The 43,705-nt window shown below is 73.2% G+C and carries 29 protein-coding genes and 1 riboswitch; of the genes, 15 read left to right on the forward strand and 14 right to left on the reverse strand.

Annotated elements, in window-relative coordinates; genetic code table 11:
* Positions 1–2: 2 nt before the first annotated feature.
* From ACFUEL_RS03445 to ACFUEL_RS03455, 3 genes are all read right to left on the reverse strand, one after another.
* Positions 3–1,493, reverse strand: coding sequence for a maltokinase (locus ACFUEL_RS03445; RefSeq protein WP_380234258.1), 1,491 nt, complete (start codon positions 1,491–1,493; stop codon positions 3–5).
* A 269-nt stretch (positions 1,494–1,762) separates the two neighbouring features.
* Positions 1,763–3,481: a maltose alpha-D-glucosyltransferase gene (treS, locus tag ACFUEL_RS03450; RefSeq protein ID WP_380234259.1), complete on the reverse strand. Its 1,719-nt coding sequence runs from the start codon at positions 3,479–3,481 to the stop codon at positions 1,763–1,765.
* A complete protein-coding gene (locus tag ACFUEL_RS03455) occupies positions 3,478–5,433 on the reverse strand; it encodes a maltotransferase domain-containing protein (RefSeq protein WP_380234288.1) in 1,956 nt (651 codons plus the stop codon). Before ACFUEL_RS03455 ends, treS begins: the two co-directional genes overlap by 4 nt.
* Before the next feature lie 1,042 nt (positions 5,434–6,475).
* Between ACFUEL_RS03455 and glgP the strand changes: the two genes are divergently transcribed.
* The gene (gene glgP, locus ACFUEL_RS03460; RefSeq protein WP_380234261.1) at positions 6,476–9,160 is read left to right on the forward strand and encodes an alpha-glucan family phosphorylase; all 2,685 of its coding nucleotides are present in this window, start codon (positions 6,476–6,478) and stop codon (positions 9,158–9,160) included.
* Positions 9,161–9,196: 36 nt separating this feature from the next.
* Here glgP and ACFUEL_RS03465 read toward each other — a convergent pair whose 3' ends face one another.
* The 6 genes from ACFUEL_RS03465 to glgX all read right to left on the reverse strand — a co-directional run bounded on the left by ACFUEL_RS03465 (position 9,197) and on the right by glgX (position 21,007).
* Positions 9,197–10,930, reverse strand: coding sequence for an ABC transporter ATP-binding protein (locus tag ACFUEL_RS03465; RefSeq protein WP_380234262.1), 1,734 nt, complete (start codon positions 10,928–10,930; stop codon positions 9,197–9,199).
* Positions 10,927–12,660 (reverse strand): ABC transporter transmembrane domain-containing protein, encoded by a 1,734-nt coding sequence (locus ACFUEL_RS03470; protein WP_380234263.1) that lies wholly within the window; start codon positions 12,658–12,660, stop codon positions 10,927–10,929. The genes ACFUEL_RS03465 and ACFUEL_RS03470 overlap by 4 nt, the downstream gene beginning before the upstream one ends.
* A 76-nt stretch (positions 12,661–12,736) precedes the next feature.
* On the reverse strand, positions 12,737–14,686 hold the full coding sequence (locus ACFUEL_RS03475) for a discoidin domain-containing protein (RefSeq protein ID WP_380234264.1): 1,950 nt from the start codon (positions 14,684–14,686) through the stop codon (positions 12,737–12,739).
* 308 nt (positions 14,687–14,994) lie between these two features.
* The gene (locus ACFUEL_RS03480) at positions 14,995–16,857 is read right to left on the reverse strand and encodes an ABC transporter ATP-binding protein (RefSeq protein WP_380234265.1); all 1,863 of its coding nucleotides are present in this window, start codon (positions 16,855–16,857) and stop codon (positions 14,995–14,997) included.
* Entirely contained in the window at positions 16,854–18,704 is a 1,851-nt protein-coding gene (locus tag ACFUEL_RS03485) for an ABC transporter ATP-binding protein (RefSeq protein ID WP_380234267.1), read from the reverse strand. The genes ACFUEL_RS03480 and ACFUEL_RS03485 overlap by 4 nt, the downstream gene beginning before the upstream one ends.
* Before the next feature lie 101 nt (positions 18,705–18,805).
* Complete coding sequence (glgX, locus tag ACFUEL_RS03490) at positions 18,806–21,007, reverse strand: glycogen debranching protein GlgX (RefSeq protein ID WP_380234268.1); 2,202 nt, start codon at positions 21,005–21,007, stop codon at positions 18,806–18,808.
* Between the two features lie 232 nt (positions 21,008–21,239).
* On the opposite strand from glgX, the gene ACFUEL_RS03495 reads away from it, so the two are divergent.
* The 4 genes from ACFUEL_RS03495 to ACFUEL_RS03510 all read left to right on the forward strand — a co-directional run bounded on the left by ACFUEL_RS03495 (position 21,240) and on the right by ACFUEL_RS03510 (position 25,930).
* On the forward strand, positions 21,240–22,433 hold the full coding sequence (locus ACFUEL_RS03495) for an Ig-like domain-containing protein (protein WP_380234289.1): 1,194 nt from the start codon (positions 21,240–21,242) through the stop codon (positions 22,431–22,433).
* Positions 22,434–22,600: 167 nt separating this feature from the next.
* Positions 22,601–23,872: an Ig-like domain-containing protein gene (locus ACFUEL_RS03500; protein WP_380234269.1), complete on the forward strand. Its 1,272-nt coding sequence runs from the start codon at positions 22,601–22,603 to the stop codon at positions 23,870–23,872.
* Between the two features lie 182 nt (positions 23,873–24,054).
* Positions 24,055–25,269, forward strand: a complete 1,215-nt coding sequence (locus ACFUEL_RS03505) for an Ig-like domain-containing protein (RefSeq protein ID WP_380234270.1) — start codon at positions 24,055–24,057, stop codon at positions 25,267–25,269.
* 103 nt (positions 25,270–25,372) lie between these two features.
* The gene (locus ACFUEL_RS03510) at positions 25,373–25,930 is read left to right on the forward strand and encodes an ATP-binding protein (RefSeq protein WP_380234271.1); all 558 of its coding nucleotides are present in this window, start codon (positions 25,373–25,375) and stop codon (positions 25,928–25,930) included.
* Between the two features lie 390 nt (positions 25,931–26,320).
* Here the strand turns inward: ACFUEL_RS03510 and ACFUEL_RS03515 are convergent, their stop codons facing one another.
* The 4 genes from ACFUEL_RS03515 to gcvT form a co-directional block, all read right to left on the reverse strand.
* A complete protein-coding gene (locus ACFUEL_RS03515; RefSeq protein WP_380234272.1) occupies positions 26,321–27,688 on the reverse strand; it encodes an L-serine ammonia-lyase in 1,368 nt (455 codons plus the stop codon).
* Between the two features lie 157 nt (positions 27,689–27,845).
* Entirely contained in the window at positions 27,846–29,114 is a 1,269-nt protein-coding gene (gene glyA, locus ACFUEL_RS03520; protein WP_380234273.1) for a serine hydroxymethyltransferase, read from the reverse strand.
* A gap of 16 nt (positions 29,115–29,130) precedes the next feature.
* On the reverse strand, positions 29,131–29,505 hold the full coding sequence (gene gcvH / locus ACFUEL_RS03525) for a glycine cleavage system protein GcvH (RefSeq protein WP_380234274.1): 375 nt from the start codon (positions 29,503–29,505) through the stop codon (positions 29,131–29,133).
* Between the two features lie 101 nt (positions 29,506–29,606).
* Positions 29,607–30,776, reverse strand: a complete 1,170-nt coding sequence (gene gcvT / locus ACFUEL_RS03530; RefSeq protein WP_380234275.1) for a glycine cleavage system aminomethyltransferase GcvT — start codon at positions 30,774–30,776, stop codon at positions 29,607–29,609.
* A gap of 98 nt (positions 30,777–30,874) precedes the next feature.
* Positions 30,875–30,978: riboswitch (glycine riboswitch) on the reverse strand.
* 151 nt (positions 30,979–31,129) lie between these two features.
* Here gcvT and ACFUEL_RS03535 point away from each other — a divergent pair.
* The 7 genes from ACFUEL_RS03535 to ACFUEL_RS03565 all read left to right on the forward strand — a co-directional run bounded on the left by ACFUEL_RS03535 (position 31,130) and on the right by ACFUEL_RS03565 (position 39,587).
* On the forward strand, positions 31,130–31,897 hold the full coding sequence (locus ACFUEL_RS03535) for an enhanced serine sensitivity protein SseB (protein WP_380234276.1): 768 nt from the start codon (positions 31,130–31,132) through the stop codon (positions 31,895–31,897).
* A 128-nt stretch (positions 31,898–32,025) separates the two neighbouring features.
* The gene (locus ACFUEL_RS03540; protein WP_380234277.1) at positions 32,026–32,850 is read left to right on the forward strand and encodes an enhanced serine sensitivity protein SseB C-terminal domain-containing protein; all 825 of its coding nucleotides are present in this window, start codon (positions 32,026–32,028) and stop codon (positions 32,848–32,850) included.
* Positions 32,851–33,530: 680 nt separating this feature from the next.
* Positions 33,531–34,529, forward strand: coding sequence for an ABC transporter permease (locus tag ACFUEL_RS03545; protein ID WP_380234278.1), 999 nt, complete (start codon positions 33,531–33,533; stop codon positions 34,527–34,529).
* 28 nt (positions 34,530–34,557) lie between these two features.
* Complete coding sequence (locus ACFUEL_RS03550) at positions 34,558–36,339, forward strand: ABC transporter substrate-binding protein (protein ID WP_380234279.1); 1,782 nt, start codon at positions 34,558–34,560, stop codon at positions 36,337–36,339.
* 116 nt (positions 36,340–36,455) lie between these two features.
* The gene (locus ACFUEL_RS03555; protein ID WP_380234280.1) at positions 36,456–37,454 is read left to right on the forward strand and encodes an ABC transporter permease; all 999 of its coding nucleotides are present in this window, start codon (positions 36,456–36,458) and stop codon (positions 37,452–37,454) included.
* The gene (locus ACFUEL_RS03560) at positions 37,451–38,497 is read left to right on the forward strand and encodes an ABC transporter ATP-binding protein (RefSeq protein ID WP_380234282.1); all 1,047 of its coding nucleotides are present in this window, start codon (positions 37,451–37,453) and stop codon (positions 38,495–38,497) included. Before ACFUEL_RS03555 ends, ACFUEL_RS03560 begins: the two co-directional genes overlap by 4 nt.
* Before the next feature lie 28 nt (positions 38,498–38,525).
* Positions 38,526–39,587: an ABC transporter ATP-binding protein gene (locus tag ACFUEL_RS03565; RefSeq protein WP_380234283.1), complete on the forward strand. Its 1,062-nt coding sequence runs from the start codon at positions 38,526–38,528 to the stop codon at positions 39,585–39,587.
* A gap of 105 nt (positions 39,588–39,692) precedes the next feature.
* Here ACFUEL_RS03565 and ACFUEL_RS03570 read toward each other — a convergent pair whose 3' ends face one another.
* Positions 39,693–40,430, reverse strand: a complete 738-nt coding sequence (locus ACFUEL_RS03570; protein ID WP_380234284.1) for a FadR/GntR family transcriptional regulator — start codon at positions 40,428–40,430, stop codon at positions 39,693–39,695.
* A gap of 80 nt (positions 40,431–40,510) precedes the next feature.
* Between ACFUEL_RS03570 and ACFUEL_RS03575 the strand changes: the two genes are divergently transcribed.
* The 3 genes from ACFUEL_RS03575 to ACFUEL_RS03585 form a co-directional block, all read left to right on the forward strand.
* Positions 40,511–41,299 carry a gamma-glutamyl-gamma-aminobutyrate hydrolase family protein gene (locus ACFUEL_RS03575; RefSeq protein ID WP_380234285.1) on the forward strand — a complete coding sequence of 263 codons (789 nt, stop codon included), beginning with the start codon at positions 40,511–40,513 and terminating at the stop codon, positions 41,297–41,299.
* The gene (locus ACFUEL_RS03580) at positions 41,296–42,783 is read left to right on the forward strand and encodes an amino acid permease (protein WP_380234286.1); all 1,488 of its coding nucleotides are present in this window, start codon (positions 41,296–41,298) and stop codon (positions 42,781–42,783) included. The genes ACFUEL_RS03575 and ACFUEL_RS03580 overlap by 4 nt, the downstream gene beginning before the upstream one ends.
* Before the next feature lie 84 nt (positions 42,784–42,867).
* The coding region (locus ACFUEL_RS03585; protein WP_380234287.1) for a DUF6891 domain-containing protein at positions 42,868–43,705 on the forward strand (838 nt) is incomplete at its 3' end.

A 43,705-nucleotide genomic window follows, 5' to 3' on the forward strand; every position in this document is an offset into this window, starting at 1 on the left:
GGTCAGACGGTGTCGGCCAGGCGGTTGATCGCCGCCAGCGGGATCGGCAGCCAGCTCGGCCGGTGCCGGGCCTCGTACACCACCTCGTAGACCGCCTTGTCGATCTCCAGGGCGCGCATCAGCTCCGGCGTCCCGGCCGGGTCGACGCCGCCGCCCGCGGTGTAGCCGGCGCAGTACGCGGCCCGGTTGCGGGCGGCCCAGGCGGAGGCGAGCAGGGCGAGCTCGGGGTCCTGGCCGGGGGCGCCGGCCAGCAGGTGGGCGGCCGCGTAGTCGAAGGACCGGAGCATCGCGGCGACGTCCCGCAGCGCGGGCTGCGGGAGGCGGCGCTCGGCCAGCGGCTTCGCGGGCTCGCCCTCGAAGTCCAGCAGCACCCAGCCCTGCGGGGTGCGCATCGCCTGGCCCAGGTGCAGGTCGCCGTGGATCCGCTGGACCGGCAGCCCGTCCAGGTGGGCCGCGGTGAGCTGCTGGAACGCGGCGCGCAGCGCCGGGCGGTAGCGCATCAGGCCGGGCACCGCGGTGACCGCGGAGTCCAGCCGGTCGGCCATCGCGCCCGCCAGCTCGGCGATCCGGGCCCGGTCCAGCCGGGCGGTGGGCATCGAGCGGGCCAGCACCCGGTGCACCTCGGCGGTGGCCCGGCCGAGCCGGTGCGCCTCGATCGCGAAGTTGCCGGGCGAGGGGTCGCCCTTGAGCCGGGCGACCTGGTCGAGGGCCAGCTCCCAGCCGTCCTCGGCGTCCGCCAGGTAGCGCTGCAGCAGGCCCAGGGTGGCGGGCTCGGAGCGCTCCAGCCGGCACTCGAACCAGGCGGCGACCCGGGGGATCCGGGTCGAGCCGGCCCGGGACAGCGCCAGCGAGAGTTCCAGGTCGGGGTTGGTCCCCGGGCTGATCCGGCGGAACAGCTTGAGGATGAACTCGGTGTCGTAGATCACCGAGGAGTTGGACTGCTCGGCGGTGCACGCCCGCCCCGGCAGGTTGCCCGGCAGGCCGGGGCCCGGGGTGCGGCGGAAGGACAGCGAGCCGAACCGGTCGCCGGTGGCCAGGTGCTCCAGCAGCCGGCCGGTCAGCTCCGGGTCGTGCACCGCGTCGTACAGCGTCGCCCCGTCGTAGGTGCCGCCCGCCAGCCGGCCCAGCACCGCCATCGGGCCGACCGAGGCGGGCTGCTCCGAGCGGATGCCCAGCAGCAGCTGGTAGACGTCCCCCGGCCCGGCGGTGGCGCCGCCGTGCTCGACCCGCAGCAGCAGGTGCAGCAGGGCGGGGTCGCCGACCTGCAGCGGGGTGCCGACCACCGGGGTGAGCGCGGCGATCGGCCGGCCCTTCCCGGCGTACCAGCGCTGGGTGGGCAGCCACTCGGCGATCAGCGGCAGCGCCGCCTGGACCAGCTCGCTGACTCCGGCGGCGGTTCTCCGGACCCCCGGCGCGCGCGTGCCCACCTGCCCGGTGGCGGCGTCGGAGGGCTCACGGTGCACGTGGGCTTGAGAACGGGAGGGTTCGGACATGACTCCCTTTCCCCGGAAGCGGGCGGCTGCCCGACGAATCGTGGCCGGGCCCAGCAGTCTTCCGGATTTCGGCGGCGCGGCGGCGACGGCACGCGAGCAGCGGCTCGGTGTCACGCCTTCGTGTGGGTGGCCGTTGGGCTGTTCTCCGTACGCGGTGGTGCGAAGACCCCCGGGGGCGCGCGAGACTTCCCGCGCGCCCGCGGAGGGTGACGTCCCGTTCGGGGCCTGAGGGATCGTTACTTCGTGGACGTGCTGCGGCGCTCCGGCCGCTACCGCGACCCGGACGGCTTCGTCCGGTCCTGGCGCAGCTGGAACCAGTAGAACCCGTGGCCGGCCAGCGTCAGCAGGTACGGCCACTCTCCGATGGCGGGGAAGCGCACGCCGCCGATCAGCTCGACCGGGTACCGCCCCCCGTACTGCCGCAGGTCCAGTTCGGTCGGCTGCGCGAACCGCGAGAAGTTGTTCACGCACATGACCAGGTCGCCCTCGTACTCGCGCACGAAGGCCAGCACCGCGGGGTTGCTGGAGGGCAGCTCGGTGTAGCTGCCGAGGCCGAACGCGGGGTTGAGCTTGCGGATCTCGATCATGCGACGCGTCCAGTGCAGCAGCGAACTCGAACTGCTCTGCTGCGCCTCGACGTTGGTCACCTGAAAGCCGTACACCGGATCCATGATGGGCGGCAGACTGAGCCTGCCCGGGTCGGCGGACGAGAAACCCGCATTGCGGTCCGGCGTCCACTGCATCGGGGTGCGGACGCCGTCCCGGTCGCCGAGCCAGATGTTGTCGCCCATGCCGATCTCGTCGCCGTAGTACAGCACCGGCGAGCCGGGCAGCGAGAGCAGCAGCGCGGTGAACAGCTCGACCTGGTTGCGGTCGTTCTCCAGCAGCGGGGACAGCCGGCGGCGGATGCCCACGTTGGCCCGCATCCGCGGGTCCTTCGCGTACTCCGCGTACATGTAGTCGCGCTCCTCGTCGGTGACCATCTCCAGGGTCAGCTCGTCGTGGTTGCGCAGGAAGATGCCCCACTGGCAGCCCGAGGGGATCTCCGGGGTCTTCGCCAGGATCTCGGAGACCGGGTAGCGGGACTCCCGGCGGACCGCCATGAAGATCCGCGGCATCACCGGGAAGTGGAACGCCATGTGGCACTCGTCGCCGCCGGAGCCGAAGTCGCCGAAGTAGTCGACCACGTCCTCCGGCCACTGGTTGGCCTCGGCCAGCAGCACGGTGTCCGGGTAGTTGGCGTCGATCTCCTTGCGGACCCGCCGCAGGAAGTCGTGGGTCTCCGGCAGGTTCTCGCAGTTGGTGCCCTCGCGGGCGTACAGGTACGGCACCGCGTCGAGGCGGAAGCCGTCGATGCCGAGGTCCAGCCAGAACTTCAGCGCGGCCATCACCTCCTCCTGCACCCGCGGGTTGTCGTAGTTGAGGTCCGGCTGGTGGCTGAAGAAGCGGTGCCAGTAGTACTGCTTGCGGACCGGGTCGAACGTCCAGTTGGAGGACTCGGTGTCGACGAAGATGATCCGCGCGTCCGGGTACTGCTTGTCGTCGTCGGCCCACATGTAGAAGTCGCCGTACGGCCCGTCCGGGTCGTTGCGGGACGCCTGGAACCACGCGTGCTGGTCGCTGGTGTGGTTCACCACGAAGTCGATGATCACCCGCATGCCGCGGGCGTGCGCCGCGTCGACGAACTCCACGAAGTCGGCCAGGTTGCCGAACTCGGGGAGCACCGACTGGTAGTCCGAGACGTCGTAACCGCCGTCCCGCAGCGGTGAGTTCATGAACGGGGGGAGCCAGAGGCAGTCCACACCCAGCCACTGGAGGTAGTCGAGCCGCGAGGTGAGCCCCTTGAGGTCACCGACGCCGTCGCCGTTGCTGTCCTGGAACGAGCGCACCAGCACTTCGTAGAAGACCGCGCGTTTGAACCACTCGGGGTCGCGGTCCCGGGCGGGGGTGTCGGCGAAGGTGTCGGGGACGGGCTCGTTGACTGTCACTGCGGGTTCCTCCGAACCGTGAGGAGGTGGGCCGGCCCGGAAGAGGGATCGAGCCGGACGTAGTTGTGACGGCCCCAGGCGTAGGTGGCGCCGGTCAGCTCGTCGTGCACCGTCAGCGGCCCCGGCACGTCGAGCGTCACCGTGGCCTCCTGGACGTGGTGCGGGTCCAGGTTGACCACGCAGATCACGTGGTCCTCCAGGCCGTCCTCGGTGACGGCGGTCTTGGAGAACGCGATGACCCGCTCGTTGTCGACGGGGTGGAAGCGCAGGTCCCGCAGCTGCTGCAGCGCGGGGTGCCGGCGGCGCAGCCGGTTCAGGGCGGTCAGCAGCGGCGCGAGCGAGTCCTGCCGGGACCAGTCGCGCGGGCGCAGCTCGTACTTCTCCGAGTGCAGGTACTCCTCCGAGCCGGGCGCCGCCGCCTCGTTCTCGAACAGCTCGAAGCCCGCGTACACCCCGAAGGTCGGCGAGAGCGCCGCCGCCAGCACGGCGCGCACCGCGAACGCGGCCGGGCCGCCGTGCTGCAGGTACTCGGGCAGGATGTCCGGCGTGTTGGCGAAGAAGTTCGGCCGCATGTAGGCGGCCGCCTCGCCGGTCAGCTCGGTCAGGTACTCGGTCAGCTCGGACTTGGTGTCGCGCCAGGTGAAGTACGTGTAGGACTGGTGGAAGCCGATCTTGCCCAGGGTGTGCATCATCGCCGGGCGGGTGAACGCCTCCGCCAGGAACAGCACGTCCGGGTCGGTGCGGGCGATGTCCGCCAGCACCTTCTCCCAGAAGTTCACCGGCTTGGTGTGCGGGTTGTCGACCCGGAAGATCCGCACCCCGCGGGCCATCCAGAAGCGCAGGATCCGCACCGTCTCGCGGACGATCCCGTCGAAGTCCTGGTCGAAGTTGACCGGGTAGATGTCCTGGTACTTCTTCGGCGGGTTCTCGGCGTACGCGATGGTGCCGTCCGCGCGGTGGCTGAACCACTCCGGGTGCTTGTGCACCCACGGGTGGTCCGGCGAGCACTGCAGCGCGAAGTCGAGGGCGATCTCCAGGCCGAGCGCCGACGCCTCGGCCACGAAGTGGTCGAAGTCCTCCAGGGTGCCCAGGTCCGGGTGGACGGCGTCGTGGCCGCCCTCCGGGGAGCCGATCGCCCACGGCGAGCCGACGTCCCGCGGGCCGGCGGCCAGCGCGTTGTCCGGGCCCTTGCGGTGGGCCCGGCCGATCGGGTGGATGGGCGGCAGGTACACCACGTCGAAGCCCATCGCGGCCACCGCGGGCAGCCGCTCGGCGGCCGTCCGGAACGTGCCCGACACCGGCGGCTCGACGCCCGACGGGTCGACCACCGCGCCCTCCGAGCGCGGGAAGAACTCGTACCAGGAGCCGAACAGCGCCCGCTTGCGGTCCACCTGCAGCGGCTGCGGGCGGGTCGCCGAGACCAGCTCGCGCAGCGGGTGGCGGGCCAGCAGCGCGGTCACCTCCGGGTCCAGCGCCGCCGCGTAGCGGCTCAGCGGCGGCAGGCCGGTGTCGCGCAGCGCGTCCACCGCCGCCAGCACCTGGGCCCGGCCGTCCTTCTTCGGCACCCCGGCGGCGGCGCGCTCCAGCAGTTGCGCGCCCTCCTCCAGCACCAGTGCGGTGTCGATCCCGGCCGGGAGCTTCACCGCCGCGTGCTTGCGCCAGGTCGCCACCGGGTCGGACCACGCCTCCACCAGGTACGACCAGCGGCCCGGCGCGGTCGGCGTGACGTGCGCGCCCCAGCGGTCGCTGCCCTCGGACAGCTCGTGCATCGGCGTCCACGGGCCGGAGCGGCCGCGCGGGTCGCGCAGCACCACGTTGGCGCCGACCGCGTCGTGGCCCTCGCGGAACACCGTCGCGGAGACCAGGAAGCGCTCCCCCTCCACGGCCTTGGCCGGACGCCGGCCGGCGTCGACGAGCGGGGTCACGTCAAGCACGGGGATGCGGCCGATCACGGTGTCGCTCTCTGTCGTCTTGCGGGCGGGACGGGCGGCGGCGCGCTCGGCGGCCGGACGCGCGGCGGGGGCGGCGGGCCCGCCCGGGGTGGCGGACGCCGCGGCCTTCCGGGCGGTGGTCTTGCGGGGGGTGGCCTTCCGGGCGGTCTCCGGGGCCGCCGCCCCGTCCGCCGCGGCGGTGGACCTGACGGTGGTGGTCCGTTTCGCGGCGGCCTTGCGGGGAGTGCCCGCGGCGCGCCCCGCGGCCGGTCCGGCGGCCTTCCGGCGGGCCGCGCCGATGCGCGGGGCCGGTACCGGCGGTTCGCCGGCGGACGCGGCGTCCGCCGGGAGGACCGGAACTGACGGGGTGTCCGGTGCGTCTTCCGTCGGCACCGTGGACTGGTCCCGCGTGTCGCCGTGCATGCCAATGCTCCTGCCCGAGATCGGCGGCGACTCCCGCGGCAGCGGCGCCGAGGGAGTGCCGGGAGGACTGCTGGGGTGAGGAAGGACGTGCGACCGGAGCCTGCCCGTGCCGACGGCCCCGGCAACCCCGCCCACCGGTCGCGGCCGCGCGGTGGCGCGCCGAGCCGAACGCACGTGTCCCGGCGCGCGTCGCTCGGTGCACGCCCCCCGCGTGACCCAACCCACCGGAAAACGACCGGGCAGGGAACAAGGACACGCGGATACGCGGCGACTGGGGCCGAATGGGCTAAGGAAAGTGAGGGTTCGTCGAACAGGACATGCAGCGGCCGAGGCAGCAGGGTGCGACCACCGATCGCGCACCAGCGGCACTCACGACCTTGTTGCATCCTCGCACCACCGGCAAGGGCTACGTGCGGGTAGGCGCGCGGTTTCAGCCGGTATGCAACGGCGAAACAGACACCCGAAACACCTCCGTCCCCAGAAGTTCACACCCGACGGCGCTTCTTTTCCCAGCGTGCGCCCCCCGCGCGCCGGGATTTGCCACCACGCGCCCGGAACGATCTCAACGCTGCTCCGAACGGGTGTGCCGCCCGCCAGTTGACACCCCTTCAGGCGTACGTCCGGGGCTACGCTCCCTCCCGTGAAGGCAATCCGCAGGTTCACCGTCCGCACCGTCCTGCCCGAACAACTGCAGCCACTGCACGAGCTCGCGCTGAACCTCCGCTGGTCCTGGCACCCCGAGACGAGGGAGCTGCTGCGCTCCGTCGACCCGGACGTGTGGGCCGCCGTCGGAGAGGACCCGGTCCGACTGCTCGGCGAAGTCCCGGCGACCAGACTCGCCGCGCTCGCCGCGGACCGGCGCTTCCTGCGCCGCCTCGGCGACCTGTCCGACGAACTGCGCGACTACCTCACCGGCCCGCGCTGGTACCAGGGCGCGGGCGACCCCGCCGGGCCCGACGGCGACCTGCCCGCCGCCATCGCCTACTTCTCGCCCGAGTACGGCATCGCCGCCGCGCTGCCGCAGTACTCCGGCGGCCTCGGCATCCTGGCCGGCGACCACCTCAAGGCCGCCTCCGACCTCGGCGTCCCGATCATCGGCGTCGGCCTGTTCTACCGGCACGGCTACTTCCGGCAGTCCCTCGACCGGGACGGCTGGCAGCAGGAGCGCTACCCGCTGCTCGACCCCGACGCGCTCGCCGTCACCCTGCTGCGCGAGGAGGACGGCACCCCCTGCCGGATCGACCTCGCCCTGCCCGGCGGCCGCACGCTGGCCGCCCAGGTCTGGCGGGCCCAGGTCGGCCGTGTTCCGCTGCTGCTGCTCGACTCCGACGTCGAGGCCAACGCCCCCGCCGAACGCGACGTCACCGACCGGCTCTACGGCGGCGGCAGCGAGCACCGGCTGATGCAGGAGATACTGCTGGGCATCGGCGGCGTCCGCGCCGTCCGCACCTACTGCCGGCTCACCGGCCACCCCGCGCCCGAGGTCTTCCACACCAACGAGGGCCACGCCGGCTTCCTCGGCCTGGAGCGGATCGCCGAACTCACCGCCGCCCACCCCGGGCTCGGCTTCGCCGACGCCCTGGAGGCCGTCCGGGCCGGCACCGTGTTCACCACCCACACGCCCGTGCCGGCCGGCATCGACCGCTTCGACCGCGAGCTGGTCGCCCGGCACTTCGGCGGCGACGCCGCGCTGCCCGGCGTCCCCGTCGACCAGGTGCTCGCGCTCGGCGCGGAGAGCTGGAGCGGCGGCGACCCCAAGCTGTTCAACATGGCCGCCATGGGCCTGCGGCTCGCCCAGCGCGCCAACGGCGTCTCCACCCTGCACGGCGCCGTCAGCCGGGAGATGTTCCGCGGCCTGTGGCCCGGGTTCGACGCGCCCGAAGTCCCGATCACCTCGATCACCAACGGCGTGCACGCCCCCACCTGGATCGACCCCGCCGTCGTCCGGCTCGGCGCCACCGAGATCGGCCAGGAGCGCGCCGAGGCCGCGATGGCCGTCGGCACCGCCGGCCAGTGGACCGGCCTGGAGCGGATCGGCAACGCCGAGGTCTGGGAGCTGCGCCGCTCGCTGCGCGCCCAGCTGGTCGAGGAGGCCCGCGGCCGGCTGCGCGCCTCCTGGCGCCAACGCGGCGCCGGGGAGGCCGAGTTGGGCTGGACGGACAGCGTCCTCGACCCCGACGTGCTGACCATCGGCTTCGCCCGCCGCGTCCCCTCGTACAAGCGGCTCACCCTGATGCTGCGCGACCCGGCCCGGCTGCGCAGGCTGCTGCTCGACCCCGAGCGGCCGGTGCAGATCGTCATCGCGGGCAAGGCGCACCCCGCCGACGACGGCGGCAAGCGGCTGATCCAGAAGCTGGTCGCGTTCGCCGACGACCCGGCCGTGCGGCACCGGATCGTCTTCCTGCCGGACTACGACATGGCGATGGCCAAGACGCTGTACCCCGGCTGCGACGTCTGGCTGAACAACCCGCTGCGGCCGCTGGAAGCCTGCGGCACCTCCGGGATGAAGGCCGCGCTGAACGGCTGCCTCAACCTGTCCATCCTCGACGGGTGGTGGGACGAGTGGTACGACGGCCAGAACGGCTGGGCCATCCCCACCGCCGACGGCGGCACCGGCGAGGGCGTCCTCGACCCGGAGAGCAAGGAGGCCGAGCGCCGCGACGACATCGAGGCCGCCGCGCTCTACGACCTGATCGAGCACCAGGTCGCCGCCCGGTTCTACGACCGCGGCGCGGACGGCCTCCCGCACCGGTGGATCTCCATGGTCCGGCACACCCTGGTCACGCTCGGCCCCAAGGTGCTGGCCGGGCGGATGGTCCGCGAGTACGTCGAGCGGCTGTACGCCCCGGCGGCCGCGGCCGAGCGGCGGCTGGCCGGAGGGGCCGGCGACTACGCGGCGGCGAAGGACCTGGCCGACTGGAAGGCCGGCATCCGGGAGGCGTGGCCCGCGGTGCGGGTCGAGCACGTCGAGGCGGACGGGGCGGGCGAGGCCCAGGAGCTCGGCGCGACGCTCGCGCTGCGCGTCCAGGTCAACCTCGGACGGCTCCGGCCCGAGGACGTCGAGGTGCAGGTGGTCGCCGGGCGGGTCGACGGGAGCGACCGGATCTCCGAGGCCGCCACGCTCGCCCTCAAGCCCGCGGGCGGCGGCACCGACCTCGACGGCCGGATCCGCTACGAGGGCCACCTCGAGCTCTCCCGCACCGGCCCGTTCGGCTACACCGTCCGGATCCTGCCCACCCACCCGCGCCTCGCCTCGGTCGCGGAGCTGGGCCTGCTGGCCGCCCCGGCCGAGACCGGCGGGATGGACGCGGGCGTGCTCAGGTAGCCGTTCCCCGGGCCCCGGCCCGCCCCTGCGGGCGCCTCAGGTCGTGCGCCAGGTGCGCCAGAGGTCGGCGTACGGGCCCCCGGCGGCCAGCAGTTCCTCGTGCGGGCCCAGGGCGGTCAGGCGGCCGTGGGCGAGCACGGCCACCCGGTCGGCGTCGTGCGCGGTGTGCAGCCGGTGGGCGATCGCGATCACGGTCCGGCCGGTGAGGGCGGCGGCCAGCGCCCGTTCGGTGTGGCGGGCGGTGGCCGGGTCGAGCAGGGCGGTGGCCTCGTCCAGGACCAGGGTGTGCGGGTCGGCGAGGATGACCCGGGCCAGGGCGAGCTGCTGGGCCCGGGCGCCGTCCAGCCGGGTCGCGGCCGGGCCGAGCGCGGTGTCCAGGCCGTCGGGCAGGTCGTGCTCCCAGCCGACCGCGTCCAGCGCGGCGGTCAGCGCGGCGTCGTCGGCCCCGGGGGCGGCGATCCGCAGGTTGTCGCGCAGGGTGCCGAGGAAGACGTGGTGCTCCTGGGTGACCAGGACGACCTGGCGGCGCAGCCGCTCCGGCGCGAGGTCGGCCAGCGGGACGCCGCCGACCGTGACGCTGCCGGTGCGCGGGCGCTCGACGCCCGCCAGCAGGCGGCCCAGGGTGGTCTTGCCGGAGCCGGAGGGGCCGACCACGGCGAGGCGCTCGCCCGGGGTCAGGTCGAGGTCCAGGCCGTGCAGGACGTCCGGGCCGTCCGGGTAGGCGTAGCGGACGCCGGTCACCCGGATCCGGTCGTCGGCGGGCGCGGGCTCCCCGGTGCGGGCCCGGACGGCGGCGGGTGCGGGGGCCAGGCCCTCGACGCGGGCGTACGCGGCGGTGCTGCTCTGCAGGCCCTCCAGCAGGATGACCACGGTGTCCAGCGGGTCCGCGATGCGCTGCAGGTACAGCGCGGTGGCGACGGCGGCGCCCGGGGTGACGGCGCCGTGCGCGACCAGGACGGCGCCCAGCGGGAGGACCAGCACGGCCGGCAGCAGGTACGAGAGGTTGATGGCGGCGAAGAAGCGCAGCCGCAGGTGCAGGGTGCGCATCCGGGCCCGGTGCGCCCCGGCGACGGCCGCCCGCCCGGCCGCCAGGCGCTGCGGGCCCAGGCCGAGGGCGTCCACCGTGCGGGCGCCGTGCGCGGTCGCGGAGAGGGTCTCGGCCAGGTCGGCGGTCGCGGCCCGGTCGGCGAGGTAGGCCGGGCGGGAGCGGCGCAGGTACCAGCGGGAGGCGAGCACGACGCCGAGGACGCCGAGCAGGCCGCAGCCGCCCAGCAGCGGGCCGACCAGGAGGAGCGCGCCGAGGATGAACAGGATCTGCGCGCAGGCGACCAGCAGTTCCGGCGCGGCGTCCCGCAGGGTCTCGCCGACGGCGGTGGAGTCGGCGGTGCCGCGGGAGGTGAGGTCGCCGGTGCCCGCGCGCTCGGCGGTGCCCGCGGGCAGGGCGAGGACCCGGTCGAGCAGCTGCTCGCGGACCTTGGCGGCGGAGCGCTCGCCGAACCGGTGCGCCAGGTAGCGGGCCTGGCGGCCGAGCAGGATCTGGGCCAGGGCGCAGCCGAGCAGCAGCAGGCCGACCCGGTCGACGTCACCGGTGGTGGCCCCGGCGCGGATCCGGTCGACGAGCCGGCCCAGCAGCCAGGGCCCGGCCAGGCCGAGCAGGGCGGCCGCGGCGTCGAGGGCCAGCACGGCGGCGAAGGCCCGGCCGTCGGAGCGGACCAGGGCGACGGCGGCCCGCCGGACCTGGCGCGGGGAGGCGATCGGAAGGGTGCTCAACTGGCGTCCTCGGCTGGGGTCTTGGGGCGGGAGCCGGCCTCGCGGGTGACCAGGGCGCGGTAGCCGGGCTGGGTGCGGAGCAGTTCGCGGTGGGCGCCGGTGGCGGCGACCTTGCCGTCGACCAGGTAGTGCACGGTGTCGGCGCGGTCGAGCAGCAGCGGGGAGGTGGAGGTGAGCAGGGTGGTCCGGCCGGTGCGGGCGGCGCGCAGCCCGGCGGCCATCGCGGCCTCGGTGTGGGCGTCGACCGCGGAGGTCGGTTCGACGGCCAGCAGCACCTCCGGATCGGCGGTCAACGCGCGGGCCAGGCGCAGGCGTTGGCGCTGGCCGCCGGAGAGGTTGCGGCCGTCGGCGGCGAGCGGGGCGTCCAGGCCGCCGGGCAGGGCGTCGTGGACGTCGCGGGCGGCGGCGGCGTCGATCGCGGCCAGCAGGGCGTCGTCACCGGCCCCGGTGCGGCCGCGGACGGTCTCGCGCAGGGTGCCCGCGAACAGGGCGGCCTCGTTCTCGGCCAGGGTGATCCGGTCGCGGACGGCGGTCAGCGGCAGGTCGGCGAGCGGGGTGCCGCCCCACTCGGCGGCGGTGCCGGGGGTGAGCCGGGCGAGCCGTTCGGCGACGGCGGCGCTCTCGGCCGGGCGGGCGCAGGCGAGCACGTTCAGGGTGCCGGGGGCCAGCCGGACGCCGGACTCGGGATCGGCCAACTCGGCCTGCCCGGACGGCGGTTCGGCGGCGTCGAGGTCCGGGTCGGGGGCGAGGGCGAGGAAGGCGACCACCCGGCGGGCGCTCACCAGGGCGCGGCCGATCTCCTGGGTGTTCTCCAGCAGGAAGTAGACCGGGACGATCAGCACCGCGGTGTACCCGAAGACCGCGGCGAGCTGCCCGGGGGTCAGCTCGCCGGCGACGGCGAGCCGGGCGCCGAGCCAGGTCACGGCGGCCAGCAGCAGCACGGGCAGGCCGGTGCCGAGGGCCTGGATCCAGCTGGTGACGGCGCCGACCCGGTAACCCGCGGCACGCAGCCGCCGGGAGTCGTCCCGGTAGCGGGCCGCGTACGCGTCCTTGCCGCCGAGGCCGTTCAGCACCCGCAGCCCGCCCGCCAGGTCCTCGAAGCGGGCGGTCAGCCGGGCCTGGTGGTCGCGGTAGGCGTCCTCGACGTGCTGCTGGCGGGAGAGCAGCGGGCGCAGCGCCAGGCCGAGCAGCGGCAGGCCGAGCAGGACGGCCAGGGCCGGCAGCGGGGAGAGCGCGAACAGGGCCGCGGCGATCGTCAGGTAGCAGACCACCGCGCCGACGCCCGGCCCGACGAAGGTCAGCGCCAGGGACATCCGGACCACGTCGGAGATGCCGATGGTGACCACCTCGCCCGCGGTCACCTGCCGGGGCAGCGCCGCGCCCAGCCGGGTGCTGTGCCGCAGCACCACGGCGACGGTGCGGAAGGTGGCGTCGTTGCGGACCAGCGTCATGGTGCGGTGCCGGCCCCAGGCGAGCGCGGTGCTGAGCACGCCGAAGCCGAGCATCGCGGCCGCCCAGCCGAGGACCGGCCCCGCCCGGCCGGCGCGCAGCCCGTCGTCGACGGCGCGGGAGAGCAGGTACGGCTGGACGGTCAGGCCGAGCATCCAGGCGGTGCCGTAGAAGGTGCCGGCCAGCGAGCGGCGCAGCTGGCTGGTGGCCAGCCAGGCCAGGTAGCGCAGCGGACTGCGGATGTCTGGTTCGCCGGGGTCGCCGGCCGTCGGATCGTTCACGCAGGGAGGCTAACGGGCGGGCCGGGGGCGCGGCGAAGAGGTTTCCGGCTGCCGCCCCCGGCCCGTGCGGGCGGAACTACGAGGCGTAGAGCTGGAGTTGGGCGACCTGGCCGGCCGGCCAGCCGGTGTTGGCGGTGAAGACCAGGCGGACGTGGCGGGTGCTGGAGCCGGCCGGCAGGGTGAGGGTCGCGCTGTTGCCGGTCGCCGGGTCGAAGACGTACCCGGCGGGGGCCAGCAGGCGGGTGAAGGCGGTTCCGTCGGTGCTGCCCTGCACCTCCACGGTCTGGGTGCGGGTGGCCCAGGCGGCGGCCGGGGGGACGGACAGGACGATCCGGCGCACCGGGAGGACGGAGCCGAGGTCGGCCTGCAGCCACTGCGGGAAGGCGTTGTCGACGCTCTCCCAGTAGCTGTTCGGATCGCCGTCGACCGCGTTGCCGGAGCCGTAGACCTGGGTGTGGCCGCTCTCCGAGGTCGGCCGGCGCAGCGCCAGGTCGCCGGTGGGGACGGTGGCGGCGGCGGTGGTCGCCGAGACCTGGGCGGAGGCGGCGGAGAGGTTGCCCGCCGCGTCCAGGGCCCGGACGGTGAAGCCGTACGCGGTCGAGGGGGACAGGCCGGTGACGGTGGCCGAGGTCGCGGTGGTGGCGGCCGCGACCGCGTCGCCGAGCAGGACCCGGTAGCCGGTGACGGCCACGTCGTCGGTGGCGGCGTTCCAGGCCAGCGAGACCGTGGTGTCGCTCCGGCCGGTCACCCGCAGGCCGCCCGGCGCGGTCGGGGCGGTGGTGTCCGGCGCGGTCGGGAACGGCGGGGTCGGGCGGGCCGCCGTCACCGGCAGCTGCCCCTTGAGCATCCGGCCGCCGTCGCCGGTCAGTCGCAGGTAGTAGTCCGAGGAGCAGGCGGTGCCGTCCTCGTCCAGCGCCAGGAACCCGGACCCGGCGGGCACCCAGGCCCGGGACTCGGCGGTCTTGGCGATCTGGTTGCCCTCGTTGTACTCGTCGAACATCGAGACGTACGCGGACGCCACCCCGGCCCGGGCCATGTTGTAGAACTGCCGCCACATGAAGTCGCCGTGCGCCCGCTGCCGGTCGCCGACCCCGCCGGGCAGCACGCACGGCTGGTAGTCGATGCCGTGCGCGGCGCACTCCGCCAGGTCCGGGACGGTCGCCACGTTGTAGAAGTTGTCGGCGTCCGCCGCGCTGCCGATCCGGCCGACCAGCCAGGGCGAGAGCATGTCGAAGGAGTGGTAGACGTCCGAGAAGCCGGCCCGGGAGTCCCGGTCGCCGGTGCGCCACCAGGTCGGCACCCCGCCGATCACGTAACAGCCCTGCGCCTTGAACCAGTTGAGCACGTCCTGGCACTGCGCCGGGGTGAACGGGCGCTGGTTGTCGTTGAAGCCGAAGCCCCAGAGGCACACCACCGGCTTCCCGTTCTGCCGGGCGTACGCGGGCGAGGCGGTGTGGGCGCGCATCCTGTCCGTCCAGTCGGACTTGATCTCCGACTGCATGCCCGTCCAGTCCGAGACGTCGTACATGACGTAGAACTTCACGCCCTGCGACTCCGCCGCGCTGCGCACCCTGCCCGCCATCGCGTCCCGGGTGGGGCCCTCGCCGCCGGTCGGGTTGAAGCGCTGCAGGGCGGCGGTGTCGATGCCGTACTGCTTCATCCAGCGGAAGTGCAGGTCGACGGTGGACTGGTCGTAGGAGGAGAACAGGGCGGCCTGCTGACCGTTGTTCAGGTTCGCGAAGGCGGTGGCGTACGTGCGCGGGTACTCGCGGACGTCCGGCCAGGCGACGATCGCGCTGTTGGCGGGGGAGGGGGCGGTGCCCCAGTCGCGGGACCAGTGCCACCAGCCGTTGATCGGGGCGCCGTCGCCCGGACAGGCGAACCAGCCCTGGTAGCCGACCGTCACCTTGCCGACCACGTCGCCCGGCGCGCTCGCGGCGCGGGCCGGGGTCTCGCCCAGGGCCAGGCCCGTCGCGAGGCCGGCCGCTGTCGCCGCCTGTAGGAACACCCGTCGCGATACCACCATGCCGCTGCCTCCGCCCGGTTGACGACGTCTTGTCAGGTCCGCGACCCGACGACCCGGGAGCGTAACGGTGTGGACATCGAGCGGCAATATATTCGACGGCTATTGCAAAAAATGGATGGCTTGACTGAAAGGGATTAACTGACGAGATGGGCGGGCTTCTTGCGGCGGGACGCGAAAGCGGGGGCTCGGGGAACGGTGGGTCCGTGCTGCTGCGTGTCTTGAACAGAACCGGAAGCAGATGCGCGCAACGGCAGTGCACCGTCAGCAGCCACGGGCTCGCCGTTCCCCGAGCCCCTGAAGGGGCTTTCTCAGACCAGGCTGTCCTTCCACGTCCGGTGGAGGGTGGCGAAGCGGCCCTCGCCGGCGATGAGTTCGGCGGGGGTGCCGTCCTCGACGAGGCGGCCCTGGTCCATGACCAGGACGCGGTCGGCGATCTCCACGGTGGAGAGGCGGTGGGCGATGATCACGGCGGTGCGGCCGGCGAGGACCGTCCGCATGGCGTGCTGGACGGCCTGCTCGCCGGGGACGTCCAGGGAGGAGGTGGCCTCGTCGAGGATCAGGACGGCGGGGTCGGCGAGCAGGGCGCGGGCGAAGGCGACCAGCTGGCGCTGGCCGGCCGAGATGCGGCCGCCGCGCTTGCGCACGTCGGTGTCGTAGCCGTCGGGCAGGGCGGTGATGAACGCGTGGGCGCCGATCGCCCGGGCGGCGGCCTCGATCTCGGCGCGGGTGGCGTCCGGCTTGCCGACCGCGATGTTCTCGGCGACCGTCCCGGAGAAGAGGAAGGACTCCTGGGTGACCATCACGACCTCGGCCCGCAGGCCGGCGGTGGACAGCTCGCGCAGGTCGACGCCGTCGAGGGTGACGGCGCCCGCGGTGGGGTCGTAGAACCGGGCCAGCAGCTTCGCCAGCGTCGACTTGCCCGCGCCGGTGGCGCCGACCACGGCGGTCGTCCGCCCGGCGGGCAGCAGCAGGTCGAACGGGGGCAGCACCTGCTTGCCGTTCGCGTAGCCGAAGGCGACCCCGCGGAAGGCGACCTCGCGGCCCTTGCCGCCCGCGCCGCCCGCGCCGCCCGTGCCGCCCGCGGCGGGCAGCTCGGCGGGCTCGGCGGGCTCGGGCACCGACGGCTCGTGGGCGAGCAGGCCGGAGATCTTCTCCAGCGCGGCGGCGGCGGACTGGTAGCTGTTGAGGAACATCGCCAGCTGGTCGATCGGGTCGTACAGCCGGCGCAGGTAGAGCACGAAGGCGGTCAGGACGCCGAGTTCGAGGCTGCCGTCGGTGACCAGGAAGGCACCGAGGACCACCACGCCGGTGATCCACACGTTGGCCGTCAGCCGGGACAGGAAGACGTACCGGGCCATCTCCAGCAGGCCGTCCGCGGTGGCGGTGGCGGACTGCGCGTTGACGGCGCCGAACGCCTCGTCGTTGGCGGCCTCGCGGCGGAACGCCTGCACCGGGCGGATGCCGTTCATCGTCTCGGTGAAGCGGACGATCAGCCCGGCGTTGACGGTGCGCGAGCGGCGGTAGACCCGCTGGGAGCGGCGCCGGAAGGACCGGATGACCAGGTACATCGGCAGGAAGGAGGCCAGCGCGGCCAGGCCCAGGCGCCAGTCGACGACCACCAGGACGACCGTGATGTAGCCGACCGACAGGCAGACCATCAGGAGTTCCTGGAGGCCCTCGGAGAGCAGCTCGCGCAGGGTGTCCACGTCTCCGGTGGCGCGGGAGATGATCCGGCCGGAGGTGTAGCGCTCGTGGAAGTCCAGGCCGAGCCGCTGGGCGTGCCGGAAGATCCGGCCGCGCAGCTCCAGCAGGACGTCCTGGTTGATCCGGGCGGCGAGCCGGATGAACGCCCGCTGGAGCAGCGTCGCGGCCAGCGCGCAGCCCAGGTAGGCGGCGGTGACGGCGACCAGCGGGCCCCAGTCGTGCCCGCGCAGCGCCGGGACGCCCCGGTCGATGGCGTAGGCGACCAGCAGCGGGCCGGTCTGCAGCGCGGCCTGCTGGACCAGGACGGCCAGCACGGCGACGGCGATCCGGCGGCGGTGCGGGGCGAGCAGCGAGCGGAGCAGGGCGCGCGGGGCGCCGGGCGGGACGGGGATGTCCTGCTCGTCGGCGGCCGGGGGGAGGAGCTCGTCCTCCTCGGCGGCGGCGGGGGCGGCGACGGTGGTGGTCATCGGGCCGGTGCCCCTTCCGGTTCGGGTGCGCCGGACATCAGGGCCCGGTAGGCGGGACAGGAGCGCAGCAGCTCCTGGTGGGTGCCGACGGCGGCGATCCGCCCGTCGGCGAGCAGGGCCACCCGGTCGGCGAGCAGCACCGTGGACGGGCGGTGCGCGACGACCAGGGCGGTGGTGTCGGCCAGGACCTCCCGCAGGGCGCGCTCGACCAGCGCCTCGGTGTGCACGTCGAGCGCGGAGAGCGGGTCGTCCAGGACCAGGAAGCGGGGTTCGCCGACCACGGCGCGGGCCAGCGCGAGGCGCTGGCGCTGGCCGCCGGACAGGCTCAGGCCCTGCTCGCCGACCTCGGTGTCCAGGCCCGCGGGGAGCCGGTCGACGAAGCCGGCCTGCGCGGTGGAGAGGGCGGCGGCGACCCGGTCGGGGCCGGCGCCGGGGGCGCCCATCAGGACGTTCTCCCGGACGGTGGCGGAGAACAGGGTGGGCTCCTCGAAGGCGACGGCGACCCGGCGGCGCAGCTCGGCGCGCGGTACGTCCCGGATGTCGGTGCCGTCCAGGGTGATCGACCCGGCGGTGGGCTCGTACAGCCGGGGGAGCAGCGCGGTGAGCGTGGTCTTGCCGCTGCCGGTGGCGCCGACCAGGGCGAGCGTCTCGCCGGGGCGCACGTGCAGGTCGACGCCGGCCAGCAGGTCGGGGGAGCCGGCCGGGGCGTCCGGGTAGCGGAAGCGGACGCCGGTGAAGCGGATGCCGCGCTCGCCGGACGGGGCGGTGCCGGAGGGGGGATCGGCCGGCTCCGGCTCGTCCATCACCTCGAAGTAGCGGTTGGCGGCGCTGGCGGCCTCGGCGGAGAAGCCGAGCAGCCAGCCGAGCGACTCGACCGGCCAGCGCAGGGCCATCGCGGTGGACAGGAAGGCGACCAGGGTGCCGACCGAGAGCCCGTCGTGGGCGACCAGGACGGCGCCGGTGGCCAGGACGGCGCCGAGGGCGAGCTCGGGCAGGCCGACGATGACCGCCCACAGGTTGCCCAGCAGGCCGGCCTTGCGCAGCTCCGTCCCGCGCAGGGCGGCGCTGCGCTCGCGGAACTCCTCGGCCATGGTGCGGTGCCGGCCGAACGCCTTGAGGATCCGGATGCCGAGCACCGACTCCTCGACCACGGTGGCCAGGTCCCCGTTCTGGTCCTGGGCGAGCCGGGAGGCGGCCGAGTAGCCGTCCTCGAAGCGGCGGGTGAAGAACACCAGCGGGACGGCCGGGAGCACGGCGATCAGGGCGAGCCGCCAGTCCAGCGCGAACATCAGCGCGGTACCGGTCAGGAAGACCGTGGAGTTGACGACCAGGAAGACCAGCGGGAAGGCCAGGAACAGCCGCAGCACGAACAGGTCCGAGGTGGCCCGGGAGAGCAGCTGGCCGGAGGGCCAGCGGTCGTGGAAGGAGACCGGCAGCCGCTGGAGCTTGGCGAACAGCTCGCCGCGCAGCCTGGTCTCGACCCGGGCGAGCGGGCGGGCCACGATCACCCGGCGGACGCCGAACAGCACGGCCTCGGCGACGCCGAGCAGCAGCAGGGCCCCGGCCAGCGGCCACAGGCCGGCCAGGTCGTGGTGGGCGACCGGGCCGTCGACGATCCGGCGCAGCACCAGCGGGACGGCCAGCACGCTGAGCGAGGCGAGCCCGGCGGCGGCCATCGAGCCGAAGATCCGCCAGCGGGCCTCGCGCGCGTAGGGCCACAGGCGCAGCAGCGAGCGCACCGCGGACCGGGGTGCCGGTGCCGGTGCCGGTGGGCCTGGTGCGCCGCCTGTTGACGGGGTGTTCGGATCCGCGGGGGTGTGCGGAGCGGGGGTCTGGTTCTCGGCCATCGCCGAGAGGGTAAGCGCTGCCGCCGACATTTCTCATCCGGTTTTTTGCCCCTGTCGGCGGGAACCGGCCAGGTCGCGGGCGGGGGCGGGCGCCCCCCGGTTCACCCCACTCTCAGCAGCACCGCCGAACGGCCGGTCAGCAGCACCTCGGTGACCGGCACCGCGTCCGGCTCGCCGGCCAGCGCGGTGTCCAGCACCGGGACGTGCGGGGCGGGCAGGGTGAAGTGCCGCGGCTCGGCGGCGGCGTTCAGCAGCAGCAGGAAGTCGGCGTCGCGCACCTCGCGGCCGCGCTGGTCGCGCTCGGACATCGCGCTGCCGGACAGCCGCATCGCCAGCGCCTGCCCCGGCGAGAACCAGTCCGCGTCCGTCATCTCCCGCCCGGCCGGGGTCAGCCAGGTCAGGTCCCGCTGCCCGTCCGGGCCGGCCGGGCGGCCGGAGAAGAACGCCCGCTGCCGCAGCACCGGGTGGGCCCGGCGCAGGTGCACCAGCCTGGCGGTCAGCTCGGCCAGCGAGCGCCAGTCCGGGTCGTCCAGCAGCGACCAGTCCAGCCAACTCGTCTCGTTGTCCTGGCAGTACGCGTTGTTGTTGCCGCCCTGGGTGCGCCCCATCTCGTCGCCCGCGGTGAGCATCGGCACCCCGCTGGAGAGCAGCAGCGTGGTCAGCAGGTTGCGCAGCTGGCGCACCCGCAGCGAGCGGACGGCCGGGTCGTCGGTCTCGCCCTCGGCGCCGTGGTTCCAGGACCGGTTGTCGTCGGTGCCGTCCCGGTTGTCCTCGCCGTTGGCCCCGTTGTGCTTGCGGTCGTAGCTGACCAGGTCGCGCAGCGTGAAGCCGTCGTGCGCGGTGACGAAGTTGACCGAGGCGTACGGGCGGCGCCCGCCGCGCTGGTACAGGTCGGAGGAGCCGGAGAGCCTGGTCGCCAGCTCCCGGACGTCCGGCCGGGCGCCGCGCCAGAAGTCCCGGACGGTGTCCCGGTAGTGGTCGTTCCACTCGCCCCACAGCGGCGGGAAGCCGCCGACCTGGTAGCCGCCCGGACCGACGTCCCACGGCTCGGCGATCAGCTTGACCCGGCTGAGCAGCGGGTCCTGCGAGACGGCGGCCAGGAACGGGTGCTCCATCTCCACGCCGTCCCCGCCGCGGGCCAGCGCGGCGGCCAGGTCGAAGCGGAAGCCGTCCACGCCCATCTCGGCGACCCAGTACCGCAGCGAGTCGGTGATCAGCCGGATCACCTGCGGGCGGCGGGTGTCCAGCGTGTTGCCGCAGCCGGTGTAGTCGGCGTAGCCGCGGCGGGAGCGGTCCGGCCGGTAGTAGCCCGCGTTGTCGATGCCGCGGAAGGACAGCGTCGGGCCCATCACGCCCTGCTCGGCGGTGTGGTTGTAGACCACGTCGAGGATCACCTCGATGCCCGCGGCGTGCAGCGCCCGCACCATCCGCTTGAACTCGCCGACCTGCTGGCCGCGGCTGCCGGTGGCCGCGTAGCCCGCGTGCGGGGCGAAGTAGCCGAGCGTGTTGTAGCCCCAGTAGTTCACCAGGCCGCGGGCCTGCAGGTGGTCCTCGCTGACGTGGTGGTGCACCGGCAGCAGCTCCACCGCCGTCACCCCGAGCCGGGTCAGGTGGGCGACCGCCGCCGGGTGCGCCAGGCCCGCGTAGGTGCCGCGCAGCTCGGGCGGCACCTCCGGGTGGCGCATGGTGAAGCCGCGCACGTGCAGCTCGTACAGCACCGTCTCGGCCCACGGGGTCTTCGGCCGCTGGTCGTCGTACCAGTCGTCGGCGTCGTGCACCACCACGGCCTTGGGCACGTGCGGGGCGGAGTCCCGGTCGTCCCGGACGGTGTCCGCCACGTCCCGCTCGGGCCAGTTGCGGACGGCCGCGCAGGTCGCGTCGTGGGAGGTGTAGGCGCCGTCGACGGCTCGGGCGTACGGGTCGAGCAGCAGCTTCGCCGGGTTGAACCGGGCGCCGGTCCACGGGTCCCACCGGCCGTGGACGCGGAAGCCGTAGCGGGTGCCGGGCAGCACGCCCGGCAGGTAGCCGTGCCAGGTCTGGTACGTCTGCTCGGACAGCCGGTGCCGGCTCTCCCGGCCGCGCTCGTCGAACAGGCACAGGTCGACCGCCTCGGCGCCCGGCGCCCAGAGCGCGAAGTTGGTGCCCCGGCCGCCCTCAGGGTCGGTGCGGAACCGGGCGCCCAGCGGCTGCCAGTTGCCCGGCCACGGCTCGGCGCCGCCGGGCCGTGGTGCCGAGCCGTTCCACCGGGCGGCCGGGCGCGTCCGACCGCCCGTGCCCGTACCCAGCTCCTGCCACGCCGTCATGGCGACCCTCCCAGCCATCCGGGGGCCCGTCCCCGTTCTTCCGGTTGTTCCCTGTCCGACGGCCCTCGTCACCCCAGGTCGGGCGGCGTGACGCACCGTGATCGATCATGTGCCCAGCGCAGCGGGGTGCGGAAACCATTCGGCCGTGTCCGGCGACCGGAATCGATCGTTGTGTCCGGTATCGGGGGATAGCGGGTGAATGGCGAAACAACAGGAACGGCAGGAGGACGGCATGCGCGCCGCGGGACGGCTCTGGGCACGGCGGGCGGCCGCGGCGGCCGCGCTGCTGCTGCTGACCGGCTGCTCGGGCGGGGACGGGGACGGGCGGGCGGGCGACGCGGCCCCGCCGGTCTCCCGGGCCCAGCTCGCGGCGCGGCCCGCCGACGGTGCGCAGGACGTCCCGGTGGACGCCCCGGTCCGGGTCGAGGCCGCCGGGGGGAGGCTGCTCACCGTCCGGCTGGCCGACGACCGGGGCACCGCCGTCCCCGGCACGCTCAGCGCCGACCGCACCGCCTGGACGGCCGACCACCGGCTCGCCACCGCGACCGCGTACACCCTGGACGCGGTCGCCGAGGACGGCGCCGGCCTGCGCGCCGCCCAGCACACCGCCTTCACCACCGTCGCCCCCGAGCACACCTTCGTCGGCTTCTTCACCCCCGAGGACGGCTCCACCGTCGGCGTCGGCATGCCCGTCTCGCTGCGCTTCTCGCACCCGATCACCGACCGCGCCGCGGTCGAGCGGGCCGTCGCGGTGGTCTCCGACCCGCCGCTGGAGATCGCCCCGCACTGGTTCGGCGACCAGCGCCTCGACCTCCGGCCCCGGGAGTACTGGCCGGCCGGCACCGAGGTCACCCTGCTGCTGCGGCTCAAGGACGTCGAGGGCGCCCCCGGCTACCTCGGCACCCAGGACAAGGACGTGCACTTCACCGTCGGCCGCTCGCTGGTCGCCGCCGTCGACCTGGACGCCCACACCATGACCGTCCGCCGGGACGGCCGGGTGCTGCGCGTCCTGCCGGTCAGCGGCGGCAGCCCCGAGCACTCCACCTACCTCGGCACCATGGTGGTCTCCGAGCGCTTCGGCGTGACCAGGATGAACTCGCAGACCGTCGGGCTCGGCGACGAGTACGACATCAAGGACGTGCCGCACGCGCTGCGGCTGACCGCCTCCGGCACCTTCGTGCACGGCAACTACTGGAGCGACCGGGCGGTCTTCGGCGCCGCCAACACCAGCCACGGCTGCATCGGCCTGCCCGACGCCAAGGGTGGCTCGGACGACTCCCCGGCCGGCTGGCTCTACCGGCACACCATGGTCGGCGACGTGGTGGAGGTGGCGGGCTCCCGCGGCGAGCGGGTCGCCCCGGACAACGGCCTCTCCGGCTGGAACCTCGACTGGGCGCACTGGAAGGCGGGCACGGCGGTTCACTGAACCGGCACCCGGCTCCCGCCGAACTTTCACCCGGACGGGCCGGTTATCCTGACCGCGCGCCCGGGGCCGAGCCGGAACCGGAGGCCGGGGCGCGCCCGATCCGGCGGAACCGGTTCCGGGTGCCAGCACGTCACATTCGCCGGGAATACCGGGAGGGGAGCAGCGGGGTGGAGACGGTTCGTACGACCGGAGCGGTGGCGGGGCGCGGCCGCCGGGCCAGGCGGTCCGCGGCGGCCCTGCTGGTGGGCGGCGTCCTGCTGCTCGGCACCACGGCCTGCAACGACGACAACGGCGGGGGCGGCGGCTCCGCGGACGCCAAGGGCACGTCCGGCGGCGGGAGTTCGTCCTCGGCGACCCCGGCCCCGGCCGACACGGCCCCGAAGACCTCGGCGGCCCAGCTGACCGTCACGCCCGCCGACGGCGCGACCGACGTGCAGCCCAAGGACGGCCTGCAGGTGGCGGTGGCCGGCGGCAAGCTCACCACCGTCACGGTGACCGACAAGAACGGCAAGGCGGTCGACGGCAAGGTCTCCGACGACGGCCTCAGCTGGAAGCCCAGCGGCCAGCTGACCGTCGGCACCAGCTACACCGTCTCCGCCCAGGCGGTGGACGCCGAGGGCCTGGTCTCCGCCTCGACCAGCACCTTCACCACGCTGACCCCGGCGAAGACGGCCGGCACCGGCGACAACATCGCCGACAACGGCACCTACGGCGTCGGCATGATCGTCTCGGTGACCTTCGGCAAGTCGATCAAGAACAAGGACGCGGTGCTGGCCGGCATCACCGTCACCAGCTCCGACGGCAAGACCGCCAAGGGCCACTGGTTCGGCGACAAGCGGGTGGACTTCCGGCCCGAGGAGTACTGGACGCCGAACACCAAGGTGACGGTCAAGTACCGGCTGAAGAACGTCGAGGTGGCCCCCGGCGTGTACGGCGACGTCGACAAGGACGAGCCGTTCAGCATCGGCCGCTACCAGGTCTCGACGGTGGACGCGGCGGCCCACACCATGACGGTGGACAACGGCGGCGGCAAGACCCAGAGCATCCCGATCACGGCGGGCAACGACGACAACCCGTCCTGGAACGGCACCATGGTGATCTACTCCAAGGAGGTGGTCACCCGGATGAACTCGGCCACCGTCGCCAACGTGAAGGGCGCCGAGTACGACGTCCAGGACGTGCCGCACGCGATGCGCCTGACCCGGACCGGCACCTACGTGCACGGCAACTACTGGAGCAGCGCCTTCGGCAAGACCAACGCCAGCCACGGCTGCGTCGGCCTGGCCGACGCCAAGGGCGGCAGCGACACCTCCAACGGCGGGAAGTTCTTCAAGTCCTCGATGATCGGGGACGTGGTGAAGATCAAGAACTCCAAGGGCAAGACCGTCGACGGGGACAACGGCCTGAGCGGCTGGACCATCCCGTGGAGCAAGTGGTAGCCCTCCGCGCGCGGGCCCGCCGTGTGCGGGCCGTGACGGCCCGGTGGTCATCCGACCGCCGGGCCGTCGGCGGTTCGTGACCGTACCGGGACACTTCCCCCGCAACGTTTCCGCTTCCCGACCCGTCCTATCAAACGAAAGACCTGTCACCCGACGGGCCGGTGTGTGGGGAGAGCGGAAACGTGAAGGCGAAGCGCGGGGGTTACGCGGTGGGGGCGCTCGCGGGCGCCCTGGTGCTGATGGCCACGACGGCGGGGTGCAGCACCGGTACGGCCAAGGCGGACAGTCCCACGGGCCCGGCCGCCGCCAGTGCGGGCACCGGCGAGCCCACCCCCGCGGTGTCGGCCGCCACCATCGCGATCGAGCCCGCCAACGGCTCCACCGGGGTGAAGCCGACCGGCGAGGTCAAGGTGTCGGCCGCGGGCGGCAAGCTCACCTCGGTCAAGGTCACCGGCCCGGACGGCACCGAGGTGCCCGGCGAGCTCGGCTCCGACGGCACCGGCTGGACGCCGAAGGCGGCCCTGGCGGTCAGCACCGCGTACACCGTCGACGCGCTCGCCGAGGACGCCAAGGGCGTGGTCGTCAACGCGCGCTCCACCTTCACCACGCTCACCCCCGACAAGGAGGCCGGCACCGGCGACAACATCGCCGACAACGGTACCTACGGCGTCGGCATGATCGTCTCGGTGTCCTTCAAGCGGGCGGTGAAGAACAAGGACGCGGTGCTGGGCGGCATCACCTTCGAGGCGTCCGACGGCACGGTGGTCAAGGGCCACTGGTTCGGCGACAAGCGGCTGGACTTCCGGCCGGAGAACTACTGGAAGCCCGGCACCAAGGTCACCATCCACTACCGGCTGAAGAACGTGGAGACCGCGCCCGGCGTGTACGGCGACGTGGACAAGGACGAGCCGTTCACCATCGGCCGCTCGCAGGTCTCCACCGTCGACGTCGCCACCCACCGGATGTCGGTCGTCCGGGACGGCCAGCAGGTGGACAGCGTCGCGTTCACCGCCGGCAAGCCCGGCTTCGACACCTGGAACGGCGTCATGGTGGTGGAGGCCCTGGAGGGCACCACCCGGATGACCTCGGCCGGCGTCACCAAGGAGGGTTCCGGCGACGAGTACGACCTGGTGGTTCCGCACGCCATGAGGTTGACGGACTCGGGCACCTACGTGCACGGCAACTCGTGGAGCGGCAGCGCGATCGGCAGCTCCAACGCCAGCCACGGCTGCATCGGCGTGACCGACACCAAGTCCGGCAGCCCGAGCACCCCGGCGGGCAAGCTCTACGACTCCAGCCTGGTCGGGGACGTGTTCAAGGTGGTCAACTCCAAGGGCCCGGTGGTCGACGCGTCCAACGGTCTGGGCGGCTGGAACCTCTCCTGGGCGAAGTGGTGACCTTCGGGCGTCCGTTCGGTTGCTGACGGCATATGCCAAATGAATAGTGATCGTTTGCTCATTGTCCGTACGCACCTGCTCGCGTTCCGCAATGATGGGGCGCATGGCGGCATGGGGCGAAGCAGAGCGGTCATCACTTCCACTGACCGGCACGCGTGGTGACGACCCGTCGGGGATCGTCACCGGCGTGGTGCTGGCCGACCTGGAGCGGCTGACGCCGGAGGAGATGGAGCACCTCTTCTTCGGCGTGCTCAGCGATCCCGACGCCGCGGAGGAGGTGCGGCTGCCCTCCCGCCCGCAGTCCGCCGGGGTGGCCAGGCGGCTGGTGCTCTCGGTGTTACGGACCTGGAAACTCCACCAGCTCATGGAGGCGGTGGAGTTGCTCACGGGTGAACTGGTGGCCAACGCCGTCCGGCACACCGGCGGCCGGATGATCGGACTGAAGGTGACCCGCCGCCCCGGCTGGCTCCGGGTCGAGGTGCGCGACTCCTCGCGCGCCCTGCCCTGCCTGATCCAGGCCACCGAGGTCGGCTACCAGAACGGCCACGGCCTGCGCCTGGTCGAGTCGATCGCCGACCGCTGGGGCGCGGACCTGCTGCCGCGCGGCAAGGGCGTCTGGTTCGAGCTGAAGATCCGCGAACGGGCCGCCGCCACGGCCTGAACCGCCTCGCCCGGCGGCTGCCTGGTATCCGAAGGTGAACTCAGCCACACGCCTTGGTTTCGATTTTGTCCGCCCGCACATAGCGTGCGATAGTCATGCAAGTCGGGCAGCACAACCCGGCACTTCCCACCCGGCGGCACGCACCCCCTTGGCCACCGGAGGACGCACAGGGGCCCCGGACCGCGAAACACCTGCGGACAGGGGCCCCGTACCGTTTCCGGGCGCAACTCCCTGGCGGGGGGCCGGTTTCAGCACTCGATGACGGTCGACGGCAGGGCCGCCGCGAGCCCCCTGCGGGGAGCCCGTGGGGGGAATTCCGCCCGGCGGGCCCGAGGCGGCCGGGGGCTCGCCGCCACGGCCGGCCGCAGGCCCCGGGCCGGTGGCCGGGTTTCAGCACTCGATGACGTTGACGGCGAGGCCACCGCGGCTGGTCTCCTTGTACTTGATCTTCATGTCGGCGCCGGTCTCCTTCATGGTCTTGATCGCCTTGTCGAGGGAGACGTGGTGCCGGCCGTCGCCGCGCAGGGCCATCCGGGCGGCGGTGACGGCCTTGACGGAGGCCATGCCGTTGCGTTCGATGCAGGGGATCTGGACCAGGCCGCCGACCGGGTCGCAGGTGAGGCCGAGGTTGTGCTCGATGCCGATCTCGGCGGCGTTCTCGACCTGTTCGGGGGTGCCGCCGAGGACTTCGGCGAGGCCGCCGGCGGCCATCGAGCAGGCGGAGCCGACCTCGCCCTGGCAGCCGACCTCGGCGCCGGAGATCGAGGCGTTCTCCTTGAAGAGCATGCCGATCGCGCCCGCCGCCAGAAGGAAGCGGACGATCCCGTCCTCGTCCGCTCCCGGAATGAAGTTCAGGTAGTAGTGCAGGACGGCCGGGATGATGCCCGCCGCGCCGTTGGTGGGGGCGGTGACGACCCGGCGGCCGGAGGCGTTCTCCTCGTTGACGGCCATCGCGTAGAGGGTGACCCACTCCATCGCGTTGCCCGGTCCGATGCCCTCGGCGCGCAGGGCGCGGGCCGCGCTCGCGGCGCGGCGGCGGACCTTGAGGCCGCCGGGGAGGATGCCCTCGCGGGACATGCCGGCCGCCACGCACTCCTTCATGACGGCCCAGATCTCCAGCAGCCCGGCCCGGATCTCGGCCTCGGTGCGCCACGCCTTCTCGTTCTCCAGCATCAGGCCGGAGATGGACAGGCCGGTCTCCCGGGTCAGCCGGAGCAGTTCCCCGCCGGTGCGGAAGGGGTGGCGCAGGACGGTGTCGTCGGGCTTGACGCGGGCCTCGCCGATGGCGTCCTCGTCGACCACGAAGCCGCCGCCGACCGAGTAGTAGGTCTTCTCCAGCAGCACCTCGCCGGAGGCGTCGTACGCCCACAGGGTCATGCCGTTGGCGTGGTACGGCAGGGTCTTGCGGCGGTGCAGGACCAGGTCGTGGTCGGGGTCGAAGGGGATCTCGCGGCGGCCGAGCAGGCTGAGCCGCTTCTCGGCGCGGATCCGTTCGACGTCGAGGTCGGCACGGTCGACGTCGACCGTGCGGGGGGAGTGGTTCTCCAGGCCGAGCAGGACGGCCTTGGGGGTGCCGTGGCCGTGGCCGGTGGCGCCGAGGGAGCCGTACAGCTCGGCCCGGACGGTGGCGACCCGGTCCAGCAGGCCCTCGGAGTCGAGGCGGCGGGCGAACATCCGGGCCGCGCGCATCGGGCCCACGGTGTGCGAGGAGGAGGGGCCGATGCCGATGGAGAAGAGGTCGAAGACGCTGATGGCCACGGGGTGACGTCCTTGTCCGGTCTCGTGGTGGTGCTGGGTCCCGTCTCGTGAACGGGGCGCGGCATGGAACGGGGCACCGCGCGCACGTCTTCCAGTGTGCGCGGTGCCCCGGGAAAGCTCGGGTGGGCCGCCGGTCGGGCGGCCGGACGAGCGGGGGTTACAGCTCGGGGTAGAGCGGGTGCGCGGCGGCGAGCGCGGACACCCGGGCCTTGAGGGCCTCGGCCTTGGCCTCGTCGAAGCCGGGCTTCAGCGCCTCGGCGATGACGTCGGCGACCTCGCGGAAGTCCTCGGCGCCGAATCCGCGGGTGGCCAGCGCCGGGGTGCCGATGCGCAGGCCGGAGGTGACCATCGGCGGGCGCGGGTCGTTCGGGACGGCGTTGCGGTTGACCGTGATGCCGACCTCGTGCAGGCGGTCCTCGGCGTCCTGGCCGTTGAGCTCGCTGTTGCGCAGGTCGACCAGCACCAGGTGCACGTCGGTGCCGCCGGACAGCACGGAGGCGCCGGAGGCGGCCACGTCGTCCTGGAGCAGGCGCTCGGCGAGGATCTTCGCGCCCTCCAGGGTGCGCTGCTGGCGCTCCTTGAACTCCTCGGAGGCCGCGACCTTGAACGCGACGGCCTTGGCGGCGATCACGTGCTCCAGCGGGCCGCCCTGCTGGCCGGGGAAGACCGCGGAGTTGATCTTCTTGGCGTGCTCGGCCCTGGAGAGGATGACGCCGCCGCGCGGGCCGCCCAGGGTCTTGTGGGTGGTGGTGGTGACCACGTCCGCGTACGGCACCGGGGAGGGGTGCAGACCGGCGGCGACCAGGCCGGCGAAGTGCGCCATGTCGACCATCAGCAGGGCGCCGACCTCGTCCGCGACGCGGCGGAACTCGGCGAAGTCCAGCTGGCGGGGGTAGGCGGACCAGCCGGCGATGATCAGCTTGGGCTGGTGCTCCTTGGCGAGGCGCTCGACCTCGGCCATGTCGACCTGGCCCGACTTCTCGTCCACGTGGTAGGCGACCACGTTGTAGAGCTTGCCGGAGAAGTTGATCTTCATGCCGTGGGTCAGGTGGCCGCCGTGGGCCAGGTTCAGGCCCAGGATGGTGTCGCCCGGCTGGATCAGCGCGAACATCGCCGCGGCGTTCGCCTGCGCGCCGGAGTGCGGCTGCACGTTGGCGTGCTCGGCGCCGAACAGCTCCTTGATCCGGTCGATGGCGATCTGCTCGACCACGTCGACGTGCTCGCAGCCGCCGTAGTAGCGGCGGCCGGGGTAGCCCTCGGCGTACTTGTTGGTGAGCACCGAGCCCTGGGCCTCCATGACCGCCACCGGGGCGAAGTTCTCGGAGGCGATCATTTCCAGGGTGGTCTGCTGGCGGTGCAGCTCGGCGTCGACCGCGGCGGCGATCTCCGGGTCGAGCGCGTGCAGGGACTGGTTGAGAACCGTCATCAGGGGGGTCTCCCGGTCAGGCGCCGGTGAAGGCGGTGTAGCCGTCGGCGTCGAGCAGCTCGTCGGTCGCCTCGACCTGGACCTTGAACAGCCAACCGCCCCCGAAGGGCTCCGAGTTGACCAGGGCCGGCTCGTCGATGACGGCCTGGTTGACCTCGGTCACCTCGCCGGTGGCGGGGGAGTAGAGGTCGCTGACCGACTTGGTGGACTCAAGCTCGCCACAGGTCTCACCCGCGGTGACGGTGTCACCCACCTCGGGGAGCTGGACGTAGACGATGTCGCCGAGGGCGTCGGCCGCGTGCGCGGTGATGCCCACCGTCGACACCCCGTCCACGGCGGCGGTCAGCCACTCGTGCTCCTTGGTGTACTGCAGGTGCGTGGGGTTGCTCATGGCGTCATTCTCCAGGATCGCGGAAGGGGAGGGCGCGGCCGTCCGCTGGGCGGACGAACCGGAGGAGGACCGTTCGGGGGGAGGACGGGAGGGGGAGCCGCTCAGCGGGCGCGCTTGTAGAACGGCAGCGCGACGACCTCGACCGGCTCGGCCTTGCCGCGCACGTCCACCGCGACGGCGGTGCCGGGCTCGGCGTGCGCGGCGTCCACGTACGCGATGGCGATCGGCTTGCCCAGGGTCGGCGACGGCGCGCCGGAGGTGATCCGGCCGATCGCGGCGCCCCCGGCGTCCACCACGGCGTACTCGGCGCGCGGGACGCGCTTGCCCTCGGAGACCAGGCCGACCAGCTTGCGCGGCGGGTTGTCCTCGGCCGCGGCGGCGGCCTCCTCCAGGGCCTTGCGGCCGACGAAGGCGCCGTCGTTGGTGGTCTTGTCGAAGCGCACCACCCGGCCCAGGCCGGCGTCGAACGGGGTCAGCTCGGTGGACAGCTCGTGCCCGTACAGCGGCATGCCGGCCTCCAGGCGCAGCGTGTCGCGGCAGGACAGGCCGCACGGGACCAGGCCCTCGGCGGTGCCCGCCTCGGTCAGCGCCGTCCACAGGTGCTCGGCGTCGGCGGGGGCGCAGAACACCTCGAAGCCGTCCTCGCCGGTGTAGCCGGTGCGGGCCAGCCAGACCTGGCGGCCGGCCACGGTGGCGGGCAGCAGGGCGTAGTACTTGAGGCCGGGCAGGTCGGCGTCGGTCAGCTTGGCCAGGATGCCGTTCGCCTCCGGGCCCTGGACGGCGAGCAGCGCGTAGGCGTCCCGGTCGTCGCGGACGACGGCGTCGAAGCCGGCCGCGCGCTCGGTCAGCGCGTCCAGCACCACCTGGGCGTTGGAGGCGTTGGCGACCACCAGGTACTCGTGCTCGGCGGTGCGGTAGACGATCAGGTCGTCCAGGATGCCGCCGTCCTCGCGGCAGATCATGGTGTAGCGGGCGCGCAGCACGCCCAGCGCCGAGATGAAGCCGACCAGCGCGTGGTCGAGCAGCTCGCCGGCCTGCGGGCCGGAGACGGTGATCTCGCCCATGTGCGAGAGGTCGAACAGGCCGGCCCGGGTGCGGACGGCGAGGTGCTCCTCGCGCTCGCTGCCGTAGCGCAGCGGCATGTCCCAGCCGGCGAAGTCGGTCATGGTGGCGCCGAGCGAGCGGTGCAGCGCGTCGAGCGCGGTCAGGCGGAGGGACACGACAGGACTCCCGGGATCTGGAAACGGGCAGGCTGGGGCGAATCTCCCCATCTGTCGTCGAACCTGAGAGCTTCGCCGCCCTCCAACAGGATGGCGGCTTGCACCGTGGGTGGGCGCACGGCGCGGCCGTGTCCACTTTCCAGATCTGCCTCGCCCGGGCGGTAGGGGTGCCTGAGAGATTCCGGGGAGGACTTGCTCCTTCGGCGCCGGTCGCGGCCCCAGCGGGCCGTTCCGACTCTCCCGCGCGGGTTCGAGCGGCCGGTATGAAATTGGGCGTGAAGGTCTGAGCGGGCCCATCATGGCATGCCCGGGGGCGGTCGTGGGAGAGGGGTCCGACCGCCGGCGCACCGGGGCGGCCCCGCGCGCCGCTAACCTGATCGCAACTGCTGACGTGGAGGGGCGACATGGGGTTCCCGCTGGGTGGGGTTCCGGAGGGCGGGGCCTGGCCGGCCAACGAGTTGGAGCGGGTGCTGACCGCCGCGCTCGGCGACCCGGGGGCGACGCCGCGGGTGATCGAGGTGCTGGCCCGCAGCCAGGTGTGGATCCCGCTGCCCTCCGGCACCGCGCCGGACGCCGAGGCGCTGGACCTGCCGACGCTGGAGCTGGCCGGCGCGCCGTACGTCCCGGTGTACTCCTCGCAGGAGCAGTACCTCCAGCACTGTCCCGGCATCCCGTTCGCGATCGCCCCGATGTGGGAGTTCGCCCGCGGACTGCCGCTGGGCATCGGCATCGCGGTCAATCCGGAGGCGCCGGTGGGCATCCCGGTGCCGCCGGAGGGCGTCGGCGAGCTGCGGCGCGGGCCGCGCGGCGAGGAGTGGGAGGCGCAGGGCGTCACCGAGGGCGCCCGGGTGGCGCTCAAGGAGCCCGAACCGCACCAGGAGCCGTTCGCCTTCCTGGCCGCCGCGACCGGCGAACTCATGGCGCTGCCCGGCGTGCTGACGGCCCGCCGGGCACTGGCCCGGGTGGAGGGCGAGCCGACCCTGCTGTACGTCGGCGTGCAGCTGGACCCGGCGGCCCCCGCCGACCCGGCCGAGGTGAACACCGCGCTGGGCCGGGCGCTCGGAACCGCGCCCCCCGGCTGGGGCGTCCACCTGGTGCTGCTCGACCTGGTCGCGGACCCGGTGGTGGACTGGCTGCTGGGGCGGGTACAGCCCTTCTACGTGCGTCCGTGACGGCGCCGGCCCGTCGGCTCCGGTCGGCCGCGCGGTACGGCGGCATGACGACCGTCGGGTGCGCCCCATAGGGTTGCCCCGGCACACCGGAGCGCGGTGGCGAGCGGACGAGAGAGTAGGGCGGCGACGTGACGGGAGCAGCCGGCGACCCGGGGGCGGTCGAGCACGCCCTCGCAGCGGTCGCACCGGAGCGCTGGGAGGCGTACGAGGGCCTGCTGCGCGCCCTGGCCGGCGGGCAGGTCTGGATGCTGCTGTGGCACGGCAGCCCCGGCAGCCCGGACGCCCAGTACGGGAACATGGACGTCGGCGGGCACGGCTACGCGCCCTGCGCGACCTCCCCGGCCCAGCTCGCGGCCAGCGGCTGGACGCGGGCCCACGAGGTGGTCTCCGGGCCGGAGATCGCCGCCTCGCTGTACCGGTCGCGCTGGGGCCTGTGGCTCGACCCGCACCGCCCCGGCGGCGGCGTCGGCGTGCCCTGGGCCGACCTGCGGCGGATCGCGCTCGGCCTGGACCGGATGCCCGCCGGGCCGCTGCGGATCTCCGAACCCCCGGTGGCCGCCTCGCAGTTCTTCGCCGTGCTGGAGCAACAGGCGGGCGAGGTGCGGCCGTTGCGCTCGCTGCGCCGGGCCTGGGTGCAGCCGGTGCTGGGCGAGGCGTACGTGGCGATCGGGCTCGACCTGTACGACACCTCGCCGCCGTCGGTGGAGGCGGCCCGGGCGCTGGTGCAGCGGGCCGCCGCGCAGGCGCCGGACGGGCCCGGCGTGTCCACCGTGATGATGGCCGACGAGTTCGACCCGGTGGCGATGTGGATGTGGGCCAACGCCCGTCCGTTCTTCGACCGGCAGGGCGCCCCGCAGGCCCACCCGACCGGCTTTGGTTACGCAGCGCAACCACCGGCCGGGCCCACCCAGGGGTGGCCGCAGGCCCCCTGGCCGGGCTATCCGGGCCGTTGACCCTACCCTGACGCACTGTCCGAAAACCCCCGCTCCGACCTTTTCCCCGGTCGGCGGGGGTTTTTTGCCAGCTTTTGCCTGCTCATGATCTACGCGCGAAACCCCTTGCGCCACCTGGCGTTTTCCCGTCAGTGGCGGGGTACCGCCAGTGTCCCTCTTGACGGACACGTAACAGCTGTGTGAAGAGCGATATGCGATCTGGGCGATCTTGCATGCCGACAGATCACAGTTAGGCATCCTTCGCGATCGAGGTCTTCCGCCCGGCACTTCCCATGACGGAGAGTGCTGCGCAATGCGGGGCGCGGCGCCTTCGGCCGAAGGCGAGCGCGCCACCGCCGGCACCAGAACCGCCCGGAGCGCCGCTCCGTACGGCCCCCGGCAAGCCTGCTGTCCCGGCTCCACCCGTTCGTGTCGTCCGCACCGCCGCACCGCCCGCACCACGCACCGCCTGCTCCTCACGCACCGCACCGCGGCGCGCACCGCGCTGCCCGCACCGCACCGCCCGCACCACCGCCCCCCGCGCACGGCACCGCCCGCCCACCACGGCACGGCGGTGTCCGGGGCACCCGCACACCCGCAGCAGCACGGCACGCCGACACCACCGCACCTGCCCCAAGCAACTCCGCACCGCACGCGACTCCGTAGACCGGCCACCGCCGGCGAGGGGGACGGAACGACTCATGACCACACCCATCGACACCTCCGGCCCGGCGGCCGGCGAGCAGCCAGACGCTGCGTCAACTCCGGCTCCGGCCAAGCAGATCGAAGGCCGCTCGCCGGGGCGCATCGCCTGGAGCAGGCTCAAGCGCGACAAGGTCGCGCTGGCCGGCGGCGCCGTCGTGGTCCTGCTGGTGCTGGCGGCGGTCTTCGCCCCGGTGCTCTCCGCGCTGTTCGGACACCCGTACGACGAGCCGCACCCGGACCAGATGAACCCGGACCTGGGCCTGCCCAAGGGGGCGTTCGGCGGCATCAGCGGCGACTTCCTGCTCGGGCTCGACCCGACCTTCGGCCGCGACGTGTTCTCCCGGATCCTCTACGGCGCCCAGATCTCGCTGCTGGTGGCGCTCGGCGCGGCCGTGCTGTCGGTCTGCATCGGCGTCGTGATGGGCGTCATGGCCGGCTACTTCGGCGGCTGGGTCGACTCGGTGATCAGCCGGATCATGGAGGTCCTGCTGGCCTTCCCGCAGCTGCTGTTCAGCATGGCGCTGATCTCGGTGATGCCGAACTCCGCCTTCGGGCTCTCCGACAAGTGGCTCCGGGTCGCCATCCTGGCGGTGGTCATCGGCTTCTTCGGCTGGCCCTACATCGGGCGCATCGTCCGCGGCCAGGCGATGTCCCTGCGCGAACGCGAGTTCGTGGACGCCGCCCGCAGCCTCGGCGCCGGCCGCGCCCACATCCTGTTCCGCGAGCTCCTGCCCAACCTGGTGGCGCCGATCCTGGTCTACGCGACCCTGATCATCCCCACCAACATCCTGAACGAGGCGGCACTCAGCTTCCTCGGGGCCGGCGTCCGGCCGCCCACCCCGTCCTGGGGGCAGATGCTCTCGGACGCGGTCGGGATCTACCAGGCGGATCCCACCTACATGGTGATCCCCGGTCTCGCCATCTTCATCACCGTGCTCGCCTTCAACCTCTTCGGTGACGGCCTGCGTGACGCTCTCGACCCCAAGGGCAACTGAGCCCGCAACTCTGGAGGTTCCCCAACCCATGAAGCGAAACAGGACGCTCGCCGCGGCCGCCCTGGTGGCCGCCCTCGCCCTCACCACCGCGGCCTGCGGCGGGTCCAAGGGCGGCAGCTCCGGAGGCGGCGACAACGCCGGTGCCAAGAAGGGCGGCGCGGCGGGCTTCAACGCCGCCGCGGAGAAGGTGGTGAACCCGTCCGACCAGAAGGGCGGCACCCTCAACCTGTGGAGCAGCACCGACGTCGACTCGCTCGACCCCGGTCGCGCGTACTACGCCTCGGTGTGGAACTACGAGCGCTTCTACACCCGCACCCTGCTGGCCTACGACGGCAAGCCCGGCAAGGAGGGCCTGGAGCTCGTCCCCGACCTGGCCACCGCCAAGCCCGAGGTCTCCGCCGACGGCAAGACCTACACCTTCAAGCTGAAGCCCGGCCTGAAGTTCGAGGACGGCTCGGTCATCACCTCGAAGGACATCAAGTACGGCATCGAGCGGATCTTCGCCCAGGACGTGGTCTCCGGCGGCCCGACCTACCTGATCAACGAGCTGGACCAGGGCCAGGACTACAAGGGCCCCTACACCGACACCGACCCGAACAAGCTCGGCCTCAAGTCGGTGGAGACCCCGGACGACACCACCATCGTCTTCAAGCTGGCCAAGCCGAACTCGACCTTCCCGTACCTGCTGGCGATGGGCTCCGCCGCCCCCGTTCCGCAGAAGGGCGACACCGGCTCCAAGTACGGCGACAAGCCGGTCTCCTCCGGCCCGTACAAGTTCAAGACGGTCGAGCCGGGCAAGGGCTACGAGCTGGTCCGCAACGAGAACTGGGACCCGGCCTCCGACCCGTTCCGCAAGGCGCTGCCGGACGTCGTCAAGCTGACCATCACCACCAACGCCGACGACATGGACGCCCGCCTGCTGGCCAACACCGCCGACCTCGACTGGGCCCAGACCGGCCTGTCGCAGGCCGCCCAGGTCAAGGTGCTGCAGGACCAGTCGCTCAAGGCCAACACCGACGACCCGTACAACGGCTTCATCCGGTACGTCTCGATCGCGCCGTCGGTCGCCCCGTTCGACAACATCCACTGCCGCAACGCGGTGCTGTACGCGGCCGACACCACCGCCCTGCAGTCCTCCCGCGGCGGCTCGGTCTCCGGCTCGATCTACGGCTCGATGCTGCCCCCGAACATCCTCGGCTCCGACGACTACGACCCGTTCGGCCTGACCAAGGGCAAGCCGAACGTGGAGAAGGCCAAGGAGGAGCTGGCCGCCTGCGGCAAGCCGGACGGCTTCAGCACCACCATCGCGGTCCGCGGCAACAAGGCCAAGGAGGTCAACTCCGCGGTGGCGCTGCAGAACGCGCTCAAGGCGGTCGGCATCACCGTCACCGTCGACCAGTACGACGGCAAGCTGATCTCCTCGGTCATCGGCTCGCCCGAGGTGGTCAAGACCAAGGGCTACGGCCTGATCGTGATGGGCTGGGGCGCCGACTACCCGACCGGCTCCGGCTTCCTCCAGCCGCTGGTCGACGGCCGCTTCATCACCAGCAACGGCAACAACAACTACTCCGAGATCAACGACCCGGAGATCAACGGCTGGTTCGACCAGGCCGCCCAGGAGAGCGACCCGGCCAAGGCCGCCGAGATCTACAAGAAGATCAACCACAAGGTGGTCGACGGCGCCTACTACCTGCCGATCGTCGCCGACAAGGCCCTGAACTGGCGCAACCCGCGCCTGACCAACGTCTACATCACCGACGCCTTCGGCGAGGTGGACTTCCAGGCGCTCGGCGTCTCCGACGGCAAGTGACCTGACCCGCCCCCTAGTTCGAACCGCTAGTCCGAAGGGCAGGTGAAGGCCCTGCCCGAGCCGGCCGCGGCACCCCCACCGGGGCGCCCGGCCGGCCCGCGGCAGGGCCGACCGCAGTGCTCGTGTATATCTTCAGGCGGCTGATCAACGTCGTCTTCATGCTGTTGGTGGTCGCCGCGGTGACCTTCGGCATCTTCTTCATGGTGCCGAAACTCACCGGGACCGACCCCGCGATGCTCTACGTGGGCAAGATCGCGGACAAGGCGGCGATCGAGGGCATCCGCCACAAGATGGGCCTCGACAAGTCGATCATCGAACAGTTCTGGCTCTTCCTGCGCGGGGTGTTCGCCGGTCGCGACTACAACGCCGGCGTCGACATGACCCACTGCGCGGCCCCCTGCCTGGGCTACTCGTTCAAGACCGAGCAGGCGGTCTGGCCGCTGCTGCTCAACCGGGTCGGCGTCGACTTCTCGCTGGCCATCGGGGCCTCCGTGCTCTGGCTGGTGTTCGGCACCGCCACCGGCGTGATCTCCGCGCTGCGCCGCGGCACCGCCCTGGACCGCATCACCATGACCGTCGCGCTGGCCGGCGTCTCGCTGCCGATGTACTTCACCGGCCTGGTCGCGCTCGCGGTCTTCGTCAACCAACTGGGCTGGTTCCCCAACAGCTACACCGACTTCACGGACGATCCGGTCTCCTGGTTCCAGGGGCTGGTGCTGCCCTGGGTGACGCTGGCCTTCCTGTTCGCCGCGACCTACGCCAGACTCAGCCGGGCCACCCTGCTGGAAGTCCTCGGCGAGGACTACATCCGCACCGCGCGCGCCAAGGGGCTCAAGGAGCCGGTGGTCATCGGCAAGCACGCCCTGCGCTCCACGATGACCCCGATCCTGACCATCTTCGGCATGGACCTCGGCGCCCTGCTCGGCGGCGCGGTGCTCACCGAGAAGACCTTCAACCTGCGCGGGCTCGGCTACGAGGCGGTCACCTCGATCCAGTCCAGCGACCTCCCGGTGATCATGGGCGTGACCCTGTTCGCCGCGTTCTTCATCATCGTGGCCAACCTCGTGGTTGACCTGCTGTACGCCGTCGTCGACCCCCGGGTGAGGCTGACATGAGCAACACCGAGAAGCCTTTCCTCTCCGTCCGCGACCTGAAGGTGCACTTCCCCACCGACGACGGGCTGGTCAAGTCCGTCAACGGGCTGAGCTTCGACCTGGAGCGCGGCAGGACGCTCGGCATCGTCGGCGAGTCCGGCTCCGGCAAGTCCGTCACCTCGCTGTCGATCATGGGCCTGCACCGGACCGGCACCAAGCGCGGCGCCCCGCGGATCAGCGGCGAGATCTGGCTCGACGGCGAGGAGCTGATCGCGGCCGGCCCCGACCGGGTGCGCAAGCTGCGCGGCCAGAAGATGGCGATGATCTTCCAGGACCCGCTGACCGCGATGCACCCCTACTTCACGGTCGGCGCCCAGATCGTCGAGGGCTACCGCGCCCACCACCCCGGCGTCTCCAAGAAGGACGCCCGCAAGCGCGCCGTCGAGATGCTCGACCGGGTCGGCATCCCGCAGCCCGACAAGCGGGTCGACAACTACCCGCACGAGTTCTCCGGCGGCATGCGCCAGCGCGCCATGATCGCGATGGCGCTGGTCAACGACCCCTCGCTGCTGATCGCCGACGAGCCGACCACCGCCCTCGACGTCACCGTCCAGGCGCAGATCCTCGACCTGATCCGCGACCTGCAGAAGGAGTTCGGCTCGGCGGTCGTCATCATCACCCACGACCTGGGCGTGGTCGCCGAACTCGCCGACGACATCCTGGTCATGTACGGCGGCAAGCCCATCGAGCGCGGCCCCGCCGCCACCATCTTCGAATCCCCCGAGCACCCCTACACCTGGGGCCTGCTCGGCTCGATGCCCCGCCTCGACCGGGAGCTCCAGGACCGGCTGGTCCCGGTCAAGGGCACCCCGCCGAGCCTGATCAACGTGCCGTCCGGCTGCGCCTTCCACCCGCGCTGCCCGTACGCCGAGCTCACCGGCGGCCGCTCCACCACCGAGGTGCCCGTGCTCGCCGAGGCCGCACCCCGGCACCACGCCGCCTGCCACCTGCCGATCGCCGAACGCCACCGGATCTTCACCGAAGAGATCGCGCCCCGGCTGTGAGCACGTACCACCCATTTGGAGAGCAGTCATGACGGACAGCCAGGCGGCGGTGCCGCAGCTCGCGAAGGTGCCCGCGCAGGCGTCGGCGCAAGCCTCCGGGCCCGACCGCGAACCCCTGCTGAGGGTCACCGGGCTGACCCGGCACTTCCCGGTCACCAAGGGGCTGCTGAAGCGCCAGGTCGGCGCGGTGCGGGCGGTCGACGGCATCGACTTCGCGGTCAACGCCGGCGAGACCCTCGGCGTGGTCGGCGAGTCCGGCTGCGGCAAGTCCACCATGGGGCGCCTGGTCACCCGGCTGGACGAACCCACCGGCGGCCGGATCGAGTTCGAGGGCACCGACATCACCCACCTGGGCACCGCGGCGATGCGGCCGTTCCGGCGCGACATCCAGATGATCTTCCAGGACCCGTACTCCTCGCTGAACCCCCGGCACACCATCGGCACCATCGTCGGCGCCCCCTTCCGGCTCCAGAAGGTCGCCACCGAACACGGCGTCAAGCGGGCCGTCCAGGACCTCCTGGAGCTGTGCGGGCTCAGCCCCGAGCACTACAACCGCTACCCGCACGAGTTCTCCGGCGGCCAGCGCCAGCGCATCGGCATCGCCCGCGCCCTGGCCCTGCGCCCCAAGATGATCGTGGCCGACGAACCGGTCTCCGCGCTGGACGTCTCCATCCAGGCCCAGGTGGTCAACCTGCTGGACGACCTCCAGAAGGAGCTCGGCCTCACCTACCTGATCATCGCGCACGACCTCTCGGTCGTCCGGCACGTCTCGGACCGGGTCGCCGTCATGTACCTCGGCAAGGTCGTCGAGATCGCCGACCGGGACGCGCTCTACGCCCGCCCGATGCACCCCTACACCAACGCCCTGATGTCCGCGGTGCCCGTTCCCGACCCGCGCCGCAAGGAGCGCCGCGAGCGCATCCTGCTCACCGGCGACGTGCCCTCCCCGCTCAACCCGCCGTCCGGCTGCCGCTTCCGCACCCGCTGCTGGAAGGCCCAGGACGTCTGCGCGAGCCAGGAGCCGCCGCTCGCCACCACCGGCACCGGGCACCAGGTGGCCTGCCACTTCCCGGAGAACGCCGCCGAGTAGCACTCCTCGTCCGTTCCCGGGGCCCGTCCGGGGGGAGCCACCGCTCTCCCGGGCGGGCCCCGCCGTTCGTGCGCCCGGCGGTCGGGCCGGGAGGGTGCCCGGCGGTCAGGCCGGGTGGGGCGGCTGCTGGACGAAGGGCAGGAAGAGGTCCGCGGTGGCCTCGGCGTGGACGGTGAACTGCTCGCGGGCGCGGGCCGGGTCGCGGGCCTCGATGGCGGCGGCGAGGGCGCGGTGGCGCTGGTCGGGGGTGCTGCGGGCCCCGGTGCCGCCGGGGTGGTTGGCGAGCAGCCTGGTCAGCTCGTGCTGGATGCCCTGCTCGGCCTCCAACAGGCGCTTGGAGCCGGACAGTTCGGCGATGTGCAGGTGCAGGCAGGCGTCCGCGGTGCGGTACGCCTCGGCGTCGGCGACGGCCGCGTCGGCGGCGGTCTCCAGCTCGCGCATCCTGGCCAGCCCCGCCGCGGAGGCCCGGCGGGCGGCCCGGGCGGACGCCTCCCCGGACACGGCGATCCGCCAGGCCGTCAGCTCCTCGATGTCGGCGCGGGTGTACGGGTGGAGGGCGGTCAGCTCCCCGATGCGGGCGAGGACGCCGGGGACGACGTAGGTGCCGGCGCCGTGGCCGCGCCGGGTCTCGATCAGGCCGTCCTCGCGCAGCACCGCCATCGAGTGGCGGATCGTCATCACGGCGACCCCGAAGAGCTCGGCCAGGGCCTTCTCCGGCGGCAGGCGGTCGCCCCCGACCAGGAGCCGCGCGCCGATCAGTTCGCCGAGCCGGCGGGCGATGGCCTCGGCGGCCCCGGCCGAACGCACCGGCTCGATGTGCTGGGTCCAGCTCTTGCCATCCATGAAATCTATCTTCTAGATTTCGCATCTCGTTGGCAAGCCGCTTCACGAGCCGTTCCACCAGCCGTCCACTGGAGAGTCACATGAGCACCACCGGCCACCCAGCACCTCTGATCGGGATACCCGTGCGCCTCAGCGACGGCGACGCGCCGGGCGCCGACGAGCGCATCGGCGAGGCGAACCGGATCTTCGAGCAGGTCGTCGCCCTCGTCCGGGCCGCCGGCGCCGAACCCGTCCTGCTGGAGCCGCACTCCGGGGACGGCCCGCCGGACGGGCGGCTGGCCGGCTGCGCGGGCTTCGTGGTGCCCGGCGGCGGGGACGTCGACCCGGCCCTGTACGGCGCCGACCCCGGCCACCCGGCGCTGTACGACGTCAACCCCGCCCAGGACCGGCTGGACATCGCGGTGCTCCGGCACGCCCTGGACAACCGGCGGCCGGTGCTCGGGATCTGCCGAGGCATGCAGCTGCTGAACGTCCTGCGCGGCGGGACCCTCCACGTCGACCTGGCGCCGACCGCCGTCACGCACAACCCGGAGCCCGGCACCGAGTGGGCCGTCCACGAGGTCGAGCTGTCGGCGGGCAGCGCGCTGGCCGGGGCCTTCGGGCGCGACCGGATCGCGGTGGCGTCCGGCCACCACCAGGCGGTGGACCGGGTGGGCGAGGGGCTGCGGGTGTCGGGCCGGGCCGACGACGGGTGCGTGGAGGCCGTCGAGGCGACCGCCGACCCGCGGTCCGCCTGGGCCGTCGGCGTCCAGTGGCACCCGGAGGCGCTCGTACCGGATCCGGAGCTCCGGCTGCCGCTGTTCCGCGCGCTGCTGGCCCAGGTGGAGGCGGAGGCGGACGTCCGCCGGAAGGCGGAGGTGCGGTCGTGAGCGGCACCGGGGAACACACGGGCACGGGCGCCGGCGCCGGCCTGCTGCACGGCAGCGACCGCGGCGGCGAGCGCGACAGCGGCAGTGACCGCGGCAGTGACAGCGAGCGCGGCAGCGGGCACGGGGGCGGGCCGCAGCTGTCGCGGAGCCTGCTCAGCCGCCACATGACCATGATCAGCATCGGCGGCGCGGTCGGCGCCGGGCTGTTCGTCGGCTCGGGCGTGAGCATCCAGCAGGCGGGGCCGGGCATCCTGATCGCCTACGCGCTGACGGCCGCGATCGTGGTGGTCGTCATGCGGATGCTCGCCGAGATGTCCGTCACCCGCCCCGACACCGGCGCCTTCGCGGTGTACGGCCGGCTGGCGTTCGGCCGCTGGGCCGGGTTCGCCAGCGGCTGGATCTACTGGGTCGGCTGGCCGCTGGGCATGTGCATCGAGTCCATCGCGGCCGGGCGGATCGTGCACGGCTGGCTCCCGGCGCTCCCGGTCTGGCTGGTCGCCCTGCTGATGCTCGGCACGGTGACCGCCGTGAACCTCGTCTCCGTGCGCGCCTACGGCGAGATGGAGTTCTGGGTGGTGTGGATCAAGGTCGCGGTGGTCGCGCTGTTCATCGCCGTCGGCCTGGCCGCGGTGGCCGGCCTGCTGCCGGGCACGCCCGCGCCCGGCACCGGGAACCTGCTGGGCCAGGGGGGCTTCCTCCCGATGGGCTTCAGCGGCGTCGTGATCGCCACCTCCGGCGCGATGTTCTCCTTCTCCGGCACCGAGATCGTGACCATCGCCGCGGGCGAGGCCGAGGACGCCGCCGCGGCGATCCGCAAGAGCACCCGCACCATCATGTGGCGGGTCACCGTCTTCTACCTCGGCTCGCTCTCCGTCGTCGTCCTGCTCCTGCCCTGGAACAGCGCCGCCGTCGGCGAGAGCCCGTTCGCCGCGACCCTCGACCACCTCGGCGTGCCCGGCGCCTCCACGGTGCTGAACGCCGTGCTGTTCGCGGCGATGCTCTCCACCATGAACTCCCAGGTCTACGCCAGCTCCCGGATGCTGTTCGCGCTGGCCCGGGACCGCGACGCGCCGTCCCTGTTCGCCCGGATCTCCCGGCGCGGGGCGCCGCACACGGCGATTCTGTTCACCTCCGCGCTCGCGGGGCTCTGCCTGGTCCTCCAGGTCCTCCACCCCACGACTGCCTTCGGCAGGCTGGTGGACGTCACCGGCGACACCGTCTACGTCACCTGGATCGGCATCGCCGCCGCCCACCTGGTGCTCGGCCGCCGGGACCGCTCCGGCGGACGCCGCCCCGCCCCCGGCACCGCCGTCTGGCTGTTTCCGGGCCTCACCTGGGCGGCCCTGCTCGCCCTGCTCGCGCTGTACGCCGTGATGATCGTCCTGGCCGACTCCCGGGCGGACGCCCTGCTGGCCCTGGCGCTCACCGCGGCCGTCTCCCTCACCGGGCTGTGGCTCCAGCGCAAGCAGCCGTCGACCGCCTGAACGCGCGGCCCGTCACGGCCCGTCACGGCAGGCCCCGGCCGTCCGGGCGGAGGGCTGACGGTGGCGGGTGGCAGGCTGGGCCGCATGTTGGAGATCGTGGTGCAGGACAGGTCGGGGCGGGTCGGCGTCCGGGTCTCGGAGGACGAACTTCGGGACCTGGTACGGGACATGGGGCAGTGGAAGGGTTCCTTCCTGGTGCTCCAGCGGGTGCCGGACCTGCCGGACACCTACGCGCAGGCGTGCCCGGAGGACGGCGCCTGGACGGTCGAGTACCGGGACGGCGCGCGGTCGCGGCACTTCGGGGTGCGGGTGGGCGAGCTGGAGCGGGTCGCCGAGCTGCTGACCGGGTGGGCCCGGCAGGACGCGGACTGGGCGGCGGGGGAGGAGTGGGAGCGGATCGACTTCGGCCCGGACCCGGAGCCCGCGCCGCTGGAGCTCCCGGCGGAGGACGAGGAGAGCCTGCTGGAGACGCTGCGGCTGCAACTGGCGGGCGGGTACGCGACGTTGGCGCAACTGGCCGAGACCGCCGAGGAGTACCTCGTCCGGGACGGTCACCGACCGGTCAGCGCGGAGCAGGCCGGACGGCTGGTCGACCGGATGTGGCTGGAGCGGGTCGCCGAGCAGCGCACCTGGGTCGGCGAGACCGACCCGGAGCGGCTGGCCCGTGCGTTCGTCGCGCTGCAGGCGACCGGGATCACCGCCCGGGAGAACTTCACCTGCTGCCGCAGCTGCGGCAACGGCGAGATCGGCGCGGAGGACCCGCAGGCCCGCGGCTTCGTCTACTTCCACTCCCAGTGCACCGAGCACGCCGTCCTCGGCCACGGCCTGTCGCTGTACTACGGCGGCTTCGACGGCTCCTCGGAGACCACCGCCGCCGTCGGCCACGAGGTGGCGGCGGCGCTGCGCGCCGTCGGTCTCACGG

The organism is Kitasatospora sp. NPDC057198 (assembly GCF_042670125.1).
GTDB lineage: Bacteria > Actinomycetota > Actinomycetes > Streptomycetales > Streptomycetaceae > Kitasatospora.

Bases quoted from the DNA above. Each gene is read 5' to 3' on its own strand.
- gcvH (WP_380234274.1), bottom strand. From the start codon at position 29,505: ATGAGCAACCCCACGCACCTGCAGTACACCAAGGAGCACGAGTGGCTG.
- ACFUEL_RS03480 (WP_380234265.1), bottom strand. From the start codon at position 16,857: ATGACCACCACCGTCGCCGCCCCCGCCGCCGCCGAGGAGGACGAGCTC.
- glgX (WP_380234268.1), bottom strand. From the start codon at position 21,007: ATGACGGCGTGGCAGGAGCTGGGTACGGGCACGGGCGGTCGGACGCGC.
- ACFUEL_RS03575 (WP_380234285.1), top strand. From the start codon at position 40,511: ATGAGCACCACCGGCCACCCAGCACCTCTGATCGGGATACCCGTGCGC.
- ACFUEL_RS03550 (WP_380234279.1), top strand. From the start codon at position 34,558: ATGAAGCGAAACAGGACGCTCGCCGCGGCCGCCCTGGTGGCCGCCCTC.
- ACFUEL_RS03510 (WP_380234271.1), top strand. From the start codon at position 25,373: ATGGCGGCATGGGGCGAAGCAGAGCGGTCATCACTTCCACTGACCGGC.
- ACFUEL_RS03475 (WP_380234264.1), bottom strand. From the start codon at position 14,686: ATGGTGGTATCGCGACGGGTGTTCCTACAGGCGGCGACAGCGGCCGGC.
- ACFUEL_RS03535 (WP_380234276.1), top strand. From the start codon at position 31,130: ATGGGGTTCCCGCTGGGTGGGGTTCCGGAGGGCGGGGCCTGGCCGGCC.
- ACFUEL_RS03560 (WP_380234282.1), top strand. From the start codon at position 37,451: ATGAGCAACACCGAGAAGCCTTTCCTCTCCGTCCGCGACCTGAAGGTG.
- ACFUEL_RS03495 (WP_380234289.1), top strand. From the start codon at position 21,240: ATGCGCGCCGCGGGACGGCTCTGGGCACGGCGGGCGGCCGCGGCGGCC.
- glyA (WP_380234273.1), bottom strand. From the start codon at position 29,114: ATGACGGTTCTCAACCAGTCCCTGCACGCGCTCGACCCGGAGATCGCC.
- ACFUEL_RS03485 (WP_380234267.1), bottom strand. From the start codon at position 18,704: ATGGCCGAGAACCAGACCCCCGCTCCGCACACCCCCGCGGATCCGAAC.
- ACFUEL_RS03445 (WP_380234258.1), bottom strand. From the start codon at position 1,493: ATGTCCGAACCCTCCCGTTCTCAAGCCCACGTGCACCGTGAGCCCTCC.
- gcvT (WP_380234275.1), bottom strand. From the start codon at position 30,776: ATGGGGAGATTCGCCCCAGCCTGCCCGTTTCCAGATCCCGGGAGTCCT.
- ACFUEL_RS03565 (WP_380234283.1), top strand. From the start codon at position 38,526: ATGACGGACAGCCAGGCGGCGGTGCCGCAGCTCGCGAAGGTGCCCGCG.
- ACFUEL_RS03570 (WP_380234284.1), bottom strand. From the start codon at position 40,430: ATGGATGGCAAGAGCTGGACCCAGCACATCGAGCCGGTGCGTTCGGCC.
- ACFUEL_RS03545 (WP_380234278.1), top strand. From the start codon at position 33,531: ATGACCACACCCATCGACACCTCCGGCCCGGCGGCCGGCGAGCAGCCA.